Consider the following 42,933-nt stretch of genomic DNA (forward strand, 5'->3'; position numbering starts at 1 on the left):
ATAGTTGCCAACGCCACTACACCTACGCTCAGGTAACTGATGCTCCAGTTCATTGCGTTCGTCAGTGCATAAGTGGTGATCAATGGGAAGACGACGCCTGCAATGTTAAAGGTCGCGTCTTGAACCACCAGCATGGTGCTTTGAATTTTGTCTTTCCATACCGATACCACGATAGTACCCGCGATACAAAGACCGACACCGCCGCAGAAACCAATTACGGTCATGCCGAGCATCACGATAAACAGAGAAGGCGCAACGTATAGGCTCAGTGCCGCAGCGGCAATCGCACCGTAACACAGCACGGTCATGCGTTTGATGCCGACTTTTTCAATCAAAAAGAAAGCCGCGATAGTGCCGGCAAGTGCGCCGCCGTTTAACAGCGAGAAAATCGATGCGACTTCGTTAACGTTCGCATCAAAGGTATTGGCAAGCGGTTCAACCAACATACCAAATTGGGTCGCAAAACCCGCCATGATGAAGTTGGCGAGAAAGCTAATTGCGGTGAGTGTTATTTTATTTTTCATAATTCACTCCAAGGGCTCATAGATAGATGTTCTTAGTATTAGAGAGAGCCGACTAACCAGCTCTCAAAGAAAACTTAATTGTAGGGTTAAGCTTTAATCGCAGTTTCTAGCGCAATTTCAATCATGTTGTTGAAAGAAAGCTGACGCTCTTCTGCTGTGGTTTCTTCGCCAGTAATGCAGTGATCAGACACGGTCAAAATCGCCAGCGATTCAATGCCGAATTGGTGTGCCAAGCCGTACAAGCCCGCCACTTCCATATCAACACCAAGCACGCCAAAGCGCTCTAGGGCTGGGATCATATCTTCATCCGGATCGTAGTAAAGATCGCCTGTGAAGATGTTACCCACTTTGACATCTATGCCCTTCTCTTTCGCAGACATGTAAGCGTTGTGCAGCAGTTCAAACGTTGCAGACGTTGCCATATGGTAGCCACTGCTGCGCTTCGCATTCGTCGGTGAATCTGTGCCTGCCGCTTGGGCTAGGATAACATCACGCATGTGAACGTCTTTTTGCGTCGCGCCGATGCTGCCGATTCGGATGATGCGTTTCACACCAAAGTCATTAATCAGCTCGTGACCGTAAAGCACCATTGATGGAATGCCCATGCCGTGCCCCATCACTGAAATGCGCTGACCTTTGTAGTAGCCGGTGTAACCCAGCATGTTACGAATGTCCGTAACCAGTTTGGCGTCATCTAGGTAGGTTTCAGCGATGTATTTCGCGCGTAGCGGATCGCCCGGCATGATAACAGTTGAAGCAAAATCTTCTGCAGAACCTGCGATATGAGCAGTCATAATGTTTTCCTCGTTCGTTCTGATGGCGCAATCATAATGAGGAAGCAGGACAAAATTTCAGGACAAAAGTCCGGTTTGAAAGTACGAGCTCTCATAACTGAGCAAAGCGTCAGTATTCAACGAAAAAAGCGCCCACAAGGAGGCGCATTCGGTCAAAAAAGTGAGTAATTCTTTGCAGAGAAAGCTCAGGGTAACCGCAAAATGGCTTGTTGCTTTAACCAGATTTATTCTTGAATGCCGCGGATACGCACGTTTCGTCTGCGTAGTATTTCTAGCGTGATGAGTAGACACACCGACATAAAAATCAACAGTGTCGCGACGGCAAGTATGGTCGGACTGATTTGCTCGCGAATGCCAGACCACATTTGTCTTGGTACGGTTTTTTGCTCCGCCCCCGTTAAGAACAACGCGACCACCACTTCATCAAACGAAGTGCCGAAAGCAAACAAGCCACCGGAGATCATACCCGGACGTATCAGAGGGAAAGTCACATGCTTAAAGGTATATAGCGGATTAGCTCCAAGGCTAGCAGCGGCTTTAACTAAGCTGTGGTCAAAACCACTAAGTGTTGCCGTTACCGTGATCACCACAAACGGTGTACCAAGTGCAGCGTGAGCCAAAATGATGCCGATGTAAGTCTGGGATAGTCCTAAGCGCGTATAAAAGAAATACATAGCTGCCGCCGAGATGATCACCGGAACAATCATTGGCGAGATCAGTAGCGCCATAATGGCATTGCGAAACGGCAAATTACTGCTGGCTAATCCTAGTGCCGCTAATGTGCCAAGCGCTGTAGCAATCAAAGTCGCCATCAAAGCGATGAAGGTGCTGTTCTTGAGTGCTAACAACCACTGCTCGTTGGTGAACATCTCTTGATACCATCGCACTGAATACGCCTCAGGATCAAGATTCAGCATGCCCTCAGTAAAGGTAAAATAAGGTGTGGCATTAAACGACAGAGGAATGATGGTTAAAATCGGTGCGATAAGGAAAAACAGCACCAAACCACAAAAAACCAAATACCCAGCGTAGGCAACTCTCTCACCTTTGGATGCATAATTCGGCAAACCCATGATTACCCTCCTACCTTGATATTATTAATGCCCACGACGCGGTTGAACACATAAAACAGCACTAACACCACAAACAACAACAGACCGCCTAAAGCCCCCGCCATGCCCCAGTTCAACGATGTTTGCATGTGATAAGCAATCATGTTGGAAATCATCTGTCCGCTTCGTCCGCCAACCAATGCCGGTGTGATGTAAAAACCGATGGAAAGGATGAAGGTCAGCAACGCGCCAGCACCAATACCGGGTAATGTCAACGGCATATAAACTTTGGTAAACGCCACCAAAGGCGTGGCACCGAGTGAACGAGCAGCGCGGAAGTAAGTCGGACTAATGCCCTTCATCACGCTGTAGAGCGGTAAAATCATAAACGGCAAAAGGATGTGAACCATCGATACCACGGTGCCAAACGTATTGTGGATCATTTGAATCCGTTCCGACGTCAAGCCAGACCAAATCAGTAAGTCGTTAATCACTCCTTGGTTTTGCAACAACACAATCCAAGACGTAGTCCGAACAAGTAGCGAAGTCCAAAATGGCAAAAGAACAACGATCAACAATAGGTTTGCGCGCTTGTCTGGTAAGTTTGCTAGCAAGTACGCTACGGGGTATGCCATTACCAAGCAAATGAGCGTGATTAAGACCGACATCCAAAAGGTTTTAAAGAAAAGGTCGACGTAGATCTGGCGTTTTTCTGGTTGCGCTTCAATTTCACCAAACTCATTCACTTGCATGTCTAATGCCGCTAAATAGTGGCTCAATGTTATGGCACCACTGAGGTTCTTAAACGCCGCCCAATACTTGGTTTCTGCCCAGCGTTTATCGAGCTTAGATAACTCTGTCATCGATGCTGGCAATGACTCAAGGCGAGATAACTTTCTCCCGGTTTTCATCATTAAGCTGCGCATTCCGGAAACTTCAATATTCATGCGATTGGCGATTTTTGGCAGCGTTTTGCTTCGATACAAACCCAATAGCTCATGAGAAAACGCTGTGATCACTTCTGGGTGCGGCTGACCTCGATAGTCCCAGCTTTCCAGCGCTTGAATTGTTTCTGGCAATGCTTGAGGTATGGCTCGATTGTCGACACTGCGATACAGCATTTCTAAGATGGGAAAAGCAAAGGTGAGTAAAATGAAACACACCAAGGGCACTGTAAGCATGATCGAACGAATGGTTTTTCTCCGTTCTGCTTTTTGCAGCTGAGCTTTGAGATCGTGTTCTTGTTCATGAACTTGGCGCTCGATTTCCAATACCGAGTCCAACGAGGTTAGCTCTCGACTCATGCTGCCTCCTCATTGCATTCCGTTTGCGGTTGAGATAGAGGCTGTAAGCAATCAAGGGCGTGACAATCTTCACTTTGCCAGCCGATGCGGCATTGTGCGCCGGGAGTAAGTGAGAGATGGGTGCGATTGTCATTTGGCACTTTGACGACGAGTTTACCCACCGTCTCAACGTCAACCACTAAGCGATAATGGTCACCATGGTAAATCAGCTCACGCAAGATACCGGAAACTTGGTTATCACACTGCTCATCATCAGACTGAAGGATGATTTTTTCCGGTCGAATCGAAAGCGTGGTGCGCTGCCCTCGCTCTGTGACTCTTACCGGTTTCGCATTGAATGCCGCTTTCCCGACCTGCACTTGGCAGCGAGCATCATCTAACGTGTTTACAATACCGGTAAGTTGGTTGTTCTCACCAATAAACTGCGCCACAAACGCATTGCTTGGCGATTCGTACAACTCAGTTGGCGGTGCTAATTGCTGCACTTCGCCATGGTTAAATACCGCAATGCGATCAGACATCGTCAGCGCTTCATCTTGATCGTGCGTCACGTACAAAATGGTGATGCCGAGCTTTTCGTGAAGATGCTTTATTTCCATCTGCATTTGCTCGCGAAGCTGCTTATCCAACGCACCCAACGGCTCATCCATCAACACAAGTTTTGGCTCGAACACCAAGGCTCTGGCGAGGGCGACGCGCTGTTGCTGACCGCCAGATAACTGCTTGGGATAACGACTGGCAACGTGCCCTAGCTCCACCATGTCTAATGCACTTTGCACTTTACTCTCAATGGTTTCACTGTCGAGCTTGCGAACCTTCAGCGGGAAGGCAAGGTTTTCAGCAATGGTCATATGGGGAAAGAGCGCATAGTTTTGAAATACCATGCCGATGTCTCGCTTATGCGGAGCAAGGTTGTTCACCGGCACGCCATCAATATAAATTTCGCCGCCAGTGGCAGTTTCAAACCCTGCCAGCATCATTAAGCACGTGGTTTTGCCAGAGCCGGAAGGTCCAAGCATGGTGACAAACTCACCAGGGGCAATATCTAAGTTAAAATCTTTTACAACCAAGTTGGTGCCATCGTAGGTTTTCTTAACGTGTTGAAAGCTGACATAGTCCTTGTTCGCCGAATTCATGGCTTCCCTCCTCTCACTTTTTTGAACATCAAGAATAAGCAGAGCGTCAGTTAACGCCCTGCTAAGCAGCTTGGTTATAAATTGTATTTAGTTAGGTCTAAACGAGTAGCAAGCGCATGCTCGACCAATTGAATCACCTGCTCACGCTCTGCGCCTTGCAAGATTTGACGAGGGGCACGAACTTGTTCAGAGCCGCGTCCACACACTTGCTCTGCTAGCTTGATGCACTGAACCAAAGTTGGGATGGTGTCTAAACGCAGCAATGGTAGGAACCAGCGGTAAATCTCTAACGCTTCTGCGTAACGACCTTGACTTGCCAACTTGTAAATCGCTACTGACTCTTCAGGGAATGCGTTGGTTAAGCCGGAGATCCAGCCTGTAGCACCAAGCATTAATGATTCAAGCGCAATGTCATCAACGCCGCTGAACACGGTAAAGCGGTCGTCAAATTGATTGTAGAGTTCTGTAATGCGGCGCGTATCCGTGGTGGATTCTTTCACCGCCACAATGCTTTCAAATTCAGCCAACTTCGCCATGATGTCGAGATTGACATCCACCCCGTAAGAAACTGGGTTGTTGTAAATCATAATTGGCATTTCTGGCGTCGCTTGCGCCAAAGTGCGGTAGTAATCAAAAGTCTCGCTTTCTGACGTGCGGTACACCATTGCTGGCATCACCATACAGCCATCAATACCGATTTTTTGAGCGTCTTGCATATAGTCAATCGCTGCAGTGGTGATGGACTCTGCCGTACCTGCTATCAAAGGTACACGACCATTGACCACTTCTTGTGCTGCCTGCAATACCTGACGTTTTTCTTCTGGATACAAGGCGCAGTTTTCTCCTACCGTACCCAAACAGATAATGCCGTTGACGCCATCTTTAATTTGGTTATCGATAACGGTTTGCGTTGCATCTAAATCAATTGACTGATCGTGACGAAACTGAGTACTGACCGCTGGATAGACACCTTTCCATTCTACTTTCATGAACTTCCTTCCCTATATGTATATTGTATGCAATTTAAAAAGGCGAGCAAAAATGCTCAAACTAGGCTGATGCCGCTTTCTTTCAATACCGCTTTTACGGCGGCTAAATCGGCTAAGGCACTGCCCACCGATTTGTATAAGGTGATCGCCTCATCACTCTGACGCGCTCTCACTTCTTTGGCGCAAAGCTGTGGCAACTCTCCTTTAATCTGCTCGGCGTTAAACACGCCCTCTTGGATTGGGATCAGTAAATCCCCTGCTTCCGCTAACACATTGATACGGCTATCGACATACACCAGTGCGCGCTGCACAACTGTCGAGTCACACTCTCGTTTATCCGAATCATGATTACCCACTAAGTCGATATGTGTGCCGGGTAGAACCTTTGCACCATCAAACAGTGGTGTAGCGGAAGCGGTTACACAACTAATGATATCAACGTGTTCAAGAGTCTCATCGACGCTCTCAACCACCGACACCGCAAACTGACGTTCGATTGGCAAGGATTGATACTCTGGCGAAGAGACAATGCGATCAACGGTAGCCATTGCTTTGTCCAAGCTTCGTCCCCAAACATAAACCTGTTTAAGCGGGCGAACTGCGGCATACGCCCACGCAAAATATGGTGCCAAATTACCAGTTCCGCATATCAGCAACCGAGAAGCGTTTTCACGCGCTAGGTAATCCGCAGCTAACGCAGACGCCGCTGCTGTACGCCAGAAGGTCAGCACTTTTCCATCGACCAATGCGACAGGTTGACCGTCTTCTCTTTTAAACACCAAGATTTTGGAAGCCAGCGTATCTTTGCCATGTGCTGGGTTCTGTGGGAAATAGGTAAAAGCTTTAACCGCGATTAAGTCTTGGTTCCATGCGGGCAGCAAAGCGAATGCCTCATACTTACCTTCTTCCAAAGGCATCACTCTTCGTTGGGGAATAGCGGCAGGCTGGGCATAAGTTTCTCGCATGGTTTCAATCAACGACTTCATGCTCAAACACTTGGCAACTTGCTGCGCATCGATAACGTTCATGGTTTCTCCAAAGCAAATAAGGGGGAACATCAGAGGCGGAACTTTTGGTTATCAAGCCCGCCTCTTCAGTGGTAACACTCAACTGAGCTAGCGCTTGGTTAATGCCTAATTAAGCAGCCAAGTGTTAAACTCTTCATTGAGCTCATCGGCATAATCCGACCACCACTCGTCATTAATCAAAAAGGCTGTTTTAAAGTTCTGCGGTGCGGTAGGCAGGTTTGCCAAAATCTCAGGACTCACCTGTGCTGATGACGACTTACGGGTTGGACCATAGGCAACGTATTTTGCTTGGTCAGCTAAAGGCTTGGTACCCGACGAAAAGGCGATGAAATCGAGCGCTAACTTGGTGTGCGCACTGCCTTTTGGAATCGCCCAGCCGTTCATATATCCCATTTGGTGGTCCCAAATAATGCGAAATGGCTGACCTTCATCTTGTCTGGCATTATGGATACGACCATTAAATGCCGAGGCTATTACCACTTCTTTGTCTGCGAGCATTTGTGGTGGCTGAGCACCTGTGGTCCACCACAACACTTGTGATTTGATGGTATCGAGCTTGGCAAATGCTCGCTCGCGCCCTTGTTCGGTCTCTAGCAAGGCATAAACCTCTTCAGGCTTCACGCCATCCGCCAACAGCGCCCACTCTAAGTTACCTTGAGGCTGCTTTTGCAGCGCACGTCGACCAGGAAAGTTCTGCAAATCAAAAAGGTCGGTCAACTTGCTTGGTGCGGCTTTGCCTTTAAATGCCTCTTCATTGACGGCAAGTACGGTCGAAACCACAATCGAATTGATAGCGCATTCGTGAATCGCCCCTTCAATGAAATCTTGTTCTGCTGGCGTGCCATCCGCACCCGGCGGCAAAATACTTGGATTAACAGGCTCCAACAGCCCTTCTGCACAGCCGCGTACAATGTCTGGCTTGTCTAGTGATACCAGATCCCAGCGCACATTATTGGCTTCTACTTGCGCTTTGATTTCGGCTAAACCACCACTGAAGTCTTCTGAGACAATCTCAACGCCCGTCTTTTTGATAAAAGGTTTGTGGTACGCCTCAACTTGGCTCTTGGTAAACGCACCGCCCCAAGACACAATCGTTAATTTCTCTTCTGCGTATGCAGAGGTCCCCAACAGCATTCCTGAAATCAACATCGCCAGTGGTGCTTTCGTCATTCGTGACATGTTTTACTCCTTTGGTCGTTTTCTGGAGGTATCCGGATACGGCTGCTGGACACCTTGTTGTTAAATTTTCGTTAACATTAGCATTAAATATATTTTATACAATATTTAATCTTAAAATTTTTTAAGCGAATCGCTTGAGCGTAAATGGTGAAAGATCAACCGATGGGCTTTTACCTTCAACAAGCTCCAAAATGAGATCGGCGGTGATTGCAGCTTGGGTTAATCCAAGGTGCTGATGCCCAAATGCCAGCAGCACTTTTCCTTCGCAAATCTGGTCAATCACAGGTAACGAATCCACTGTTGATGGTCTATTTCCCATCCACTTTTCTTGTTGCTTTAGTGGATTTAATCCACCTTCGAACATCGCATCGCCTTGCTGATACAGCATCTCTGCACGCTTCATATTCGGGGGAGATTCTACATGCGCATACTCCACTGTCCCCGCTAAACGCAGCCCACTCGCCATCGGCGTCATGATGAATTTTCGGTCGGCAGAGCTGATCGGAAACGGCAACGCTTGCCGTTTGTCATCCATCATCAAGTGATACCCTCGCTCAGCTTGAATAGGCACAGAAATACCAGTTAATTGCTTTACTAATGGCTTGGAATGAACCCCGGCAGCAACAATAATACTGTCGAATGAATATTGACTTGATTCCACCGACACTTGTCCAGACTGACTTAGGGAATCAATCGTTTTATTAACAATGGTTCCACCCTGCTTCTCAAATGCATCATAGAGCTCAATGCAGATGGAATAAGGGTCTAACGTATGTCCCGTCTCAGGAAAAAACACACCATGACGAACCTGGCGACTAAGCTCGGGAAGCTGTTCACGGATGGTTTTCTGCGTCCAAACTTGATACTTCACGCCGTGTTTATTTAGCTCTTCTAGCGTACTTTGATAACGTGCGAACAGCCGCTCGCTTTCAAAGGTCAATAACGAGCCATTCATTTTGATCAGGTCTGTTTTCTCGATGGAATCGAGCAGCTGTTGCCAGCTTTTCACTGCTCTTGAATTGAGACTCTTGATGGCGTTGGTCGAAGGTTCTGTCGACGATGGTTTGGCTTTTGATAAGAATCGGAGCATCCAACCCATAGTGGAAGGGAGATCTTGCCAACGGATAGAGACCGGACTTTTTGGGTTCAATAGCATCTTAGGTAACTGAGGAATAAGACCCGGTGTTGCGAGTGGAAAAACTTGCTCAGTGGCAATGTGCCCAGCGTTCCCTTTCGAGCAACCATTTCCCACGCCATTCGGGTCGAATAGCGTCACCTGGTGCCCTTGTTGCTGCAATTTTAAGCCAATTGCCAAGCCGATGATCCCCGCACCTACTATCGCTATATTTTGATTTCCAGTTTCTTCCTTGACCAACATGAATATGCTCCAAGTCACATTTGAAAAAGCAGATTGTATACAATATATTTTACATCACGATAACATTAAGCCCATTCGATTCAACCCATTTTTTCAGCAAGGAGCGAAAAATGAGACAAGGAACCTTTTTCTGTATCGATGCCCACACCTGTGGCAATCCAGTCCGTTTAGTGGCTGGCGGTGTTCCTCCGCTTAAGGGCAATACAATGAGTGAGAAGCGCCAATATTTCTTGGAACACTATGATTGGATTCGTCAGGCATTGATGTTTGAACCTCGTGGTCACTCCATGATGTCAGGTTCCGTTGTTTTACCGCCTTGTAGTGACAATGCTGATGCCTCGATTTTGTTTATCGAAACCAGCGGCTGCTTACCTATGTGTGGGCACGGCACGATAGGTACCGTCACCACAGCAATTGAGAATCGGCTGATCACACCAAAGGAAGAAGGTCGTTTGATCCTTGACGTCCCTGCTGGACAAATCGAAGTGCATTACCAAACAAAAGGTGACAAGGTCACGTCGGTTAAGATCTTTAACGTTCCTGCTTACCTTGCTCACCAAGATGTCACCGTTGAAGTAGAAGGACTGGGAGAAATCACTGTCGATGTTTCTTATGGAGGCAACTACTACGTGATTGTCGACCCACAAACCAACTATGCCGGTCTTGAGCACTACTCACCTGATGAGATTTTGATGCTCTCCCCCCGAGTACGTGAAGCGGTTTCAAAAGCGGTGGAATGTGTGCACCCAGACGACCCAACCGTGTGTGGTGTTTCTCACGTGCTTTGGACAGGTAGCCCTACTCATGAAAACGCAACCGCTCGCAACGCGGTGTTTTATGGCGACAAAGCCCTTGACCGCTCCCCTTGCGGCACAGGCACCAGTGCCCGTATGGCGCAGTGGCATGCCAAAGGCAAACTCAAGCAAGGTGAGGACTTTGTCCACGAAAGTATCATCGGCAGCCTGTTTAACGGACGTATTGAAGGCGTCACTGAAGTGAACGGACGAGCAGCTATTTTGCCTAGCATCGAAGGTTGGGCGCAAGTGTATGGACACAACACCATTTGGGTGGATGACGAAGACCCATACGCGTATGGATTTGAAGTGAAATAAGGACAGTAAGGAATCACAATGAACCCGCAAACCGACAACGTTTTTTACGCTACCAACGCCTTTACCGGTGAAACGCTTTCCCCTGCATTTCCTGTTCATACGGAAGTTGAGGTCAATCAAGCCGCTACTGCAGCGGCAAAAGTCGCACGCGATTTTCGCCGCTTAAGTAACAGTAAGCGTGCTAGCCTGCTTCGCACGATTGCCAGTGAATTAGGGGCAAGAAGTGATGACATTATCGCCCGAGCACATTTAGAAACGGCGCTTCCAGAAGCACGTCTGACAGGAGAAATCGCTCGCACAGCGAATCAACTTCGCTTATTCGCTGACGTAGTCAATTCTGGCAGTTACCACCAAGTCATTCTTGATACGCCGGAACCCGCTCGTACCCCACTACCTAAGCCTGATATTCGTCGCCAACAAATTGCACTTGGTCCTGTCGCGGTATTTGGTGCATCCAACTTTCCGTTGGCTTTCTCTGCTGCTGGTGGAGATACTGCTTCTGCCCTAGCGGCAGGTTGCCCGGTGATTGTAAAAGGTCATACGGCGCACCCAGGTACAAGCCAAATCGTTGCAGAGTGTATCGAGCAAGCGCTGAAACAAGAGCAGCTACCCCAAGCAATTTTCACCTTGCTGCAAGGAAATCAGCGTGCTTTAGGACAAGCTCTAGTCAGCCATCCTGAAATTAAAGCGGTGGGCTTTACTGGATCGGTTGGTGGTGGACGCGCCCTGTTCAACCTAGCGCAGCAGCGACCTGAGCCAATCCCGTTCTATGGTGAACTTGGTGCGATTAACCCGACGTTTATTTTCCCTTCTGCAATGAGAGCCAAAGCAGATTTAGCGGATCAATTTGTTGCTTCAATGACCATGGGATGTGGACAATTTTGCACGAAACCTGGCGTAGTGTTTGCGCTGAACACACCGGAAACACAAGCGTTTATTGAAACCGCGCAAGCCCTTATTCGACAGCAATCTCCTTCTACTCTACTTACTCCCGGAATCCGTGATAGTTACCAATCACAAGTCGTCAGCCGAGGTTCTGACGACGGAATTGACGTCACTTTTTCTCAAGCGGAGTCCCCTTGTGTTGCCTCGGCTCTCTTTGTTACAAGCAGTAAAAACTGGCGCAAACATCCTGCGTGGGAAGAAGAGATTTTTGGTCCACAATCGTTGATCGTCGTTTGTGAAGATGTGGCAGATATGCTTTCGCTCAGTGAAACTCTGGCAGGCTCGCTAACCGCGACAATTCATGCAACAGAAGAAGATTACCCACAAGTATCGCAGCTCATCCCTTGTTTGGAAGAGATTGCCGGACGACTGGTATTTAATGGCTGGTCGACAGGCGTAGAAGTCGGTTATGCCATGGTGCATGGCGGCCCTTATCCCGCATCGACCCATTCGGCTTCGACTTCTGTTGGTGCAGAAGCCATTCACCGCTGGCTACGTCCGGTGGCTTATCAAGCGTTACCAGAAAGCTTACTGCCCGATTCGTTAAAAGCAGAAAATCCATTGGAGATCGCGCGCGCAGCAGATGGCAAAGCAGCTCACAGTTAAGTCATTGGCTCAAAAAGGCACCAGTTGGTGCCTTTTATTTCACGCCACATCTCAAAACCTTCGCTTGCAGTTGGCTTAATCCAGAAAAACAATAAACTAAAGAAATTGGATACAATATTTATTTTTGACGGGAGACTTCAATGTCACAAAAACCTGTTTTTAAGACCCGCACTCAACTGGTTGAGGAAGCGATTCGAACTCAGATCCTTAAGGGCGAGTTAAAAACTGGTCAACCTTTACGTCAGGACGCGTTGGCAAAAGAGTTTAATGTTAGCCGCATTCCCGTTCGTGAAGCGTTAGTGCAATTGGAAGCACAAGGATTAGTGAGTTTTGAGCCTCATAAAGGGGCAACAGTAACCGAGCTCTCTCCAGATAAAATCGACGAGTTGTTCGAACTGCGCGCCGTAGTGGAATGCCACATTTTAGAGCGTGCGATTCAGAACATGACTGACGAAGATCTCGAACGCGCACGTAAAGTCCGTGAACGTTTTGAAGCGGTAGTCAACAGCGGCGATGAAGTAGAAGAATGGAGCAACTACAACTACGAATTCCATAAAGCGCTGTATGCCCCAGCAAACATGCCAGAAACCATGGATGTGATTTACAGCCTCAACACTAAGTGCGACCGCTACATTCGCATGCAACTGCTGTTCACGACGGGCATTCAAAAGGCAGAGCAAGAGCATTTGACCTTGTTCGAAATGTGTCAAAACCGCGATGTGGACGGCGCTAAGTATCTGCTGAAAAAACACATTTTGGAAGCTGGTACCGCCATTCGTAACTTGTTGTTGGAACAACAGAACACATCAAAATAAGCCCAGCAGTTAAGGTGGTGTTAAGAAATGAATGTCGGACCTAAATTTCTATTAGCGGCGCTGCGACAAAAGATCAAAGATGAAGGGCTGTGCTACAGCTCTTTGTCGGAGAAAAGCGGTATTCCCTTGTCGAGCATCAAACGCCACCTGCATAATCCTTCTTTGGGCTTGGATAAAATCCTTGTCTATCTCAACTATTTAAACACCGATCTTATTGAACTAGCCAACCTCGCCAATCAGCTTCAGCATGAGAACGAACAAATGCTGACTGAAGAGCAAAGCGCGTTATTTCTTGAACACCCCTACCTTCTCGACTTTATCTATATGGTGACGTCTCGTAACCTTGCTCCGAAGGATATTGCAAAAACCTATCAGCTATCAGAAACCAGTCTGCGCTTTTATCTGCGCATAGCGGAAATGCTAGGTTATGTTGAAGATTTTGGTGATGGGTTGTTCTACCGTTCTGGGCGACGCTTTTTGATGGAAGAAGGCTCTGAACTCGACTCATTATTTCGTGAACGCTTCCAAAAAGAATCCTTATCTCACGAGGTAAATCCGGGGATTTGTGTCGGTCGTATTCGTCTGACCAACGCACAGCGCCAACAACTAGAAGAAGAAGTTTACAACAAGCTGGTTAAGCTCAATGCGATCAATACTTCTAATGATGATGGTGAACTCACCAACGTATTAATGCGTTGTACTCCAGGAGCACAAATTTTCTTCTCTGACGGACTGCCTGACATTGACGGTGACCTATTAAAATATGTCGCACAACTCACCAATAAAAAAAATTAATATGATTATTATTGAACTTCAATCGATTTTATATTTATTTTCAATTTAATATTAATTATCGAATTTAAAATCGACAACTAGCTACTTTTAATTCACCGCAGCTAATATCGTTTATATCTCGTCTGCGATGACAATATTTCGACCATTGAGTTTTGCTTTATATAAGCACTGGTCTGCTTTGTCTAAGTAATAACGAATATCCAAATTCGGTTCTGGACACTGAGTGAACACACCGATTGAACTGGTTAATATGTGACTTTGAGCACTGGTTTCACAAATAATAGAAAGCTCGGCTGTAGCTTTTCTAAACGCCTCTGCGCGGTTGATTGAGGTTTTATGTTCAGACCCTACAATCACAACTAGAAACTCTTCCCCACCAATTCTAAACACGATGTCATCGAGGTCATTAAAGTGAGCAGACAACAATGCGCCTACTTTGGTGATCGCTTCATCCCCTTTTAGATGACCAAACTGATCATTTAGTTGTTTAAAGTAATCTAAATCAATGGATACAAAGCTGACGAGTTGGTTAGTGTCTTGTGCTTTATTAAGAATATCTGGCGTCATGATATTGAAGTATCGGCGATTGTACAGACCCGATAATTCATCAGTAATAGCGAGTTCTTGCAGCTTTTTATTGAGACATCTCAATTCTTTCTCAGCAACAAAGCGACGATGCTTTTCTCTCACTAATTCAATAGATTGACTTGATACCTCAAAATACATTTTAAGTACAGTATCGGCGACCAAGCCATTGATACCTTGCAAAGTGTCGACAGCATTCACTTTCGCCGTCTCTAAAGAGTCACTCGACTCTAACTCTCTTACTGCCACGCTCATTTTTTTATCGTCGCCAATAATATGGAACACGAGCCAACGCACTAAGAACTGTAGGATGTGCTCAATAGATTCTTGCCAGTTGAGATCTTTCGACTCCGCTTGGATTTTTATGACTTCATCAACAAAAGAGGCATGGCTCTTCTTATGCTCATCATTCCAAATATCATCAGAAAAGTATTCACTCCATACACTTTCTTCATATGAAAAGTGATATTGAGCATAGTCTTTTAACTCACTAAATACGCCATCTACTTCAATCTGGTCATCATAAATCAACGTATTAGCTAATTTATTCACCAATAAAAATAGATGGTAATGTTGTTCATCAATCTTTTTCATCCCTGTCTCAAAATTGTGATTCCAAGGGAAGATGATCAGTTCGTTATCGGACATCGCTGGGCATATATAAATATTATTTCTTTACTGGATAGTACCCCATGTTATTTTAACTTGATAGCCCTACCATATAATTTGACATAAAGAGAAAATAAACTTGTTATAATTATTAAATTAATGAATTTCTTGTTAAAAAATAGCACCAACAAAGTGGTGCTATTTTTTAATTATTTGAACAGCTTTGCTGGATAACTACTTTAATTCAATCCACGCTTTACGCTGCGATTTGTCCATGTAGGACCAAGCGATAAAACGGCTGACTTTTTGTCCTTGGCTCATTTCCACGATTCGGATCGCTTTTACACCCAACTTTTCAAGTTGTTTGCGCATCGGACGAACATTGTCTTTCTTTGAGATTAACGTGGTAAACCAGAGCACTTGTGCACTGAATGCTTGGCTTTCGTTCGCCATCTTACGGATGAAAGCAGCTTCACCACCTTCACACCATAGCTCAGCATTTTGCCCACCAAAGTTAAGCGCGGGTTTATTGGCTTTTACTTGAGGCGTTTTCGCTTGATTAGCTTGAACCTTCCCCCCCTTCTTACGCTGATTCGCTTTTAAATTATCTAGCTTACGCTGACTGCCCATCGCGGCTTCTTCAGCTGAACGGTGGAATGGTGGGTTACAAGTCGTAATATCGTAGCGATCGTTTGGTTGGATAATACCACGGTAAATATTGGACTCACTGGTTTGTTGTACCAATTCGATCTTACCGTTTAACAAGGCATTACGCTCTGTGATTGCTCGTGCTGATTCAATCGATGTTGCGTCAACATCGCTACCAGTGTAATGCCATCCATATTGAGTCACACCTACGATTGGGTAAATACAGTTTGCCCCTACACCCACATCAAGTGCTCGCACCTTATGGTGTGCATATTTGCCTTTTACTTCACTATCAAGCAACTCTGCTACGCGATGAACGTAATCCGCACGCCCAGGAATGGGCGGACATAAGTAAGTATCAGGAATATCCCAGTATTCAATATCATAATGCGCCGCCAGCAATGCTTTATTGAGCATCTTGACGGCTTTTGGATCAGAGAAGTTGATTGAGTCTTCCCCTTTCGGATTCTTTATCACAAATGATTTGAGCTGAGGCTCTGCTGTGATTAGCTTTTTGAAATCGTAGCGACCTCGATGTGCATTACGTTCATGCAATCCACTTTTGGCAGTTTTGATCATTTCCACATCGCTGCTTTTGTTCGCGGCGTTAGTTTTCAGACCAGTGCTTTTTGCCGCACTCGCAGCTTTTGCTGTTGGTTTATTTTTCACACGCTTTGGTTTGATCTTGGTGACTTCTCTGCTCGGCTTAGACTTCGCCGTTTTTGGCTGAGCTTGTTTCGCGTTGTGATTATTGGTCTTCATTCGAATTCGCTTTTAAATCGAGGTAAATCATAAACAGACGAGCATCAAATTCGAGTTGGTGATACTCAGGCTCCATATAACAGCACAGTTGGTAAAAGGCTTTGTCGTGGTTTTTCTCACGCGTGTGTGCCAGCTCATGTACCACCAGCATGCGTAATAACGCTTCAGGTGCATCTTTAAACACGTTCGCAATGCGAATCTCATTTTTCGATTTCAGCTTGCCACCATGGTTACGACTTATCACGCTATGCAAACCAAGCGCATTGTTTACAGCGTGAATTTTCTTATCGTAGACCACTTTGCTAATTGGCGCGGCTTTCTTCATATAGCGGTTTTTGATCGCTATTGCGTATTCGTAGAGTGCCTTTTCGCTTTTGATTTGGTGTCTATCTGGGTAGCGTTTTTCGAACCAAGGTACCAGTTTACCACTGTCGACGAGTGAACTGACTTGCTCGACAATGTTCTGCGGATAACCTTGAATGTATCGAAGTGACGGATGCATGCGTATTAAGTCTGCTATGACAAAAGAAAGGCGCTAAATATACCTGAGATGAGCAAGAGTTTCATCTTAGGTTATAACCAATCTGATTGTTCACAGTACCTACGCAGCTTTTGCAGTCATATTGAGGAGAGTTTAAAAAGGAGTTACTTGCTGGATAGGAGCATCTCAAGCCCCTACCCAACCTAGAAGGTCGCTATTAGCTATCTACGCGGACATCCCCTGTACCGGATTTATATGTCACAGCGCCGTGTTGTAAATCTGCATAAGAGCAAGTGGCTTCATTACGATCAAAAGTCGTCTTCAATTCACCTTTTTTGGCATCAGCCCCTTTCGCTCTAATGCCATTAACCGCAGTGTTCCAGATATCCATACATTGCTCGACATCTGTCGCTGTTGGGTATTCAAACGACTGAGTGTTGCCATCTTCTGTGGTAAAGAATGATAGTTCTGTACCGTCAACAATCAAGGTATCGGGTTCACCCTCAATTTTATGTTTGCCTGCAATAATCCCAATACTAGCAAGCAACGCACCTGCGTAACCTTCCAGAGTTGCATCTCGCGCATCATCTTGAAGATTTAAAAATCTCGGAGCTGCGGTAACCGCCAAAATACCGAGTAGTACAATAACCACAACCATCTCAATTAAAGTGAAGCCTTTATTTCTCATGTTTTTCTCCGTCGTTATATCGGCTTCCTGCCTGTCTAACTTTCCTTTTTATTGGTTTGCAAATGAATAGCGTTCTGTAATTATTTTAGTGTACTTTATACTATTAAATTATACCAGCGTGCGTACCTTATTTTTAAAATCAATTCGATGTTGTGGCTACTCTTACTTTGATAGATAGCAGGCATTTGTAATGCGGTGTAGTTCCACAAGCTTTCCTTTGTTGCGAAACCTCGCTAAACTTCGCCTCCCGACGATAATGGAGAGAAATTGAATGAAACGTGTCGTTCTTTACGTCAAAGACAAATGCCCGCACTGCAAAGATGCTCAACGTTATCTTGATTCGAAAAATATTAACTACCGCTTGTGCAATGCAAAAATGCAACGCGGACGCAAAGAGCTCGATGCACTGGGGGCTCGTTCTGTACCTGTACTGAAGATTGGCGATCGAGTCATGATTGGCTGGAATCCAAAGAACTTTGAAAAAATGTACAGCAACTAAGTGACATATTAATCAATTTGTTTGATCACTTAGTCACGTTATCTCTACCCTAAAGAGCTTCTCCAAAGAGAGGCTCTTTTTCTATCTGCCCGCCCTATTTCTTTGTCTGTCGCTCTTATTCAAACCACTACTCTGCAAAATTTCCGAATGTCGCATAATGGCAATTTTTACTTCCTTACACATTGTATTTTAACGCTCAAACGAACTGGTCTCAGTTTAATTCGCGCCTAGCTTGCGTCGATGGAGAACTCTGACCATCTTTCTTCATCATTAGTGAGTGTTTATATGTCAGAGACAGCAGCAGAAAACCAAGTAAGCCAGACGCCGAAACCGGTTAATAAGGTCAAGCGCACAACCAATGCATTATTGGCACTCACTATGGTGTCCATTGGTACAGCGATAGTGGCAGATCGCATCATTCCGACAACCGATAATGTCCGTGTGGAAGGCAATGTCGTCTCATTGATCCCACAAGTTTCTGGCCAAGTAGACAGCATCAGCATTAAACCAAATACCGAAGTCAAAAAAGGCGATGTGCTACTGCAAATCAATACCACCGATCACCAGATTGCGGTCAAGCAAGCAGAAGCAAAGCTCAAGATCGCAGGACAGAATGTTGGCTCGCAAATGGCAGGTGTGATGTCAGCACAAGCTCAATTGACCACCGCGCTCGTGGCACAAGAAAATGCTAAACGCCAAGGGCAACGAGTTTTAGCCATGGCAGAAAAAGGCGTGGTTTCAAAATCAGATGCAGATACAACTCGCGCAGCCATTGATAAAGCGAATGCCGATGTCGTTAACGCCAAAGCGAACCTAGAAAAAGCAAAAGCTCAGGTGGGAGCGGCAGGTGAAGAGAACGCTCAGATCCAATCGGCTTTACTAGAACTGCAACAAGCGCAACTGAACTTATCACGCACGACAATGCGAGCACCTTCTGATGGCGCTGTGACCAATTTTAATTTGTCGCAAGGTGCTTATGCCACGGCAGGTTCTCCCTTGATGACGTTTGTTGAAAGCGACGGTTTATGGCTTGAAGCCTTCTTCCGCGAAAACAGCATGGGCAACATTAACGCCGGAGATAAAGTTGAAATTGCACTCGATTATGCTCCCGGACAAACCTTCTCTGGCACAGTATCTTCCGTAGATTTAGGGGTTGCATGGGGCGCGAATAATCAGCCAGGCACCTTAGCCACCGTGAAAAATCAAAATGGTTGGCTGCGCGATACACAACGTATGCCCGTGACCATTAAGCTCGATGATAAACATGCGGCTGACTTCATGCGCATCGGTGGACAAGCAGATGTGGTGATCTACACAGAGAGCAACGCTCTATTTAACTTTCTGGGTAAGGTTTGGATCAATCTAGTGAGCGTGTTCTCTTATGTTAGATAGTCTGACTCAAGCACAAGAACGTCGAATACTGCGCTATGTTGTCACCGTAGGTTTGGCTACTTTTATCGCGTTATGGTTTAACTGGCCTTTGGCATTTTGTACGCCTCTTTTGACGGCAAAATTCATCGTCGATAAACCCCAGTTTCATATCCTGCATGTCAAACAACTTGGCTATGCGTTGATCTCCACCGCGGTCATTGGCTTTTTGGTATCGAGCGGCTTGCCAGAGTACAAAATAGGTTTTCTGGCTGTACTGTCGTTGGGCATGTTGTGGAGCTATTACCTATTTACCGATCCAAAATGGGTAATGTTTGCCACTTTCTTGATGATTGCCCTGATTTTGATTCCATCGGTTACCATTATAGACAAGCAAGCCGCGTTAGACGTGGGCATCGGTTTTGCGTTTTCTGGTATCGTCGCCGTAGCGCTTTACGGGGTGTCGCATGTTTACTTCCCAGAAGAGAATGCGACTGAATTTGCTGGCTTCCCTCCCTCCCCTCTAACTCAAGAAGTTCGTTGGAATGCTGCGATTCGAGCTTGGATGATGTCGTTTCCCTTGGTTTGTTTTTATTTCTATTTCCAACTGTCACAAATATTGCTCACCGTTGCGTTTGTCATGCTGCTTTCTCTGATGGCAACCAGCGACAAAGCGGGCAAAACATCATTGTTTTTTGTTATCAGTAATGTGTTAGGAGGACTACTCGCTTTCGCCGCTTTCGTTACCATTTCTCTGGTGCCAAATATGTACATCTACATGCTAGTGATGTTGGTGGTTATTACGTTACTTGGGACCAAGATTTACACCGAGCCCGCCAAAGCCCCAGTCTACGCCACTGCATTTACGGGCTTTATGGTGTTAATGGGTACCTCCATGAGCAGCGGTGCGCTAGACGATAAGTTTTACGTTCGGATATGGCAGTTAGTGTTGGTCGTTGCCTACATGGTATTTGTGACCTATTTCTTCGAATCTCGCGACAAGAAGACCGCGTAGTCGCATTAAGCTTGGGCACTTTATGCTGCTCAAGCTTTCATCACTATTGTCGTAAACTGGCAATGAATATTTCATTAAATTGGTAATCTCATACCTTCCATATTGTTATTCACTGAAGGATGGGAAATACGCCATGCTCGATTCACTCGCTCAAAAATTCATCCCGCCAAAGCCTTACCTTGTGCTAGGCAACCGCATGTTTTTGCTTTCTATCGTGCTGCTTATCATCAGTGCGTATTTTTATGATGTCGGAGAAGCTTTTGTGGCGGTGGAAGTGGGAATCATCCACTACCTATACAATCTCAAATTCAGTACGACAAAAGACACCCTACTAGGTAGCCTCCATCCTTTGGTCATGACATTAGTTGCGGTACCACTTTCCATGGTGCCTATCACTTATGCGCCTTTTACTAGTGCGCTGTTTGCCTTCTTACTCGTCATAACAGAGCGCGATAAACACCACCAAGGAGTACCAAAGTACATTCTGCCGCTGACGTTTATGTTGTTATCGATGATGATGCCGGTAGATATCCCAGCCACAGAACTTATGCTTCAACGTTCAGTATCGGTTGTGCTTGGCATCACTGTGGCGATCATTGCTAGTACGCTGGTTTGGAAAAACGCCAACACCCAGAATGGCTCGATGAGCACCACACATAAAATTAGTCGTGTTGATCTCAAGTACTCCAGCCGCAAGGCGCTAGGGATTGGCTTGGTGCTGTCGTTAGGTATATGGAGTGGCACAGGAGCCGTTTTAGGTGCTTACCTATTTATGATGATCCACAGCCCGTTCAGCAAAGATTTAGCACCGAAAGCTTGGCAACGCTTGAACGGAACCTTGCTTGGCGCATTAGTTTATTTGCCTGTGGGGTTGCTATTGGGCTCGTTCAACTCCGACATGGCAATCACAATAACCATGTGGGTTTTAGTCATCGCTTCGCTTTACGGCATCCTTGTGTATCTCGAACACAACTACACCATTGCCACGGCTTGTATCATGCTGCTTATTCTTACTGTATCGGTAGGTCCTTTTAATCCGGAAATGGCAGAATTGATCTTTTCGCAGCGAGTATTGTTCACCGTAATCGGTGGCGCTGCCATGGTGGCTCTTGGGGTTTTGATACCACTTAATGAGAAAGAGATAACTGCATAAAAACAAAAGCCTCCCAATTAAAGGGAGGCTTTCCATTGAACAGTTTGGTTTTAATTGGATACGAATCAAATATACCGCTTCACAAAGTCAATGAAAGTACGGTCGGCAATGGATAGATAGCCTTGTTTTCGCCACGCGAGTGCAAGGTCGAGCTTAACGCTCGGTTCAAATGGAATACCCACCACACCCTGTTCATGTTGTGTCACCAGTTCTAGGAGAGCGGTAATAGCAAATTCTTGTTTAACGATACTCAGAATGAGCGGCAGCAAGTTGGTTTCAAATGAGGACTTCATTGTAAAGCCATGCTCTTCGCTGACGTGGTCTAAGAATTCTCGGTGGAAGTAGCCATGTTGGAACATCACCAAATCATGCTCGAAAAACTGATCAAATGTGATGGCACTGCGCTGAGCTAAGTCATGTTCCGGAGCCACAACGGCGACCATTTGGCTAGTAAACAAATGGTCAGTTTCTAAGTCTTCTGGTACATCGTCACAACTGATCACGCCAATATCGAGCTGTCCATTAAGTAACATTCGGCGGATAGACTGAGTACCCGCCTCCACCAGCGTCAGCTTTAAATCTGGATACTGGCTCTTAAACGCCATGACAATTCGAGGGAAAAAATAGCTGCCCATCATTGAAGGCGTACCAAGGCGCACTTCCCCTTTGGCTAAACCTTTGAGTTCATCAATTGCTAACTGCGCATCGTGTAACTGCTGAATTACTCGCTTAGCGTGAACCAACAGGGTTTCCCCTTCTTTGGTTAAGCTGATTTTCTTTTCTTCTCGGCGAAACAGCGTCACGCCAAGAGACTGTTCGAACTTCTTAATTGAAATACTTAACGCTGGCTGAGCAATGTGCAAAGCCTTAGCTGCATGAGTAATGTTGCCGTGTTCCGCGACCGCCAAAAAGTGTTTGAGTTGTTTCGATTCCATTAGATCAAAAATATATACCAACCATATTTTTAATATATTTTTTCAATCCACAACTAACTGATAGATTGATCACAGTTTCTTTATATTTGCTCGCTCGCATTAGGCAGGACTCATGGTCAGTTTCGGTACTCCGGAATACAAACGCATTACGCTATCTCTGGCGCTCGGCTCATTTTTGGTTTTCTCGAACCTTTATCTCCTTCAGCCGATGCTGCCAAGCTTTGCGGCGCACTTTCAGATCTCGGAAACGCAGGTCAACTGGCTATTCGCCGCCACCACACTGGCTCTCTCCTTTAGCTTGGTCCCAATGGCTGTGCTCTCTGAGTCGATTGGGCGCAAACCTGTAATGATGTTTGGTCTGTTTTCGATCCCTGCGATCTCCGCATTAATGCTGCTTGGCGATTCGTTTTTGTTCTTAGTGGTTTGTCGCGCTTTGATCGGTGTTGCGCTTGCCGCGTTTGCAGCTGTTGCCGTTGCTTATATGGCGGAAGAGCTAGATAAACACGCATTTTCAATGGCGATCGGTACTTATATCGCAGCCAATTCATTGGGAGGGATCGCAGGGCGTATCAGCGGAGGTTTGTTGGCAGACAACTTCAGCATCGACGTCGCCATCGAAGTCATGATGCTATTCACCCTTATCGGTGTGGTCAGCGTGCATTACTTGCTGCCAAAACAGAAAAACTTCACCCCTTCTTCGAGCAGTTTAAGGCATCACAATCGAGCTATTATCGGACACTTCAAAAATCAACGTGTGTGGTTCGCTATGCTAATTGGCGGTTTGAACTTTGCCTTGTTCGTTAATCTTTATTCGGTAATGGGATTCCGCTTGGTTAGTGCACCACATAATGTGCCTGTCGGGTTAGCTTCTCTCATCTTTGTTTGCTATTTGGGTGGTACGTTTTCTTCCCGTTGTGCCGGACATTGGAGTAAACGCTTTTCACCGATACTTGGCATGTTTTTAGGCTCTATCGTCAGTATGGCTGGCATGTGGATCGCAGTAATTGAAAGCATACCTGCAATGTTGGCAGGTTTGTTATTGATCAGCTTCGGTGCGTTCTTCACTCACACGCTAGCCTACGGTTGGGTTGGACAAAACGCAACACAAGCAAAAGCGACGGCGACCGCATTGTATCTCGTGCATTACTATATTGGCGGCAGTTTAGGTGGATTCCTATTGCTCTATTGCTGGCAAAACGGCGGTTGGTCGAGTGTACTAATTGGCGGCAGTGCACTGTACATTGCCATGTTCGCTGCTATCGCATTCTTAAAACACATTACAGAGCGAATTGACGCTGGCGATAATGCAGATATAACTGCTTAGCAAGGCGTTAAGCCCTATTGATTTTATGTTGTGGCGTTGGTCTGCTATGCTTGCGCCACATTCATAAAAGCAAGAAAGTCGTATGCCAACGCGCTCAACACAAGAATCACCAAACACCGATATCAATGCGATCACAGAGCAAGTCGATCAATGGCTCAATGATGTCGTGATCGGGTTAAATCTCTGCCCGTTCGCCGCTAAGCCACAGCGCAATAAACAAATCAAAATCTTCGTTAGTGAAGCCTCGCAAGAAGAAGCTCTACTTGAAGACATTTTGCTGCAACTGATCGAACTCAGTAATACCGAGCCAGAAAAACTGGAGACAACCTTGGTTGTGGTTCCAAACATGCTGCAAGATTTCTGGGATTACAACTTCTTCATTGATTGGGTTGAAGGCTTGATCAAACAGCAAGATTGGGAAGGTATTTTCCAAGTTGCCACCTTCCATCCTGATTACTGTTTTGGCGGTGCAGAACCAGAAGATGATGAAAACCTGACGAATCGCTCTCCATACCCAGTGTTTCATTTGATCCGTGAAGAGAGCATGGAAAAGGTACTTAAACACTACCCTGATCCAGAGTCCATTCCAGATACCAATATCGCACGTGTCTCAGCGCTTTCAGACGAAGAACGTAAGAAGCTCTTCCCTTACCTATTTCGCTAAGACTCACTCCCCAAGAGACAGAATTCTAACCAGTTAGAATGGGATCGCTTGGGGATTAAAGTTCGGTTTGATATGATTGCGACTTCAATCGATTCAATGGACATTAGAATGCAACTGTCAAAGCTAACCCAAGAGATTTTTGATCACCTATACCGTGACATCACCGAGTTCCGTAGCACTTTCGACCTACCAGTGGCGGATGTTGCAAGCCTAGACGCACAAGCAGATACACTACACACTTCTCTTGCGATCGAAGAGCTTACTGAACTAGCGGAAGCGGATTGCAAAACCGAGCAAGCAGACGCAATCATTGACAGCGTTTACGTTCTAATGGGTCGTCTAGTACACCTTGGTGACAGCAAAGTTGAAGATAACCTAGCGATCAGCTACCTGATCGATCTACTGCTTAACGTAGCGGTGAACCGTGGTATCGACTTTATCCCTTGCTGGGACGAAGTGCACTCAAGCAACATGAGCAAAGTGTGCCGTAACGAGCAAGAATATGAAGAAACAGAAGCGTTCTACGCTGAACAAGGCATCAAGCTGATGGCGGTTCAAAAAGGCGAATACATCATTGCGAAATGCGCAGAAGATTTTGTATCTGAAGGCAAAACGGTACGTAAAGGTAAGGTTCTAAAATCGGTTTACTACCGCCCTGCAGACCTTAAGCCACTTACACAGTAAGTCGCCGATTAGGCACTACAGATAAAATTCAGCGCCCACAATACTCGATATTGTGGGCGCTTTTTATTCTGAGCGTTCTTGATAAACAATCAACTTTGTAAAGCCCTAGCATTGATGTGTTGACTTAACCGCTGATAAAGTGCGATGGCATCTATTTTGGACGCTATGTTGCCTATTGCACATTGGTAAGCAAGATCAATATCTTGATGTTGATTTGGGTAGTATTTTCTCGCTACTTCGACACATTCAGGCAAGTTGATATACCAACTGCCGTCCTTCTCAGCGACAAAATAGTAGGCAGCTCTTATCAACTTCTTACCAATCACTTTTGCTACCGCTTTGTCACTCATTTGCGCAAAACGACCACTCATTTGCTCCAAAAAAACCGCGAGGTCACTATTGAGAGCTTCAGCGATTTCAAAGCTGGGTTTATGTGACACAAGCTCTTTTGATAAATCATTTCCCCAAATGCAGCAGCAACAGTGTTTGAGCCAAAATTGCCAATGGTATTTTTCTTTTGGGTCTAGAACACGATGACGCTCACCTGGGTCAATATCAAGTTTGCTTATTTGCGGATAAGCTTTGGGGATGCTTGAAGACAGTTTGTTGAATATGCCCAGTTCATTTTGACTCACCGGTGCGGTCAGTATTACGGAAACATCGAGATCTGAGTGCCCCAGCATTGCTGTGCCTCTGGGAACGCTGCCGTACAAGTAGATACCATCTATTTGTTTTGGAAGTTGCGTTATCAACTCACCAACAACGACCTCAACAACTGGTTGGAACTCTATTTGAATATTTTCTGGTGAACAGTCATTGCGGATAAAGCCCTGGGCATCGAGACCATTATCTCGCTTGTGCATGGCGAATCTCCATCATAAAAGGAATGCTAAATTCAAATACCAAGCTTTTCGACCAATTTGGCAAACGACGTTTCGATACTGTCTGCTGCCGTATCAATCTTGACGACTTCCGTCTTCCAAGCCTCGTAGTGACGAGCTTTTACTTGTTGCCAATTCGGTAGCTGCAGGTTCTCAACTTCATTCTTACGAGAATCAACACGTTGTTTATGCTCATTCTCATCCGAGCAACTTATCTCTATGTTAACAAAGTGAGCGGACATGCTTGTTGCCACTTGCTGCCATTCATGCCGTGTAAGCTCTATGGGGTTACAAGAGTCAGCGATACAACTCAACCCAAGTTCAAGGTTATCTCGGATGATCCGGTAACTTAGCCGATAACCCTCACCTTCAACCTTGAAATGACACAAATCACGTAGGCCTTGCTCTATAGTGTCGACGCGTACATACATCGCGCCAACTCTTGCGGCTAATAGCTTTGCTAACGTCGACTTACCAGACGCAGGAAGACCAGAAAAAATGTACAAGGTAGGAATCGTCAAATGAACTCCTTCTCTATTAAATCCCATAAGCTTGAAATACATGATTCAAAAGAATGATGCTAAAGAACATCAAAGCGACATGCCAAACATTCGTCACCATCAATGTACTCTGCGAACCAATAATGGCCATCTTCCAATTCTCGATAATTGACCAAAGTATATGATTTGGAAAACCGATATTGCAATACAATGAGCTTATTGCATTTTGGCGGCCAACTCGTTGTTTCAACAATTAAATTGTTGTTTTTCAGCTCAGATTTAAGGATCTCAGTTAGAAGGAGACTTTGGAACATACTATCGGTCCTCAAAAGAAGTGCTAGCTCTCCAACAAGAGAAGAAACTTACAGCTAAATTTACCCGCAAAATGCCCTACGATCAGGTTCTGAATCACATTTGCCCTCTCTGGCATAAAACACTTCCCATTTACTGCCTGAGTGGGTTAAACAGCATCTCTCATCCGCTATACCGTTTAGCGTGATAGAAGCCGTGTTGAGGTTAAGTACGTTGACGCGTTTTAAAAAATGAATCTATCCGCATTTAAGTAACACTACTCAACATTTGGTTCGGGTAAAACAGGTGGCGTACTATCCATGTAGGTTAAGAAGTTTTGCCAAATTTCGTGAGTTCTTTGTTGAGTTAAGTGAGTTTCGCAGGAAATAGCCATCACGCCACGAATTGTCCCTTCACGCCACTGCGTATATACCGAATCACAATGCGACGTCACATACGCTTGCCAATCTTTTTGTGCAACTTGAATCGCTTTAATCAGCTCAGGATCATAAGAATTATGTTCGAAACTCGTTTCCAAATACTTATTTAGTTGCTTTTGAGCAGCCTCTAACTCAATGGCTGCACACTGATTAATCTCTAGGGTACTGACCGCGTTATTACAATCTATCGCTTCTTCTTGAGCAAATGCCATAGATGACAAACTCGTTAGAGCCACAATCACGTATTTTTTCATTCCTTTCTCCAAGTCAACGCAAGTAAATTTTCTTTTTGTTCTATGCCATTTCAAAGCTCGCATAAACCTCTTTTAGGTTTCGTTATTGTGCTTACCTGTTTATCTTGATCCAGCTTTTCTTCCGTTTTAACCAAAACTCTAAAATAAGAAAAGGTCTCTTATCTTAATTACGCTCCGAAACGCGGCTCAGTTTTTTCAAAAAAGCAGGGTCGCTTTCTAAAGTAAAACACTTCACAAGTAGAGGCGACGTCTCTTTCTTATACTGAATCTGGGGCTCATAGTTACGAACTAATTCATTAACTTCAACGAATTTATCTGCGGGAATATGGCTCATCTGTACAATACCTGCCGAGATGCTTCTTATATCCTTTAAATCATAATTTTTGTATGAAAAATACTGATATAAACAATTTGCTTGTGCAAATTGAAGCAACGGTTGTTCGACTTTGGGTGAGAGCCCTCTCTCCGCTTGCACTGAAAATGCCAACCCTAAACTTAGTAAAGCAATGAGTCTTATCACTCTTCCTCCTTGTATATTCGTAAAGGCGCAACAAGAGCTGTGTCCTACATGATTTAGTGAATATCCCGTATTTCAATGTGACTTAATCTATTGATAAGTTGGGATGCCATCAAAGTTAACTTTCCTTCGTTAGCTTCAGAAATCGACCTGAGCGAATGCATTACATCGACTCTTAACGTTTCAAGTCCCGCTTTGTCGTTAGTGTCATAGGCGGTAAATGCCATTCCTTCCAACTCATCAAGCCAATTGTCGAATGATTGAGGCTGTTTCGAAAGTAACAATAAGGTGGTGTAAGGGTCCGCAATTAATGCCTTCAGAATTAATGGGGACACCTCCCCAGAAAGCGCTCCATCACGACGTTTCCAGATTTCAGTTAAAGTGAAGATGGTTGGTACTAATGTAGATGGGTTACTATCTTTAAGCGTGGTTTCGATCGTTTGATGGTTATCTATCATCCAGTTAAGTAAAAGATGTATCTCTGAGCTTTTAGCTGGTGATACCGTCGGATAAAGAAGAAAAGCAAAGAGTAATAACCTACTTTTAATCACTGTGGCTAAGCTGACATTAATATGCACCCCCTTACATTATTACCATCTAGTTTTTCGTATAACTTGTTTTCTAAGAGCTGCACTTTTATGTCTTGCTTAACATCTTCAGTGCAAACCTACCTCGCTCGGAGACAGAGTTTGATTTATCTGCTGAAAATCCCTGTGCGTATCTCTTTGCCTTACTACCAAGAGACTCTAACTCTCGAATAAGGAACTCAGCTGCAACTCTGCGAACAATAGGAGAAGCGTCGTGTGCTGAGCGGTTTAATAACTCGGCAGATGAAAGGGAGACACTAATCTGCCGTTCGTAGACGATGGGCTTGAACTGCCCTTCACAGTAACGAATATCTGTCCAAACCCACTCTCGACCATGAGTCCATGTAAGCCGTTTTTCGAAAAGAGCACGAAAAGCCTTGGCTCTTATACAAGGTTGAATAGCACTCTTCGCGATGTTAGTTAGATGCGTATCTAAAATGTTGGTCCGACTTAACTGAGAAAATAACGAGGGCATGGGACCGCAACAAGAGTTCATCAATTTGGCGACAATAGCGTTTGCTACCTGGGGTCTGCTTATTATATTCAGCAATACTTGCTTTTCCGTCTCATCGATTCGTCCCCAAGAGTTCCAATGAACAAGGACTACGCTTGTCGCATTTGCAACGTCTTGAGGATCACTGTGCTTTGCTATCTTCGCTAATTGCTCTTTGGCGGCTTGGCGAACTTGAGGTGCCCAATCATTAAGTCTGCGTAGCGCCATACAAAGAAAAAATGCATTAGGCGCACCACCACACAACGTTCTGAGCGTATTCTCTCGTTTGCGTCCATCAGCACTAATTAAATCCAACCAAGTGCACATTTGTGAAGCGTGTTTCGTGTCTGATACCACTTTTGAAAACCGTGAGCGAATAAGCCTCTCCCAATAGTCAAAGTTTGCTAGTGGTAAATTATCAGTCACACAAACCAGCTCTGTCATGTCTGCGATGACCTTCCCCCGAGCATTCAATGACATAGCGAAGTTGTTGACCGCAGCCATGACCTCAAATTTCTTGCCTGGGAGCCAGTGTTCGAAGCGACCTGCCAGCTCCCCAACTGGTTCACCATCAAATTTAAAAGGTATTTGGTTTCGTTTTCGTAGGTCTTCAGTCTTTTCCGTTAAACGGGCTGATTCTAAATTGGGTTCGTCCATTGAGTTATAGTTCACATGACCATTAAATGAATATGGTTTGAAAGTACCTTTGTTTTGATGTCTCTCATCTTTATGTTTCACTATCAACTTTATAGGCAATTGAGATCAGCCTTCAAATAAGAAATGGCTTAGAAGCGTATAAAAATGGAATCGCTCGAAATATCACTGCAACTGCTAAAATAATCACTTGCACGAAAAGAGTGTTAGAGAAAACGGCTAATTGCAGCTTAGTATTGGCATTGAACATCACAGTCTTACAACCAGATTGACACTTTTTAGCGTGCTCTGTTTGATGTCAACACGGCGGTTTTTAGCTGCGAATTCAAGTTAATCAAAAATCAAATAGGGTCTATCTTCCAATACGACTTTACGAACTTGAGTTTGGAAAACTTCTGCCAAGCCCTCTTCCGTGAGTACTTCATCTGCATGACCTAAAGAATGCAATACGCCGTTATTGAGCAGCAAGACTTTATCAGCGTGTTTAAGCGTTCGGTTTAGGTCGTGGTTTGCGACCAACACCCCAATCCCCTGCGCAGCGACGGCATTAATGAGCTGATATAGCAGTCCTTCTTGGGCAATATCCAGCGGCGCTGCGGGTTCATCCAAAATCAATAGCTGAGAGTAAGGGTTAATTGTGCGCCACACTTGCAAACACACTCCGGCTAAACGGACACGCTGCCATTCACCGCCGGATAATGTCTGAATACTTCGATGAAGCTTGTCTTGCAGTTGTACTAGCTCAATAACAATATTAACGGCATCTCGTACTTTCGCGTCGCTGATATTGGCACCAGTTGGCAATGAAAGTGCTAAGTATTGAAAGACATCAACATTGAATGCAGGTCTTGATTGCTGACACAAATACCCACGGATATGCGCTTGTTCTGAAAGTGGCATTGTGAGCAGGTCGTTATTATCGACAAGTACTTCCCCACTCACGCCTTCACGCTGAGTTAAAGTGCCAGATATCGCGCCAAGTAATGTACTCTTTCCTGAGCCGTTTGGACCCACGACATGGACAACCTCACCCGGCTTACATTCAAAGGAGAGCGGTAGCAGTCGACTTCCCACTGCGATGTGCTTAACGTGCATCATGACTTTTCACCAGCATCCAAATGAAGATAGGTGCGCCGATAGAAGTGGTCATCACTCCAAGCGGCAGCTCTGCAGAATCGAGCAGCAAACGCGCGCCGATATCCGCAAAAACCAATAAGGCTGCGCCAGATATTGCCGACAGAGGCAACAGGTAACGGTTTTCTGTACCAAACGCTAATCGAAGCAAATGCGGTACGACCAAGCCCACAAAGCTAATGATCCCACCCAACGCAACGGAACCACCAACAAGTACGGAGATTGCCAAAATGAGTTTCCAGCGCATCTGATGAACATCAATACCCAGTTGAGTGGCATGGATTTCCCCTAGCATCAACTTATCAAGCGGTTTGCCCTTGCAGCAGAGCCAAATCAGCACAGGTAGCATGACCAAAGTGACGGTGTGCTGATACCAACTTGCACCACCAATGCTGCCCATTAGCCAGTACATTAACTGACGTAGGCTTAAGTCATCGCTAAAGTAGAATGCCCACGTCACAATGGCGCTCGACAAAATACCCAGTGCAACGCCGACGAGCAGCAGCCTTGCAGTAGTGAGATGCATTGCCCTTGCGATACCAACCAATATGACGGTAAACAGCATCGAACCGGCAATGGCAGCCAACATAAAGATCATCGGAGAAGGTAAAACCGGCAAGGCAAACATGGCTAGCACCATTGCCAAACTCGCGCCACCGGAGATCCCGAGAACGCCGGGTTCGGCTAATACGTTGCCAAGCAGAACTTGTAAGGTAGCACCAGAGACCGCCAATGCAGCCCCGATAATGGCGGCAGAAACCAAGCGTGGCAGGCGTAAATCCAACAAGAGCTTTTGCTCAAATGCCGAGAGAGACTGAAAAGGAGAAAGGAATACCTCTCCGACCATCAAATGGATAGCAGAGAGCAGCACGAGAATCACTGACATGATCAAAAGATTGCGTTGCCAGCGTCGTTCCTTGTTCAGGATAAGTTGTTGAAAATCCATAGTAGCCGATAAATACAAACGAGGCTTAACCTTACAGTTAAGCCTCGGTAAATTGCAAATGTGTTCTTACGCTTTATTCGCCGAAATTAAAGCGATATGGCATTAATCGTAGACTAACTCGCCATCTTCGTAGCGCGTTTTCACTTCACACACCATTAATGCTGCGCGTTGACCAATCGCGACGTGGCGGTTTGGGAAAACAACAGCTTCGTTATCGTTCTTCGCCATCAACGGTTTGTCACCATCGTGACCAAACACTTCGCCGTGAACGAATGAGGTGAAGTTCTCGACGTTGTCATCAAACATGAAATCGAAATCTTCGTGCAAGCGCACAATCGTACGACTAACACGGTACTTGATACATGGTTTAGACAAGTGCTCCGCTTTCGCCTCTGCAATTAGGTTACGCAGTGACAAATCGAATGCTGTCAGTTTGTCTAAGTCGTTTTCACCAATGCGAGCCACACGACCAAGTTCCATCGTCAAAGCTTGCGCGCCGTAGTTCTCTGCACTGAACCAGCTGAATGTGCTGGTTGGCGAGTTAGACAGTAGCACTGCTTCAATATGTGCACTATCGAGAAAATCAATCAAGGCTTTGCTTCGAACAGGATGACGCGTTTTCGGACTCACCGCAAAGGTGTAGTGCTTTGAATCACGGATCGCACAGTGCAAATCTAAGTGCCAGCGTGTTTCCGCTGCCGTATCTTGATAGAAATCTCTCACTAACAATTTGAGGGTATCAGCAATCGCAAGCTCTTTGGTCGGCTCGTGCTCTTTCTCATCAAACAGTCGGTTAAGGTTTTCTTCTAAAAATCGCGTGTGCGCCAGAGTCGATTCTGGGTGAGCGATAATGAATAAGCATCGAGCCTCGACTTTCTGGAAGCCAGATTCGATGTCTTTGATAATTGAATCCACCAGCTCCATCGGTGCGGTTTCATCCCCGTGGACACCACAAGAGATGATGACGTTCTTTGTTTCCTGAGTGTATTCATCAGGAATCACTTCTAGCACACCACGCTGATAGAGTTTAAGTTTTACACCATTAGACAGCACCTGCTCCGCTGGCGCGACATCAATATGAACATCTAACGTGTCAGTTAAAAACGATTGGCGAAAGAGAGACTTCGTCATGCGTTACTCCTTAATAGCACGGCGGGTATGTTAATAAATTGTACAAAGGATTTTTGTTGTTGCGATCCCACTTATGAGTAGAAGCCGCCAAATTTATTTAAAATCCCATACCTTTTCGCGCCATGCACTCAAATCAAGCATTGAGGCGTTTATTTTTTAAACAATTACAAAGTGTTAGGGCTGTGAACTTTACCACAGCCCTAAAGAAGATCATTATGATTTGATCAACTTTTAGCGTTTATTCACCACGTTGTGCGAGTAAACGTTCAAATTCGTCTACTTTGTCACGAACTAGCTCTACACTCTGCTGCCAGAATTCCGGTTGCGTCAGATCCATTGAAAGATGCTTGTCTACAACTTCTTCAGCCATCATGTTGCCAGTGTCACGTAATAGATCTACGTAATCGTCGTAGAAACGCTCCCCTTTAGCTTCACGTTGAGCGTAGATACCTTTACTGAACAAGAAGCCGAACAGATATGGGTAGTTGTAGAAGCTCACCCCAGAGATTGAGAAGTGCAGTTTGCTCGCCCAGAAATAAGGGTCAGCCTCGCTCATCACATCGCCATACCAATCTTTCCACGTTTCTGACATCAACTCACAGAAATCATCCGCTGTCAGTTCGCCCTCTTGGCGACGCTCGTAGAAAGCTTTTTCGAATTCGTAACGAACTGGAATATTGATCATTAGCGCCAACGCCGAAGAAAGCTCTTCCCACAGCATTTCGAGCTTATCATCCACACTTTCTGCTTTTGAAATCAGATGATCACGAACGATGTTTTCAGCGAAAATTGAAGCGGTTTCTGCCAACGTCATCGGGTAGTACGTTTGGCAAAGCGGCAAGTCACGAATCACCCAGTTGTGGAAGGCATGACCAAGCTCATGAGCAAGCGTCATCAGGTCTGAGCGGCTACCACTCCACGTCATAAACACAAGCGGCGTACGCGTCGCTGGCAGCTTAGTACAGTATGCGCCAAGGCGTTTGTTGGCATTAGGCGCGGCATCGATCCAGCCGTTTTGTACCATCATGCGGACAAACTCGGACATATCTGGGTTCACGGTTTCGAACGCTTCACAAATGACATCGATTGCTTCATCAAATGGATAAACTTTCGCTTTGCCACTCAAAGCAGGCATCGCAGCAAGATGATTCCATGGTTTCATCTCATCCAAACCATGGACCTTCGCCATTAGCAAACCGGCTTTTTGACCAATCTCACGGCTGTCTTTAGCGACTTTCATCATGGCATCCAACGTTTCGGCTTTGATTCGGCTGCCATGTAAGCTTGGATCAAGGAAATGAACATCACGTTTGGTAGAACGCTTTTTGTTCTCTGTTAAACGCCAACCTGAAAGCGCGTTAAGGATAGAGGCAAAAGACTCTTGGTGTGTCGACATCGCCTTCTGAACACCACGCCATGCAGCTTCTTGGCGATCAAATTCAGAGCCGTAAAGAATGCTTGCTGCTTGCGAGAAGCCAAGCTCTTCACTTTCACCATCAGCGCAGTCAAGCTTCACTTTCAAAGAGCCCGTGAGGTTGTTGTATAACTTACCCCACGCAGATTTTCCATCCACGCTCATTGCTGCTAATAGCTTTTCTTCTTCGGTGCTTAAGCGTGTGTCAGCCAGTTTGCGAGAGTTTAGGATTGAAAACGCCTGACCACTGATGTCTGGATTTTCATGATCCAAAACGCGAGTAATGAACTCTTCATCAGCGTGAGTCAATTTAAGCTCAAACGCACTGTAAGCTTGAGAAAGCTCAGAGAAAATACGCGTCATACGACCCAGCAGTGCTTTCGCTTCTGCATTTGTCGCATCCACTGACGCGTAACAGTTTGCGAAGTTCGCAATAGTGCCAGCCAAACGGCTTGCCGCCTCGCTGGTTAAGATTGCGTTTTGCATCACTTCAACAGAGTTACAATCAGCAGACTGTTTATTGAGTAGGTCAATGCATTGCTCTACAAGGGCAATGTCATCTTGAATTCGTGGGTCAGCGAGATCGTTATAAACGATGGATAAATCCCAGCTAGGAGCGGTCATTTATGGTTCCTTTTGATGTAATCGAGCCAGCCCTTTTCTCTCTTAAACTCGGTAGAGATCCAAGCGTTGGCTACTTCCGTGACTAATTTTCAAATAGTGGTACGCCTATCGAACGAACTGAGGCGTAAATCTGATCATCGATGGTAATTGTTATATGTGTTACTGACGCATTTCCTATCGCTAATGTCGAATACCATCGCGGATTGCGCCAATCTACACCCAATACATGGGCAAGAATCATTCTAATTACGCCACCATGCGTGACAATTAGCAAGTTGTCATTGATATCATTAATGATTTGAGACCAAGCACAAGTTACACGATGAGAGAAATCATCCAAGCTCTCAGCATTCGGTAAGGTGTGTTGTGCCGGTGCTTTCCAAAATGCATCGAGCTTATTCCAGTGCTCAGAAAGCATGTCAAATGGGATGCCGTCGAAATCACCAAAATCCAATTCTTTAAGTTGAGGTTCCACACTTAAAGGCAAAAGTTGCTGCTCAGCGAGTATCTCAGCAAGATCGTGACAACGTGACAAGGGAGAGCTGATGATCCCTTCTACTTCTCGACCCGTTTGTTGCCAGGCTTGAGCAATTTTGCGTTGCTCTGCTTCATCGACTTTTAAATCGGCTTGTCCGTGTAAACCTGGGGCTGCGTTCACTTTCCCGTGTCGCAGTAAATAGATATTCAGCGTTTTCATCTCTTCCCTTCCTGTGGTTTGAGCTCAAGTGGCAAGCCCGCAGCAACAAACGTGACTTGCTCACATACGGTCGCCAGTTTTTGATTCATCCGTCCCGCATTATCAACAAAGTAACGACTAACGGCGCCGAGCGGCACAATACCCATCCCGACCTCGTTAGAGACAAAAATTAGCGTCGCGTCAGATTGTGCTGCCGCATTCACCAACAACTCAATTTGCTCCTCTAACCGCTCATTACAGCAGTCATCACCGAGTTCAAAGATCCAGTTGTTGAGCCAAAGCGTAAGGCAGTCAACTAGCACGACATCTTGAGACGAAAACTCACAAATTAGCTCAGGCAAGTTAAGCGGACATTCATACTCAATCCACCCAGCCCCTCGCTGCAGTTTATGATGAGCAATGCGTTGCTTCATTTCTTCATCAAAAGGCAATGCCGTCGCAACATAGTGAAGCGTTCCGTTTTTATTTTGTGCCCATTGTTGCGCCCTGCTCTCTGCTAAGCTCGATTTTCCTGAGCGCGCACCACCTAGAATAAGTTGCTTCATAATGAATGACTAAATGCGATAAGAGTGAGATAAACAAGCAACTCTGCAAGCTGCTGCGCGGCACCAAGGCAATCGCCAGTAAATCCGCCGATACGTTTGGTCAGCCAGCGTTTAAAGCCCACACGAAACAGTGTCAGTACCAATAGGATAACCACTGCCTGAGTCACACCCAGTAACAACGCTACAACCCCACCAGTTAAGAGCAGTATCGCGACTTCTAAGCTCGATTGTTTGTTCGCTAACGGTTTACTTTTCGAGGTATCTGCGTCACTAACGTAAGGCATGTCGTATATGAGAGTGGCAGCAAGTGCTCGGCTCACGGTGTACGCCACGACGATCATCAGCCAAAACTGAGGCTCATTGGCTAACTCGCTCCAAAATACAAACTTCGCTAACAGCGCCATCATTAGCGTTGCCGCTCCGTACGTCCCGATGCGGCTGTCTTTCATGATGGTTAAGCGGCGCTCTAACGTCATACCACCGCCAATGCCATCCGCCATATCCGTTAAACCGTCCTCATGGAACGCGCCGGTAAGCAGAAGGCTAAATGCCATGGTCAACACGATGGCAACTGAGTTTGGGAACAACAAACTTGCCAGTGAAAATACAGCTGCGCACAGTAGTCCTAGCAACACACCGACCAAAGCAAAGTATCGCCCTGCTTGGTTCATGCGCGTTTCACTGTAAGGTAAATCTGCGGGCACTGGTATACGACTAAAAAAGCTGACTGCGAGCAAGAAAAGCTCACTCTGATAGCGCAAAGAACGAGTCTCTGAATGGAGTGTATTATCAGAAGCAGACACTAAACCGTCACTCCCGCACACTCAAAGCTCGCCATGTTGTTGTAAAACTGAGCCGCCGCTTTTACCAGTGGCAAAGCAAGCGCTGCTCCGGTTCCTTCACCTAGACGCAAACCAAGGTCCAAGAGAGGCTCCGCTTGTAGGCATTCCAGCACAAACTTGTGCCCATTCTCTTCTGAGTTATGAGCAAACAACATGTAATCTCGCGTCTCTTCATCTAATAGAGTCGCGACATAAGCAGCTACAGATACGATAAATCCATCAACCAAGACTGGCGTTTTGTGGCGTTTTGCTTCTAAGAATGCGCCAATCATTTGCACAATTTCAAACCCACCGACTTGAGCCAGTGCGCCTTTGGTATCAAGGTCACGACAGCGATTCACACCTTGTGCGACTAGCTTGATCTTACGGTTTAGCTGCTCTTGAGTAATGCCCGTGCCATAGCCAACGCAATGGTCGACTTCCAATGGACTAAGCGCAGTTAACAATGCCGATGCCGAACTGGTATTGCCAATCCCCATTTCACCAAACATCAATAAGTTCGAGCCATTAAGAATCGCCTGCTGCGCGACCTTTGCACCATATTCCAAACCTAACGCGACTTGTTCTAGTGACATCGCCGTTTGTTTAGCGAAGTTTGCCGTGCCATTTCCCAGACGTTTCTCAATCAAGTTGGGGTGATGTTTAAAGTTAGGAACTAAGGTATCGATCGGTGACAACATGCCACAATCAATGACCTTAAAGTCAATTTGGTTGAGATCGCAGAAACAGTTAATAGCAGCGCCACCAGCGAGAAAATTCGCCACCATTTGTTGAGTCACAGCACTTGGCGCAACGCTCACCCCTTCTTCTGCGATACCATGATCACCAGCGAATACCAACATGGTTGGTTTGCGAATTTCTATTGTTTCAACCGATTGAAGCTTATCTTGGCTTTGAATTAACGCCAGTTCTAGCGCCACTTTTTCGAGCAAACCAAGAGCGCCTAATGGTTTGGTTTTGTTATCAATGCGCGCTTGAATTTCTGAGGCAAAAGAGCGATCCATGATGATGATTCCTTATTCTTTATTTTGGACGAGCGACAGAAAAAGTTTTTTCTAACGTGGCGTATTCATTACCACCCAACCGAGCTAATGGGTCTACAGCTAAGGCATCAACTTTTAAACGGTCACCCTCCATGGATATGACCCGCTCATCGACATAAATGTGTTCAATCTCTGCAAAGATTAAACTTTGCGGTGTCTCCCCCATCTCTATCACTTCATGCAACTTACAGCCGAATGCAATTGGCGCGCCCTCTAAGCGTGGTAATTCGAAACCTTGGAAATCAACCGTCTCAAGTTGAGTCGTCTCCAGTTCAGATTCCCCATGTTCTAATGTGGCAGAGGATAAAGTGACTTTATCCGCGAGATCGCTGGGTGCAATATGGATAACCAACTTACCGGTTTCTAATGCATTTCGCGTGGTGTCCTTTATGTCCCCATTGGGCTTTTTTCCCACAGAAATCATCAATAAAGGTGGACGGCTAGAGACCGCAGTAAAGTAGGAAAATGGCGCTAAGTTGAAGTTTTGCTCACCTGAGTCTGTGAGCACCCAAGCGATTGGGCGAGGAATGACAGTTTGAGTCATCAAATGGTACACCTGCGTTGGCGCAAGCGTACTGAGATCTATGTTCATACGACGTCCTTGGTCTTAGAAAACCGCGAGAGAAATGAGACTCCCGACAAATTGAGAGAACAAGTGTACCCCTCTCCCGTGCAATTTCATCTGATTTTCTCTTTTTGACAGCGCTTTTTGTCAATTCGACAGTCATATTGATAAAAATGTTATTTCAACCTGCTCATTTAGCGATAGAAGAAAAACAAAGTCGAGCAATGAAGCCACATATGTAAACAAGATAACCTTTCTTTTAAGAGGTAAGACCGAGAGTCAGCCCACCTATCGAAACAGGTCTATATAACTGAATAATAAATAATTTTAATTTCCATTCGTCGATTTAAAATGATTTTTTGTTCCTTATAGGGTTGTTAGATTAGTTCCGATTTACCCACAACATTCCAATGTTGGCACGAGTGATGCTATTCAGATCTTGTCCCCGACATAAAGAGTGAGAAACCATGTTTGCCAATCAAAGTCGTCGCCCTGCTAAGAAAGGCAAGCCCAACAAACAACGCCCATCGCGGCAATCCATACCCTTATCATTCTCCTAGGAAAAAAGACCCGTTCGTCCCGCGGGTCTTTTTATTTGCGGGTATTTTATTCGCTTAGCTTTCTATACCCAAGTAACCTCGAGATGCTAGGTTCACTGAGTTCGATTGATTAAGTGTCATACATTAGCTACCTGACTGCAGCTTCGTGGAAGAAATGCGCTACAATAGCCTAAGCACTTGTTCTTAAACAGGAAGGATACAATGGGCAACGATTCAAATGCATGTGTGATTATTGCAGGTGGTACAGGTCTTGTAGGGAAAGAAGTCATGGCTAAACTTGTCTCACAGCCTAGCATCGAAACGCTATATTCTCTCTCCCGCCGAACGATCACTGGTATCGAGGATCCAAATAACAAAATTGTCCCATTGTTAGACGCGGCGCTCACAATCCACGATTGGGACGATCAGCAACCGATTCCACGCGTCGGTTTTATTTGTCTCGGCACCACATTAAAACAAGCTGGCAGCAAAGATGCTCTGCGAAAAATCGACGTCGAATTGGTATGTAAAGTTGCTCAACAAATGAAGATGATCGGTGTAAAACGCATCGCTGTGGTTTCGAGTCTAGGCGCAAAAGCGTCTTCTTCATCCCATTATCTAGCTTGCAAAGGACATATGGAAAAAAATATCGAGAGGATGGGCTTTGAAGAAGTGGTGTTCGCAAGGCCCGGACCTCTGGTCGGACAGCGAGAAAATCCTCGTACGGATGAAAAGGTTGTTCAGACACTTTCTAAGGTAATTCGTCCGCTTATGCTTGGTAAATTGGCGAACTTTGTACCCGTTCATGCTCAAGACGTAGCCAAAGCGATGATTTATCAAGTTTTCAGCTATCAAGAAGAAAAAGTCATTTATTTGCATAGAAAGGATATGCTTGATCTCATTAGGCACTATGATTGAAAAATTTCGCCTAAATATTACGCTAAATCAGTCATCAACGAGAGTCGAGTCGCATTTTTATATTCATTTTAGATCTATCTAATACCTGTTAATCATTTTTAAAGTTATATCCCACTCGGTATCTTACCCAACCAGTATATAGCTCCGTATAAAATTTAATCAGCACTTCTTATGCCGATTACTAAGGTAAGATTATGAATTTCGCAGTGGTTGCTTCTCTGGCGGTGTTTATCGCCATATTAATGTTCCTTTTTAACCAACAACAAAAACAAAACACACTCTCGCGTTTGGTTTTAATTGGCTTGGTTACGGGCTCTCTTTTCGGTCTTGGACTGCAACTTATTCATGGCGAAGGCAGCGATGTCATTGGACAAACACTTGAATGGGTCGGCATAGTCGGCAGCGGTTATGTTGGTCTGCTTAAAATGGTGATTATGCCTTTGGTATTGATTTCCATGATTTCCGCCGTTGTAAAGCTAGAGAAAGGCGGTTCGCTGGGTAAGATCTCTGGTCTAACGATTTCTGTTTTGCTGGTAACAACAGCCATTGCTGCCATGATCGGTATTCTTGTTACGACTACATTTGGTTTGTCTGCCGCTGGATTAACTGAAGGTGCACGTGAAACGGCTCGTATTGCCGTATTAGAGAGTCGAGTAGAATCAGTAAGCGACCTAACGATTCCTCAGATGTTAGTAAGCTTTATTCCAACTAACCCGTTTGCCGATCTTACCGGGGCTCGTTCTACATCGATCATTGCTGTGGTTATCTTTGGTGTTTTAGTCGGTATCGCTGCACGTAAAGTGATGGCAGAAAAAGAAGAGTTGGAATCTCCAATTCGTACTTTTGTGGAAGCGGCACAATCCGTGGTTATGCGCCTGGTTAAGATGATCATGGCATTAACGCCTTATGGTATTGCTGCCCTTATGGCGAAAGTGGTCGCAACATCAAGTGCTGCCGACATTTTTAATTTGCTTGGCTTTATTGTTGCGTCTTACGTTGCAATTGCACTGATGTTCCTTGTTCATGGTCTACTTGTTTCTTTTGTCGGCGTTAGCCCTGCTGAGTACTTTAAAAAGATTTGGCCAGTACTGACATTTGCATTCACGTCACGCAGTTCAGCGGCAACGATTCCACTTAACGTTGAAGCACAAATCACCAAGCTAAACGTACCACCAGCAATTGCGAACTTGTCAGCGTCTTTCGGTGCCACTATCGGTCAGAACGGCTGTGCAGGTATCTACCCAGCAATGCTTGCGGTAATGGTAGCGCCAACAATGGGTATCGATCCTCTAGACATCAACTTTATTCTGTCACTGATTGCCATCATCACGATTAGCTCATTTGGTATTGCCGGTGTCGGCGGCGGCGCAACCTTTGCTGCCCTGATTGTACTGCCTGCGATGGGCTTGCCTGTGACAATCGCAGCGCTACTGATCTCTATCGAGCCACTAATTGATATGGCGCGAACTGCACTTAATGTCTCTGGTGCAATGACTGCAGGTACCATTACCAGCCGATTGTTGAAATCCACCAACGACAATGGACAGTTAGAAGAACAAAAAGCGTAGCTGTTCTCAAAAAATAACTCTCAGTTTGAGCCGATGGTTTCTCCATCGGCTTTTTTGTATTTAAGCGCACCAAAGTGAAGAGTCATCCCCTTCCTATCTTCTCCAATTAATGCCTTACTCCCTACTCGCTAACTGTCTAAACTGATTTATTGAGCAGCATTGTTATGATATAACATTTCACAAATATCAAAATGAACACAGATAACATCGGAGGTAATGTCATGAGTTCAACTTTAATCGAGTCCACTTCAACTGAGGCTCTTGAATGCACACTTCGAGCGCCGTGTTTCAGTTCAGGCGAAGAGCCAACTGTGTTAGCGAACATCTATCAAGAAGACATCAATATCGCAATCTGGCGGCGACAATTCGATCAACCGCTTGCCGATGCCACGAATCGGTTTATCACCTCCCACCCTAACTTCAATAAATCGCTGAATGTATCTCCTGAAAATGCTTATGAAGTACTGCAATACGCAACCGATGGGCAGGCGCCGGATGTATTGTTGAGAAATATCGTGGAGTTAGTCGACATGTTTTGCTATTTGTTTGAGTTAGAAGACGCAGGACTGCGCCTAGCGACACTCAATAGCGCGATGTGTCCCCGTTTTCACGTTGATCAAGTCCCCTGCCGCCTAGTCACTACCTACCAAGGCATTGCGACTCAATGGATTGCTAATGACGTACTTGATCGCTCAAAGCTCGGTCGTGGTAGTCATGGGCTTTCGGATGCAGAATCCGGCTTATACAGAGCAGAATCAGATATCAGCCACCTTTCTGTTGGTGACGTTGCACTGCTAAAAGGTGAGCGTTGGATCGGAAATGAAAACAAAGGGCTGGTTCATCGCTCGCCTAGTATCCAATCGAATCAAGCTCGTTTGTTGCTGACATTGGATTTTGGAGCAACCAACTAGTAATTAAATAGGTATAAAGACAACCAATACCTTGACAAAAATAATAAAATAAAAGTGTTCGATACTACAACGTTGCTAAACCAACTATCCTTCTAGTTATTTCCACATTATATCCCATCAAAACGATGGCACGTAATGCTCTCAGAGGGAGAGGTATTTCCTATTACTTGTCACAAATCAATATAAATCTTAGCGAGGTAATAACAACGGTTTAGGAAATTACGACACTATTATGTAATAAATCAGTTATCTCTTATAAAGATAACTATCATTTAAATAAAAGAAAAAGTAACTGTTCCCTCAATGCAACACTGTGTAACGTTGTTTTTACTCCTGTCTATTGATATAAAAAATTAAGGATTATATG

43 protein-coding genes (1 of these 43 running past the window's edge) are annotated in these 42,933 nt (G+C 45.4%); 14 read left to right on the plus strand and 29 right to left on the minus strand.

Annotation, left to right across the window (positions count from 1 at the left end; all coding sequences use genetic code 11):
• From tsgA to OH463_RS19835, 9 genes are all read right to left on the minus strand, one after another.
• Positions 1-524 carry the start of an MFS transporter TsgA gene (gene tsgA, locus OH463_RS19795; RefSeq protein ID WP_269992268.1) on the minus strand. Its footprint begins 643 nt before the window's first position, so the window shows 524 of its 1,167 coding nt (coding positions 1-524); its start codon is at positions 522-524; the stop codon falls past the left edge of the window.
• Between the two features lie 86 nt (positions 525-610).
• Positions 611-1,321: a purine-nucleoside phosphorylase gene (deoD, locus tag OH463_RS19800; RefSeq protein ID WP_370445480.1), complete on the minus strand. Its 711-nt coding sequence runs from the start codon at positions 1,319-1,321 to the stop codon at positions 611-613.
• Positions 1,322-1,542: 221 nt separating this feature from the next.
• Complete coding sequence (locus tag OH463_RS19805) at positions 1,543-2,391, minus strand: ABC transporter permease (protein WP_269992270.1); 849 nt, start codon at positions 2,389-2,391, stop codon at positions 1,543-1,545.
• A 2-nt stretch (positions 2,392-2,393) separates the two neighbouring features.
• On the minus strand, positions 2,394-3,674 hold the full coding sequence (locus OH463_RS19810) for an ABC transporter permease (RefSeq protein WP_269992271.1): 1,281 nt from the start codon (positions 3,672-3,674) through the stop codon (positions 2,394-2,396).
• Positions 3,671-4,810 (minus strand): ABC transporter ATP-binding protein, encoded by a 1,140-nt coding sequence (locus OH463_RS19815; protein ID WP_269992274.1) that lies wholly within the window; start codon positions 4,808-4,810, stop codon positions 3,671-3,673. The genes OH463_RS19810 and OH463_RS19815 overlap by 4 nt, the downstream gene beginning before the upstream one ends.
• Before the next feature lie 74 nt (positions 4,811-4,884).
• The gene (locus OH463_RS19820) at positions 4,885-5,799 is read right to left on the minus strand and encodes a dihydrodipicolinate synthase family protein (protein WP_009705942.1); all 915 of its coding nucleotides are present in this window, start codon (positions 5,797-5,799) and stop codon (positions 4,885-4,887) included.
• 56 nt (positions 5,800-5,855) lie between these two features.
• On the minus strand, positions 5,856-6,827 hold the full coding sequence (locus OH463_RS19825) for an ornithine cyclodeaminase family protein (protein WP_269992276.1): 972 nt from the start codon (positions 6,825-6,827) through the stop codon (positions 5,856-5,858).
• A 105-nt stretch (positions 6,828-6,932) separates the two neighbouring features.
• A complete protein-coding gene (locus tag OH463_RS19830) occupies positions 6,933-8,006 on the minus strand; it encodes a polyamine ABC transporter substrate-binding protein (protein WP_038897579.1) in 1,074 nt (357 codons plus the stop codon).
• 121 nt (positions 8,007-8,127) lie between these two features.
• A complete protein-coding gene (locus OH463_RS19835) occupies positions 8,128-9,384 on the minus strand; it encodes an NAD(P)/FAD-dependent oxidoreductase (protein WP_269992279.1) in 1,257 nt (418 codons plus the stop codon).
• A 110-nt stretch (positions 9,385-9,494) separates the two neighbouring features.
• Between OH463_RS19835 and OH463_RS19840 the strand changes: the two genes are divergently transcribed.
• The 4 genes from OH463_RS19840 (at position 9,495) to OH463_RS19855 (ending at position 13,657) form a co-directional block, all read left to right on the plus strand.
• Positions 9,495-10,496, plus strand: a complete 1,002-nt coding sequence (locus OH463_RS19840; protein WP_047516976.1) for a 4-hydroxyproline epimerase — start codon at positions 9,495-9,497, stop codon at positions 10,494-10,496.
• Between the two features lie 18 nt (positions 10,497-10,514).
• A complete protein-coding gene (locus OH463_RS19845; RefSeq protein WP_269992282.1) occupies positions 10,515-12,047 on the plus strand; it encodes an aldehyde dehydrogenase (NADP(+)) in 1,533 nt (510 codons plus the stop codon).
• Positions 12,048-12,187: 140 nt separating this feature from the next.
• Positions 12,188-12,862 carry a GntR family transcriptional regulator gene (locus OH463_RS19850; RefSeq protein ID WP_199479789.1) on the plus strand — a complete coding sequence of 225 codons (675 nt, stop codon included), beginning with the start codon at positions 12,188-12,190 and terminating at the stop codon, positions 12,860-12,862.
• A 27-nt stretch (positions 12,863-12,889) separates the two neighbouring features.
• Positions 12,890-13,657: a hypothetical protein gene (locus OH463_RS19855; protein ID WP_009697395.1), complete on the plus strand. Its 768-nt coding sequence runs from the start codon at positions 12,890-12,892 to the stop codon at positions 13,655-13,657.
• A gap of 111 nt (positions 13,658-13,768) precedes the next feature.
• Here the strand turns inward: OH463_RS19855 and OH463_RS19860 are convergent, their stop codons facing one another.
• The 4 genes from OH463_RS19860 to OH463_RS19875 all read right to left on the minus strand — a co-directional run bounded on the left by OH463_RS19860 (position 13,769) and on the right by OH463_RS19875 (position 17,430).
• The gene (locus OH463_RS19860; protein WP_269992285.1) at positions 13,769-14,890 is read right to left on the minus strand and encodes a GGDEF domain-containing protein; all 1,122 of its coding nucleotides are present in this window, start codon (positions 14,888-14,890) and stop codon (positions 13,769-13,771) included.
• A gap of 195 nt (positions 14,891-15,085) precedes the next feature.
• Entirely contained in the window at positions 15,086-16,261 is a 1,176-nt protein-coding gene (gene rlmF, locus OH463_RS19865; RefSeq protein WP_269992287.1) for a 23S rRNA (adenine(1618)-N(6))-methyltransferase RlmF, read from the minus strand.
• Positions 16,248-16,763 (minus strand): M48 metallopeptidase family protein, encoded by a 516-nt coding sequence (locus OH463_RS19870; protein WP_005528224.1) that lies wholly within the window; start codon positions 16,761-16,763, stop codon positions 16,248-16,250. The genes rlmF and OH463_RS19870 overlap by 14 nt, the downstream gene beginning before the upstream one ends.
• A gap of 196 nt (positions 16,764-16,959) precedes the next feature.
• Positions 16,960-17,430, minus strand: coding sequence for a type II secretion system protein (locus OH463_RS19875; protein ID WP_005445513.1), 471 nt, complete (start codon positions 17,428-17,430; stop codon positions 16,960-16,962).
• 271 nt (positions 17,431-17,701) lie between these two features.
• Here OH463_RS19875 and OH463_RS19880 point away from each other — a divergent pair, with 271 nt between their 5' ends.
• From OH463_RS19880 to OH463_RS19895, 4 genes are all read left to right on the plus strand, one after another.
• The gene (locus OH463_RS19880) at positions 17,702-17,929 is read left to right on the plus strand and encodes a glutaredoxin family protein (protein ID WP_005439862.1); all 228 of its coding nucleotides are present in this window, start codon (positions 17,702-17,704) and stop codon (positions 17,927-17,929) included.
• A gap of 285 nt (positions 17,930-18,214) precedes the next feature.
• Positions 18,215-19,321: an HlyD family secretion protein gene (locus OH463_RS19885; protein WP_256893509.1), complete on the plus strand. Its 1,107-nt coding sequence runs from the start codon at positions 18,215-18,217 to the stop codon at positions 19,319-19,321.
• Entirely contained in the window at positions 19,311-20,312 is a 1,002-nt protein-coding gene (locus OH463_RS19890; RefSeq protein ID WP_269992290.1) for a DUF2955 domain-containing protein, read from the plus strand. The genes OH463_RS19885 and OH463_RS19890 overlap by 11 nt, the downstream gene beginning before the upstream one ends.
• A gap of 133 nt (positions 20,313-20,445) precedes the next feature.
• Positions 20,446-21,465: an FUSC family protein gene (locus OH463_RS19895; RefSeq protein WP_269992292.1), complete on the plus strand. Its 1,020-nt coding sequence runs from the start codon at positions 20,446-20,448 to the stop codon at positions 21,463-21,465.
• Between the two features lie 65 nt (positions 21,466-21,530).
• Here the strand turns inward: OH463_RS19895 and OH463_RS19900 are convergent, their stop codons facing one another.
• Positions 21,531-22,400: a LysR family transcriptional regulator gene (locus tag OH463_RS19900; protein ID WP_258455537.1), complete on the minus strand. Its 870-nt coding sequence runs from the start codon at positions 22,398-22,400 to the stop codon at positions 21,531-21,533.
• A gap of 112 nt (positions 22,401-22,512) precedes the next feature.
• Here OH463_RS19900 and OH463_RS19905 point away from each other — a divergent pair, with 112 nt between their 5' ends.
• The 3 genes from OH463_RS19905 to OH463_RS19915 all read left to right on the plus strand — a co-directional run bounded on the left by OH463_RS19905 (position 22,513) and on the right by OH463_RS19915 (position 25,072).
• A complete protein-coding gene (locus OH463_RS19905) occupies positions 22,513-23,724 on the plus strand; it encodes an MFS transporter (RefSeq protein ID WP_269992296.1) in 1,212 nt (403 codons plus the stop codon).
• Between the two features lie 82 nt (positions 23,725-23,806).
• Positions 23,807-24,388, plus strand: coding sequence for a DUF1415 domain-containing protein (locus tag OH463_RS19910; RefSeq protein ID WP_269992298.1), 582 nt, complete (start codon positions 23,807-23,809; stop codon positions 24,386-24,388).
• Between the two features lie 108 nt (positions 24,389-24,496).
• Positions 24,497-25,072, plus strand: a complete 576-nt coding sequence (locus OH463_RS19915; protein WP_269992300.1) for a nucleoside triphosphate pyrophosphohydrolase family protein — start codon at positions 24,497-24,499, stop codon at positions 25,070-25,072.
• Between the two features lie 89 nt (positions 25,073-25,161).
• Here OH463_RS19915 and OH463_RS19920 read toward each other — a convergent pair whose 3' ends face one another.
• From OH463_RS19920 to OH463_RS19990, 15 genes are all read right to left on the minus strand, one after another.
• On the minus strand, positions 25,162-25,935 hold the full coding sequence (locus OH463_RS19920; protein WP_050925136.1) for a nucleotidyltransferase domain-containing protein: 774 nt from the start codon (positions 25,933-25,935) through the stop codon (positions 25,162-25,164).
• A gap of 32 nt (positions 25,936-25,967) precedes the next feature.
• Positions 25,968-26,474, minus strand: coding sequence for an AAA family ATPase (locus OH463_RS19925; RefSeq protein ID WP_009697382.1), 507 nt, complete (start codon positions 26,472-26,474; stop codon positions 25,968-25,970).
• Positions 26,475-27,021: 547 nt separating this feature from the next.
• The gene (locus tag OH463_RS19930) at positions 27,022-27,438 is read right to left on the minus strand and encodes a lysozyme inhibitor LprI family protein (protein WP_047517001.1); all 417 of its coding nucleotides are present in this window, start codon (positions 27,436-27,438) and stop codon (positions 27,022-27,024) included.
• A 163-nt stretch (positions 27,439-27,601) separates the two neighbouring features.
• Positions 27,602-27,958: a hypothetical protein gene (locus OH463_RS19935; RefSeq protein WP_050926492.1), complete on the minus strand. Its 357-nt coding sequence runs from the start codon at positions 27,956-27,958 to the stop codon at positions 27,602-27,604.
• Between the two features lie 53 nt (positions 27,959-28,011).
• Entirely contained in the window at positions 28,012-28,533 is a 522-nt protein-coding gene (locus tag OH463_RS19940) for a hypothetical protein (protein ID WP_053052273.1), read from the minus strand.
• Between the two features lie 58 nt (positions 28,534-28,591).
• Positions 28,592-29,773 (minus strand): hypothetical protein, encoded by a 1,182-nt coding sequence (locus OH463_RS19945; RefSeq protein WP_269992306.1) that lies wholly within the window; start codon positions 29,771-29,773, stop codon positions 28,592-28,594.
• 246 nt (positions 29,774-30,019) lie between these two features.
• On the minus strand, positions 30,020-30,787 hold the full coding sequence (btuD, locus tag OH463_RS19950) for a vitamin B12 ABC transporter ATP-binding protein BtuD (protein ID WP_080654225.1): 768 nt from the start codon (positions 30,785-30,787) through the stop codon (positions 30,020-30,022).
• Positions 30,774-31,769 carry a vitamin B12 ABC transporter permease BtuC gene (gene btuC / locus OH463_RS19955; RefSeq protein WP_059678540.1) on the minus strand — a complete coding sequence of 332 codons (996 nt, stop codon included), beginning with the start codon at positions 31,767-31,769 and terminating at the stop codon, positions 30,774-30,776. Before btuC ends, btuD begins: the two co-directional genes overlap by 14 nt.
• A gap of 102 nt (positions 31,770-31,871) precedes the next feature.
• The gene (locus OH463_RS19960) at positions 31,872-32,900 is read right to left on the minus strand and encodes a succinylglutamate desuccinylase (RefSeq protein WP_005439838.1); all 1,029 of its coding nucleotides are present in this window, start codon (positions 32,898-32,900) and stop codon (positions 31,872-31,874) included.
• Between the two features lie 238 nt (positions 32,901-33,138).
• The gene (locus OH463_RS19965) at positions 33,139-34,938 is read right to left on the minus strand and encodes a M3 family oligoendopeptidase (RefSeq protein WP_269992312.1); all 1,800 of its coding nucleotides are present in this window, start codon (positions 34,936-34,938) and stop codon (positions 33,139-33,141) included.
• An 82-nt stretch (positions 34,939-35,020) separates the two neighbouring features.
• Positions 35,021-35,635, minus strand: a complete 615-nt coding sequence (gene cobC / locus OH463_RS19970) for an alpha-ribazole phosphatase (RefSeq protein WP_009697374.1) — start codon at positions 35,633-35,635, stop codon at positions 35,021-35,023.
• A complete protein-coding gene (cobU, locus tag OH463_RS19975; protein ID WP_269992315.1) occupies positions 35,632-36,180 on the minus strand; it encodes a bifunctional adenosylcobinamide kinase/adenosylcobinamide-phosphate guanylyltransferase in 549 nt (182 codons plus the stop codon). The genes cobC and cobU overlap by 4 nt, the downstream gene beginning before the upstream one ends.
• Positions 36,177-36,983: an adenosylcobinamide-GDP ribazoletransferase gene (locus OH463_RS19980; RefSeq protein ID WP_050907540.1), complete on the minus strand. Its 807-nt coding sequence runs from the start codon at positions 36,981-36,983 to the stop codon at positions 36,177-36,179. Before OH463_RS19980 ends, cobU begins: the two co-directional genes overlap by 4 nt.
• Positions 36,983-38,026, minus strand: a complete 1,044-nt coding sequence (gene cobT / locus OH463_RS19985; RefSeq protein WP_269992318.1) for a nicotinate-nucleotide--dimethylbenzimidazole phosphoribosyltransferase — start codon at positions 38,024-38,026, stop codon at positions 36,983-36,985. The genes OH463_RS19980 and cobT overlap by 1 nt, the downstream gene beginning before the upstream one ends.
• Before the next feature lie 19 nt (positions 38,027-38,045).
• Positions 38,046-38,657, minus strand: coding sequence for a flavin reductase family protein (locus OH463_RS19990; RefSeq protein WP_017190319.1), 612 nt, complete (start codon positions 38,655-38,657; stop codon positions 38,046-38,048).
• 734 nt (positions 38,658-39,391) lie between these two features.
• Here OH463_RS19990 and OH463_RS19995 point away from each other — a divergent pair.
• From OH463_RS19995 to OH463_RS20005, 3 genes are all read left to right on the plus strand, one after another.
• Positions 39,392-40,087, plus strand: coding sequence for an NAD(P)H-binding protein (locus tag OH463_RS19995; RefSeq protein ID WP_017818004.1), 696 nt, complete (start codon positions 39,392-39,394; stop codon positions 40,085-40,087).
• Between the two features lie 194 nt (positions 40,088-40,281).
• A complete protein-coding gene (locus OH463_RS20000; protein WP_053050855.1) occupies positions 40,282-41,655 on the plus strand; it encodes an L-cystine transporter in 1,374 nt (457 codons plus the stop codon).
• A 221-nt stretch (positions 41,656-41,876) separates the two neighbouring features.
• Positions 41,877-42,566, plus strand: a complete 690-nt coding sequence (locus tag OH463_RS20005; protein WP_269992323.1) for a DUF1826 domain-containing protein — start codon at positions 41,877-41,879, stop codon at positions 42,564-42,566.
• The last annotated feature ends 367 nt before the right edge of the window (positions 42,567-42,933 follow it).

Source organism: Vibrio sp. NFR, from assembly GCF_027587095.1.
Taxonomy (GTDB): Bacteria; Pseudomonadota; Gammaproteobacteria; order Enterobacterales; family Vibrionaceae; genus Vibrio; species Vibrio harveyi.

Coding starts and splice junctions, on each gene's coding strand:
- cobT (WP_269992318.1), bottom strand. CDS start 38,026: ATGGATCGCTCTTTTGCCTCAGAAATTCAAGCGCGCATTGATAACAAA.
- rlmF (WP_269992287.1), bottom strand. CDS start 16,261: ATGAAGACCAATAATCACAACGCGAAACAAGCTCAGCCAAAAACGGCG.
- OH463_RS19835 (WP_269992279.1), bottom strand. CDS start 9,384: ATGTTGGTCAAGGAAGAAACTGGAAATCAAAATATAGCGATAGTAGGT.
- OH463_RS19820 (WP_009705942.1), bottom strand. CDS start 5,799: ATGAAAGTAGAATGGAAAGGTGTCTATCCAGCGGTCAGTACTCAGTTT.
- OH463_RS19850 (WP_199479789.1), top strand. CDS start 12,188: ATGTCACAAAAACCTGTTTTTAAGACCCGCACTCAACTGGTTGAGGAA.
- cobU (WP_269992315.1), bottom strand. CDS start 36,180: ATGAAGCAACTTATTCTAGGTGGTGCGCGCTCAGGAAAATCGAGCTTA.
- OH463_RS19815 (WP_269992274.1), bottom strand. CDS start 4,810: ATGAATTCGGCGAACAAGGACTATGTCAGCTTTCAACACGTTAAGAAA.
- OH463_RS19885 (WP_256893509.1), top strand. CDS start 18,215: ATGTCAGAGACAGCAGCAGAAAACCAAGTAAGCCAGACGCCGAAACCG.
- cobC (WP_009697374.1), bottom strand. CDS start 35,635: ATGAAAACGCTGAATATCTATTTACTGCGACACGGGAAAGTGAACGCA.
- OH463_RS19845 (WP_269992282.1), top strand. CDS start 10,515: ATGAACCCGCAAACCGACAACGTTTTTTACGCTACCAACGCCTTTACC.
- OH463_RS20000 (WP_053050855.1), top strand. CDS start 40,282: ATGAATTTCGCAGTGGTTGCTTCTCTGGCGGTGTTTATCGCCATATTA.
- OH463_RS19895 (WP_269992292.1), top strand. CDS start 20,446: ATGCTCGATTCACTCGCTCAAAAATTCATCCCGCCAAAGCCTTACCTT.
- OH463_RS19870 (WP_005528224.1), bottom strand. CDS start 16,763: ATGCATCCGTCACTTCGATACATTCAAGGTTATCCGCAGAACATTGTC.
- btuD (WP_080654225.1), bottom strand. CDS start 30,787: ATGATGCACGTTAAGCACATCGCAGTGGGAAGTCGACTGCTACCGCTC.
- btuC (WP_059678540.1), bottom strand. CDS start 31,769: ATGGATTTTCAACAACTTATCCTGAACAAGGAACGACGCTGGCAACGC.
- OH463_RS19930 (WP_047517001.1), bottom strand. CDS start 27,438: ATGAAAAAATACGTGATTGTGGCTCTAACGAGTTTGTCATCTATGGCA.
- OH463_RS19810 (WP_269992271.1), bottom strand. CDS start 3,674: ATGAGTCGAGAGCTAACCTCGTTGGACTCGGTATTGGAAATCGAGCGC.
- OH463_RS19880 (WP_005439862.1), top strand. CDS start 17,702: ATGAAACGTGTCGTTCTTTACGTCAAAGACAAATGCCCGCACTGCAAA.
- OH463_RS19965 (WP_269992312.1), bottom strand. CDS start 34,938: ATGACCGCTCCTAGCTGGGATTTATCCATCGTTTATAACGATCTCGCT.
- OH463_RS19805 (WP_269992270.1), bottom strand. CDS start 2,391: ATGGGTTTGCCGAATTATGCATCCAAAGGTGAGAGAGTTGCCTACGCT.
- OH463_RS19825 (WP_269992276.1), bottom strand. CDS start 6,827: ATGAACGTTATCGATGCGCAGCAAGTTGCCAAGTGTTTGAGCATGAAG.
- OH463_RS19890 (WP_269992290.1), top strand. CDS start 19,311: ATGTTAGATAGTCTGACTCAAGCACAAGAACGTCGAATACTGCGCTAT.
- OH463_RS19910 (WP_269992298.1), top strand. CDS start 23,807: ATGCCAACGCGCTCAACACAAGAATCACCAAACACCGATATCAATGCG.
- OH463_RS19920 (WP_050925136.1), bottom strand. CDS start 25,935: ATGCACAAGCGAGATAATGGTCTCGATGCCCAGGGCTTTATCCGCAAT.
- OH463_RS19855 (WP_009697395.1), top strand. CDS start 12,890: ATGAATGTCGGACCTAAATTTCTATTAGCGGCGCTGCGACAAAAGATC.
- OH463_RS19900 (WP_258455537.1), bottom strand. CDS start 22,400: ATGGAATCGAAACAACTCAAACACTTTTTGGCGGTCGCGGAACACGGC.
- OH463_RS19915 (WP_269992300.1), top strand. CDS start 24,497: ATGCAACTGTCAAAGCTAACCCAAGAGATTTTTGATCACCTATACCGT.
- OH463_RS19960 (WP_005439838.1), bottom strand. CDS start 32,900: ATGACGAAGTCTCTCTTTCGCCAATCGTTTTTAACTGACACGTTAGAT.
- OH463_RS20005 (WP_269992323.1), top strand. CDS start 41,877: ATGAGTTCAACTTTAATCGAGTCCACTTCAACTGAGGCTCTTGAATGC.
- OH463_RS19830 (WP_038897579.1), bottom strand. CDS start 8,006: ATGTCACGAATGACGAAAGCACCACTGGCGATGTTGATTTCAGGAATG.
- OH463_RS19840 (WP_047516976.1), top strand. CDS start 9,495: ATGAGACAAGGAACCTTTTTCTGTATCGATGCCCACACCTGTGGCAAT.
- OH463_RS19875 (WP_005445513.1), bottom strand. CDS start 17,430: ATGAGAAATAAAGGCTTCACTTTAATTGAGATGGTTGTGGTTATTGTA.
- OH463_RS19905 (WP_269992296.1), top strand. CDS start 22,513: ATGGTCAGTTTCGGTACTCCGGAATACAAACGCATTACGCTATCTCTG.
- OH463_RS19995 (WP_017818004.1), top strand. CDS start 39,392: ATGGGCAACGATTCAAATGCATGTGTGATTATTGCAGGTGGTACAGGT.
- OH463_RS19860 (WP_269992285.1), bottom strand. CDS start 14,890: ATGTCCGATAACGAACTGATCATCTTCCCTTGGAATCACAATTTTGAG.
- OH463_RS19990 (WP_017190319.1), bottom strand. CDS start 38,657: ATGAACATAGATCTCAGTACGCTTGCGCCAACGCAGGTGTACCATTTG.